The organism is Methylobacterium sp. A49B, from assembly GCF_053346215.1.
The window spans coordinates 53285-100224 of sequence record NZ_JBKFBO010000140.1; the positions used below are offsets into that span (position 1 = coordinate 53285).

The 46940-nt window shown below is 70.9% G+C and carries 58 protein-coding genes (1 of these 58 cut by a window edge); 27 read left to right on the forward strand and 31 right to left on the reverse strand.

Going from position 1 to position 46940, the window contains the following annotated elements; all coding sequences use genetic code 11:
• A protein-coding gene (locus ACLBX9_RS29055) for a GntR family transcriptional regulator (RefSeq protein WP_447721342.1) crosses the window boundary here: on the forward strand, positions 1 to 166 show its end. 530 nt of this gene lie to the left of the window's left edge; 166 of the gene's 696 nt are visible here — the last part of the coding sequence; the start codon falls outside the window, past its left edge; it ends in the stop codon at positions 164 to 166.
• Between the two features lie 197 nt (positions 167 to 363).
• Positions 364 to 1566, forward strand: coding sequence for a pyridoxal phosphate-dependent aminotransferase (locus tag ACLBX9_RS29060; protein ID WP_447721343.1), 1203 nt, complete (start codon positions 364 to 366; stop codon positions 1564 to 1566).
• 7 nt (positions 1567 to 1573) lie between these two features.
• Here ACLBX9_RS29060 and ACLBX9_RS29065 read toward each other — a convergent pair whose 3' ends face one another.
• On the reverse strand, positions 1574 to 2500 hold the full coding sequence (locus ACLBX9_RS29065) for a dihydrodipicolinate synthase family protein (protein ID WP_039893343.1): 927 nt from the start codon (positions 2498 to 2500) through the stop codon (positions 1574 to 1576).
• A gap of 288 nt (positions 2501 to 2788) precedes the next feature.
• Between ACLBX9_RS29065 and ACLBX9_RS29070 the strand changes: the two genes are divergently transcribed.
• The 3 genes from ACLBX9_RS29070 to ACLBX9_RS29080 all read left to right on the forward strand — a co-directional run bounded on the left by ACLBX9_RS29070 (position 2789) and on the right by ACLBX9_RS29080 (position 5408).
• Positions 2789 to 3565: an amino acid ABC transporter substrate-binding protein gene (locus tag ACLBX9_RS29070; protein ID WP_447721344.1), complete on the forward strand. Its 777-nt coding sequence runs from the start codon at positions 2789 to 2791 to the stop codon at positions 3563 to 3565.
• A gap of 404 nt (positions 3566 to 3969) precedes the next feature.
• Positions 3970 to 4650, forward strand: coding sequence for an amino acid ABC transporter permease (locus tag ACLBX9_RS29075; RefSeq protein ID WP_447721345.1), 681 nt, complete (start codon positions 3970 to 3972; stop codon positions 4648 to 4650).
• A complete protein-coding gene (locus ACLBX9_RS29080; protein WP_447721346.1) occupies positions 4647 to 5408 on the forward strand; it encodes an amino acid ABC transporter ATP-binding protein in 762 nt (253 codons plus the stop codon). Before ACLBX9_RS29075 ends, ACLBX9_RS29080 begins: the two co-directional genes overlap by 4 nt.
• Positions 5409 to 5421: 13 nt before the next feature.
• On the opposite strand, the gene ACLBX9_RS29085 is transcribed toward ACLBX9_RS29080, so the two are convergent.
• The 3 genes from ACLBX9_RS29085 to ACLBX9_RS29095 form a co-directional block, all read right to left on the reverse strand.
• Positions 5422 to 5577, reverse strand: a complete 156-nt coding sequence (locus ACLBX9_RS29085; protein WP_010684270.1) for a hypothetical protein — start codon at positions 5575 to 5577, stop codon at positions 5422 to 5424.
• Entirely contained in the window at positions 5574 to 6083 is a 510-nt protein-coding gene (locus tag ACLBX9_RS29090) for a DUF2243 domain-containing protein (RefSeq protein WP_447721347.1), read from the reverse strand. Before ACLBX9_RS29090 ends, ACLBX9_RS29085 begins: the two co-directional genes overlap by 4 nt.
• A 196-nt stretch (positions 6084 to 6279) precedes the next feature.
• Positions 6280 to 8301: an OPT family oligopeptide transporter gene (locus ACLBX9_RS29095; RefSeq protein ID WP_447721348.1), complete on the reverse strand. Its 2022-nt coding sequence runs from the start codon at positions 8299 to 8301 to the stop codon at positions 6280 to 6282.
• A gap of 236 nt (positions 8302 to 8537) precedes the next feature.
• Between ACLBX9_RS29095 and ACLBX9_RS29100 the strand changes: the two genes are divergently transcribed.
• A complete protein-coding gene (locus tag ACLBX9_RS29100) occupies positions 8538 to 8987 on the forward strand; it encodes a DMT family transporter (RefSeq protein ID WP_010684267.1) in 450 nt (149 codons plus the stop codon).
• 44 nt (positions 8988 to 9031) lie between these two features.
• Complete coding sequence (locus ACLBX9_RS29105; RefSeq protein WP_010684266.1) at positions 9032 to 9475, forward strand: DMT family transporter; 444 nt, start codon at positions 9032 to 9034, stop codon at positions 9473 to 9475.
• Positions 9476 to 9597: 122 nt separating this feature from the next.
• Here ACLBX9_RS29105 and ACLBX9_RS29110 read toward each other — a convergent pair whose 3' ends face one another.
• Together ACLBX9_RS29110 and ACLBX9_RS29115 are read right to left on the reverse strand one after the other, a co-directional pair.
• Positions 9598 to 10326: an SDR family oxidoreductase gene (locus ACLBX9_RS29110; RefSeq protein WP_447721349.1), complete on the reverse strand. Its 729-nt coding sequence runs from the start codon at positions 10324 to 10326 to the stop codon at positions 9598 to 9600.
• Entirely contained in the window at positions 10296 to 10502 is a 207-nt protein-coding gene (locus ACLBX9_RS29115; RefSeq protein ID WP_447721350.1) for an L-rhamnose mutarotase, read from the reverse strand. Before ACLBX9_RS29115 ends, ACLBX9_RS29110 begins: the two co-directional genes overlap by 31 nt.
• A 136-nt stretch (positions 10503 to 10638) precedes the next feature.
• On the opposite strand from ACLBX9_RS29115, the gene ACLBX9_RS29120 reads away from it, so the two are divergent.
• A complete protein-coding gene (locus tag ACLBX9_RS29120) occupies positions 10639 to 11289 on the forward strand; it encodes an NAD(P)-dependent oxidoreductase (protein ID WP_447721351.1) in 651 nt (216 codons plus the stop codon).
• Positions 11290 to 11341: 52 nt separating this feature from the next.
• Positions 11342 to 12598, forward strand: a complete 1257-nt coding sequence (locus tag ACLBX9_RS29125; protein ID WP_447721352.1) for an amidohydrolase — start codon at positions 11342 to 11344, stop codon at positions 12596 to 12598.
• Positions 12599 to 12618: 20 nt separating this feature from the next.
• Here ACLBX9_RS29125 and ACLBX9_RS29130 read toward each other — a convergent pair whose 3' ends face one another.
• Positions 12619 to 13167 carry a PAS domain-containing protein gene (locus tag ACLBX9_RS29130; protein WP_447721353.1) on the reverse strand — a complete coding sequence of 183 codons (549 nt, stop codon included), beginning with the start codon at positions 13165 to 13167 and terminating at the stop codon, positions 12619 to 12621.
• A gap of 330 nt (positions 13168 to 13497) precedes the next feature.
• On the opposite strand from ACLBX9_RS29130, the gene ACLBX9_RS29135 reads away from it, so the two are divergent.
• The 3 genes from ACLBX9_RS29135 (at position 13498) to ACLBX9_RS29145 (ending at position 14867) form a co-directional block, all read left to right on the forward strand.
• Positions 13498 to 13905 carry a hypothetical protein gene (locus tag ACLBX9_RS29135; RefSeq protein WP_010684261.1) on the forward strand — a complete coding sequence of 136 codons (408 nt, stop codon included), beginning with the start codon at positions 13498 to 13500 and terminating at the stop codon, positions 13903 to 13905.
• A gap of 99 nt (positions 13906 to 14004) precedes the next feature.
• Complete coding sequence (locus tag ACLBX9_RS29140) at positions 14005 to 14454, forward strand: cupin domain-containing protein (RefSeq protein WP_010684260.1); 450 nt, start codon at positions 14005 to 14007, stop codon at positions 14452 to 14454.
• A gap of 152 nt (positions 14455 to 14606) precedes the next feature.
• The gene (locus ACLBX9_RS29145; protein WP_010684259.1) at positions 14607 to 14867 is read left to right on the forward strand and encodes a hypothetical protein; all 261 of its coding nucleotides are present in this window, start codon (positions 14607 to 14609) and stop codon (positions 14865 to 14867) included.
• 751 nt (positions 14868 to 15618) lie between these two features.
• Here the strand turns inward: ACLBX9_RS29145 and ACLBX9_RS29150 are convergent.
• From ACLBX9_RS29150 to osmF, 6 genes are all read right to left on the reverse strand, one after another.
• Positions 15619 to 16062 (reverse strand): hypothetical protein, encoded by a 444-nt coding sequence (locus ACLBX9_RS29150; RefSeq protein ID WP_010684257.1) that lies wholly within the window; start codon positions 16060 to 16062, stop codon positions 15619 to 15621.
• A 164-nt stretch (positions 16063 to 16226) separates the two neighbouring features.
• Positions 16227 to 16439, reverse strand: coding sequence for a hypothetical protein (locus ACLBX9_RS29155; protein WP_039893338.1), 213 nt, complete (start codon positions 16437 to 16439; stop codon positions 16227 to 16229).
• 256 nt (positions 16440 to 16695) lie between these two features.
• Complete coding sequence (locus ACLBX9_RS29160; RefSeq protein ID WP_447721354.1) at positions 16696 to 17439, reverse strand: ABC transporter permease; 744 nt, start codon at positions 17437 to 17439, stop codon at positions 16696 to 16698.
• Entirely contained in the window at positions 17436 to 18368 is a 933-nt protein-coding gene (locus ACLBX9_RS29165) for an ABC transporter ATP-binding protein (protein ID WP_010684254.1), read from the reverse strand. Before ACLBX9_RS29165 ends, ACLBX9_RS29160 begins: the two co-directional genes overlap by 4 nt.
• Positions 18365 to 19582 (reverse strand): ABC transporter permease, encoded by a 1218-nt coding sequence (locus ACLBX9_RS29170; RefSeq protein ID WP_447721355.1) that lies wholly within the window; start codon positions 19580 to 19582, stop codon positions 18365 to 18367. Before ACLBX9_RS29170 ends, ACLBX9_RS29165 begins: the two co-directional genes overlap by 4 nt.
• Before the next feature lie 53 nt (positions 19583 to 19635).
• Positions 19636 to 20544 carry a glycine betaine ABC transporter substrate-binding protein OsmF gene (osmF, locus tag ACLBX9_RS29175; protein WP_447721356.1) on the reverse strand — a complete coding sequence of 303 codons (909 nt, stop codon included), beginning with the start codon at positions 20542 to 20544 and terminating at the stop codon, positions 19636 to 19638.
• A 349-nt stretch (positions 20545 to 20893) separates the two neighbouring features.
• On the opposite strand from osmF, the gene ACLBX9_RS29180 reads away from it, so the two are divergent.
• A complete protein-coding gene (locus ACLBX9_RS29180) occupies positions 20894 to 21109 on the forward strand; it encodes a hypothetical protein (protein ID WP_010684251.1) in 216 nt (71 codons plus the stop codon).
• Positions 21110 to 21144: 35 nt separating this feature from the next.
• Here the strand turns inward: ACLBX9_RS29180 and ACLBX9_RS29185 are convergent, their stop codons facing one another.
• The 7 genes from ACLBX9_RS29185 to ACLBX9_RS29215 all read right to left on the reverse strand — a co-directional run bounded on the left by ACLBX9_RS29185 (position 21145) and on the right by ACLBX9_RS29215 (position 27328).
• A complete protein-coding gene (locus tag ACLBX9_RS29185; RefSeq protein ID WP_447721357.1) occupies positions 21145 to 22614 on the reverse strand; it encodes a protein adenylyltransferase SelO in 1470 nt (489 codons plus the stop codon).
• Between the two features lie 72 nt (positions 22615 to 22686).
• Positions 22687 to 23616 carry an oxidoreductase gene (locus ACLBX9_RS29190; RefSeq protein WP_447721358.1) on the reverse strand — a complete coding sequence of 310 codons (930 nt, stop codon included), beginning with the start codon at positions 23614 to 23616 and terminating at the stop codon, positions 22687 to 22689.
• A 95-nt stretch (positions 23617 to 23711) separates the two neighbouring features.
• Complete coding sequence (locus ACLBX9_RS29195; protein WP_447721359.1) at positions 23712 to 24716, reverse strand: phosphatase PAP2 family protein; 1005 nt, start codon at positions 24714 to 24716, stop codon at positions 23712 to 23714.
• Positions 24717 to 24902: 186 nt separating this feature from the next.
• On the reverse strand, positions 24903 to 25169 hold the full coding sequence (locus ACLBX9_RS29200) for a hypothetical protein (RefSeq protein ID WP_447721360.1): 267 nt from the start codon (positions 25167 to 25169) through the stop codon (positions 24903 to 24905).
• Positions 25170 to 25582: 413 nt separating this feature from the next.
• Entirely contained in the window at positions 25583 to 26128 is a 546-nt protein-coding gene (locus ACLBX9_RS29205) for a MucR family transcriptional regulator (RefSeq protein ID WP_010684246.1), read from the reverse strand.
• 338 nt (positions 26129 to 26466) lie between these two features.
• Positions 26467 to 26769: a hypothetical protein gene (locus ACLBX9_RS29210; protein ID WP_447721361.1), complete on the reverse strand. Its 303-nt coding sequence runs from the start codon at positions 26767 to 26769 to the stop codon at positions 26467 to 26469.
• Between the two features lie 178 nt (positions 26770 to 26947).
• Positions 26948 to 27328 carry a hypothetical protein gene (locus ACLBX9_RS29215; protein WP_447721362.1) on the reverse strand — a complete coding sequence of 127 codons (381 nt, stop codon included), beginning with the start codon at positions 27326 to 27328 and terminating at the stop codon, positions 26948 to 26950.
• Positions 27329 to 27540: 212 nt separating this feature from the next.
• On the opposite strand from ACLBX9_RS29215, the gene ACLBX9_RS29220 reads away from it, so the two are divergent.
• Complete coding sequence (locus tag ACLBX9_RS29220; protein ID WP_447721363.1) at positions 27541 to 27876, forward strand: hypothetical protein; 336 nt, start codon at positions 27541 to 27543, stop codon at positions 27874 to 27876.
• 18 nt (positions 27877 to 27894) lie between these two features.
• Here ACLBX9_RS29220 and ACLBX9_RS29225 read toward each other — a convergent pair whose 3' ends face one another.
• Entirely contained in the window at positions 27895 to 28128 is a 234-nt protein-coding gene (locus ACLBX9_RS29225; protein WP_010684242.1) for a DUF2171 domain-containing protein, read from the reverse strand.
• A 109-nt stretch (positions 28129 to 28237) separates the two neighbouring features.
• Positions 28238 to 28405, reverse strand: coding sequence for a hypothetical protein (locus tag ACLBX9_RS29230; protein WP_447721364.1), 168 nt, complete (start codon positions 28403 to 28405; stop codon positions 28238 to 28240).
• A 157-nt stretch (positions 28406 to 28562) separates the two neighbouring features.
• Here ACLBX9_RS29230 and ACLBX9_RS29235 point away from each other — a divergent pair, with 157 nt between their 5' ends.
• On the forward strand, positions 28563 to 28808 hold the full coding sequence (locus ACLBX9_RS29235; protein WP_447721365.1) for a hypothetical protein: 246 nt from the start codon (positions 28563 to 28565) through the stop codon (positions 28806 to 28808).
• Between the two features lie 7 nt (positions 28809 to 28815).
• Here ACLBX9_RS29235 and ACLBX9_RS29240 read toward each other — a convergent pair whose 3' ends face one another.
• Positions 28816 to 29004 carry a hypothetical protein gene (locus ACLBX9_RS29240; protein ID WP_010684239.1) on the reverse strand — a complete coding sequence of 63 codons (189 nt, stop codon included), beginning with the start codon at positions 29002 to 29004 and terminating at the stop codon, positions 28816 to 28818.
• Positions 29005 to 29120: 116 nt separating this feature from the next.
• The gene (locus ACLBX9_RS29245; protein WP_447721366.1) at positions 29121 to 29384 is read right to left on the reverse strand and encodes a hypothetical protein; all 264 of its coding nucleotides are present in this window, start codon (positions 29382 to 29384) and stop codon (positions 29121 to 29123) included.
• 169 nt (positions 29385 to 29553) lie between these two features.
• Here ACLBX9_RS29245 and ACLBX9_RS29250 point away from each other — a divergent pair, with 169 nt between their 5' ends.
• Together ACLBX9_RS29250 and ACLBX9_RS29255 are read left to right on the forward strand one after the other, a co-directional pair.
• Positions 29554 to 29832 (forward strand): hypothetical protein, encoded by a 279-nt coding sequence (locus ACLBX9_RS29250; protein WP_010684237.1) that lies wholly within the window; start codon positions 29554 to 29556, stop codon positions 29830 to 29832.
• A gap of 78 nt (positions 29833 to 29910) precedes the next feature.
• Positions 29911 to 30207 (forward strand): hypothetical protein, encoded by a 297-nt coding sequence (locus ACLBX9_RS29255; RefSeq protein WP_244625552.1) that lies wholly within the window; start codon positions 29911 to 29913, stop codon positions 30205 to 30207.
• A gap of 24 nt (positions 30208 to 30231) precedes the next feature.
• Here the strand turns inward: ACLBX9_RS29255 and ACLBX9_RS29260 are convergent, their stop codons facing one another.
• From ACLBX9_RS29260 to ACLBX9_RS29275, 4 genes are all read right to left on the reverse strand, one after another.
• The gene (locus tag ACLBX9_RS29260; protein ID WP_010684235.1) at positions 30232 to 30444 is read right to left on the reverse strand and encodes a hypothetical protein; all 213 of its coding nucleotides are present in this window, start codon (positions 30442 to 30444) and stop codon (positions 30232 to 30234) included.
• A gap of 12 nt (positions 30445 to 30456) precedes the next feature.
• Entirely contained in the window at positions 30457 to 30849 is a 393-nt protein-coding gene (locus tag ACLBX9_RS29265; protein ID WP_010684234.1) for a hypothetical protein, read from the reverse strand.
• Between the two features lie 93 nt (positions 30850 to 30942).
• On the reverse strand, positions 30943 to 31680 hold the full coding sequence (locus ACLBX9_RS29270; RefSeq protein WP_447721367.1) for a DUF4336 domain-containing protein: 738 nt from the start codon (positions 31678 to 31680) through the stop codon (positions 30943 to 30945).
• A gap of 140 nt (positions 31681 to 31820) precedes the next feature.
• Positions 31821 to 32405, reverse strand: a complete 585-nt coding sequence (locus ACLBX9_RS29275; RefSeq protein WP_010684232.1) for a YgjV family protein — start codon at positions 32403 to 32405, stop codon at positions 31821 to 31823.
• A 445-nt stretch (positions 32406 to 32850) separates the two neighbouring features.
• On the opposite strand from ACLBX9_RS29275, the gene gntA reads away from it, so the two are divergent.
• The 3 genes from gntA to egtD are packed head-to-tail and all read left to right on the forward strand — an operon-like array spanning position 32851 to position 35487.
• On the forward strand, positions 32851 to 33606 hold the full coding sequence (gene gntA, locus ACLBX9_RS29280; RefSeq protein WP_447721368.1) for a guanitoxin biosynthesis heme-dependent pre-guanitoxin N-hydroxylase GntA: 756 nt from the start codon (positions 32851 to 32853) through the stop codon (positions 33604 to 33606).
• Positions 33607 to 33616: 10 nt separating this feature from the next.
• Positions 33617 to 34567: a methyltransferase gene (locus ACLBX9_RS29285; RefSeq protein ID WP_447721369.1), complete on the forward strand. Its 951-nt coding sequence runs from the start codon at positions 33617 to 33619 to the stop codon at positions 34565 to 34567.
• Complete coding sequence (gene egtD / locus ACLBX9_RS29290) at positions 34564 to 35487, forward strand: L-histidine N(alpha)-methyltransferase (protein WP_447721370.1); 924 nt, start codon at positions 34564 to 34566, stop codon at positions 35485 to 35487. The genes ACLBX9_RS29285 and egtD overlap by 4 nt, the downstream gene beginning before the upstream one ends.
• 24 nt (positions 35488 to 35511) lie before the next feature.
• Here the strand turns inward: egtD and ACLBX9_RS29295 are convergent, their stop codons facing one another.
• The 3 genes from ACLBX9_RS29295 to ACLBX9_RS29305 form a co-directional block, all read right to left on the reverse strand.
• On the reverse strand, positions 35512 to 35736 hold the full coding sequence (locus ACLBX9_RS29295; protein WP_010684228.1) for a hypothetical protein: 225 nt from the start codon (positions 35734 to 35736) through the stop codon (positions 35512 to 35514).
• 169 nt (positions 35737 to 35905) lie between these two features.
• Entirely contained in the window at positions 35906 to 36274 is a 369-nt protein-coding gene (locus ACLBX9_RS29300; protein ID WP_447721371.1) for a hypothetical protein, read from the reverse strand.
• Positions 36275 to 36661: 387 nt separating this feature from the next.
• Positions 36662 to 37144 carry a nucleoside deaminase gene (locus tag ACLBX9_RS29305; RefSeq protein WP_447721372.1) on the reverse strand — a complete coding sequence of 161 codons (483 nt, stop codon included), beginning with the start codon at positions 37142 to 37144 and terminating at the stop codon, positions 36662 to 36664.
• Between the two features lie 1143 nt (positions 37145 to 38287).
• On the opposite strand from ACLBX9_RS29305, the gene ACLBX9_RS29310 reads away from it, so the two are divergent.
• The 7 genes from ACLBX9_RS29310 to ACLBX9_RS29340 form a co-directional block, all read left to right on the forward strand.
• Positions 38288 to 39070, forward strand: coding sequence for an antibiotic biosynthesis monooxygenase (locus tag ACLBX9_RS29310; RefSeq protein WP_447721373.1), 783 nt, complete (start codon positions 38288 to 38290; stop codon positions 39068 to 39070).
• Between the two features lie 1019 nt (positions 39071 to 40089).
• Positions 40090 to 40986, forward strand: a complete 897-nt coding sequence (locus tag ACLBX9_RS29315; protein ID WP_447721374.1) for a LysR substrate-binding domain-containing protein — start codon at positions 40090 to 40092, stop codon at positions 40984 to 40986.
• 268 nt (positions 40987 to 41254) lie between these two features.
• A complete protein-coding gene (locus tag ACLBX9_RS29320; RefSeq protein WP_447721375.1) occupies positions 41255 to 42004 on the forward strand; it encodes an SDR family NAD(P)-dependent oxidoreductase in 750 nt (249 codons plus the stop codon).
• Between the two features lie 17 nt (positions 42005 to 42021).
• Positions 42022 to 42882, forward strand: coding sequence for a transketolase (locus ACLBX9_RS29325; protein WP_447721376.1), 861 nt, complete (start codon positions 42022 to 42024; stop codon positions 42880 to 42882).
• A complete protein-coding gene (locus ACLBX9_RS29330; RefSeq protein ID WP_010684222.1) occupies positions 42879 to 43898 on the forward strand; it encodes a transketolase family protein in 1020 nt (339 codons plus the stop codon). The genes ACLBX9_RS29325 and ACLBX9_RS29330 overlap by 4 nt, the downstream gene beginning before the upstream one ends.
• A 177-nt stretch (positions 43899 to 44075) precedes the next feature.
• Positions 44076 to 45092 (forward strand): TRAP transporter substrate-binding protein, encoded by a 1017-nt coding sequence (locus ACLBX9_RS29335; RefSeq protein WP_447721377.1) that lies wholly within the window; start codon positions 44076 to 44078, stop codon positions 45090 to 45092.
• A gap of 10 nt (positions 45093 to 45102) precedes the next feature.
• The coding region (locus tag ACLBX9_RS29340; RefSeq protein ID WP_447721378.1) for a TRAP transporter large permease at positions 45103 to 46940 on the forward strand (1838 nt) is incomplete at its 3' end.

Below are 46940 nucleotides of genomic sequence, written 5' to 3' on the forward strand. Positions count from 1 at the left end.
GTCGACCCTCGGCGACATGGCGCGAGCCGAGCGCGAGCACGGACGGATCCTGGATCTCTGCGAGGCGCGGAAGTTCGACGCGGCGGCGGAGGCCCTGCGCGCCCATGTCGAGCATGTCGGGACGTCCCTCATCACGATCTACCGGGACGCGATCGCCGCGGCGTGACCGCCGGTCCGGCCTGACCTGCTGAGAACGGCGGGGCCGGACACGCACCGGCGCTGGACGCGCGCGGGCGAACGCGTCAGGGTCGGGCGATCACCCAGACGCCGAGATCCTGCGGGCACGCGGCCCGCCATCGGCACGCCGCGACCTGCGATCGCCTCACGCGACGCGATCCGGCGCACGGAGAGCAACCACACACCATGGCCGATACCGTCGTTCCCGCCGTCCCCGTCGACCTCGCGACCGCCCTGTCGGCGCGGATCCGGGGCATCGGCACGAGCCAGATCGGCCTCGTGGCGGATCGCGGGCGGGATGATCCGGAGGTGGTGAAGCTCTGGATCGGCGAGGGCGATCTGCCAACCCCGCCCTTCATCGTCGAGGCGGCCCATCGGGCGATGCTCGCCGGACACACGCGCTACACCACCTCCCTCGGCCTCCCGGCCCTGCGCGAGGCGCTCGGCGCCTATCACGCGCGGCACTGGGGCGTGGAGATCCCGCCCGACCGGTTCGCCGTGACGGCGGGCGGGATGAACGCCATCATGCAGGCGGCCCAGGTGCTCCTCGAGCCGGGCGACGAGATCATCATCCCCTCCCCCGCCTGGCCGAACCTGCGCGAGGCGGTGCGCATCGCCGGCGGCGTGCCCGTCACGGTGCCGTACCGGACCCTGCCGGACGGGCGCTTCGCGCTCCCGCTGGCCGACATCGCGGCGGCGATCACGCCGCGCACCCGCGTGATCATGGTGAACTCGCCCTCGAACCCCACCGGCTGGACGATGCCGCCGGCCGAGATGACGGCCCTGCGCGACCTCGCCCGCGACCGCGGCCTCTGGATCCTGTCGGACGAGGTCTACGCGCACTTCACCTACGGCAACCGGATCGCCCCCTCCTTCCTGCAGATCTGCACGGAGGACGACCGGCTGATCGTCACCAACACCTTCTCGAAGAACTGGGCGATGACCGGCTGGCGCGCCGGCTGGGTGATCTATCCCCGCGGCCTCGCGCCGACCTTCGCGAAGCTCGGGCAGTACAGCACCACCTCGATCTCGACCTTCGTGCAGCATGCCTGCATCGCGGCCCTCGAGGAGGGCGACGGCTTCATCCGCACCATGGTCGACCGCTGCGCCGAGGCCCGAGGGATCCTGGTGGACGGGCTGTCGCGCCTGCCCGGCGTCACGGTCGCGCCGCCGGACGGGGCGTTCTACCTCATGGCCCGGATGGGCGGCGACGAGCCGAGCCTCGACTTCGCGCTCCGCCTCCTACGTGAGGCGAAGGTCGGGGTGGCACCGGGCACCGCCTTCGGGCCGGAGGGCGAGGGTCTGGTGCGGATCTGCTTCGCGATCAGCCCGGCGCTGGCGCGGGAGGCGGTGGAACGCCTGTCCGGCGTGCTGGGGAACCGGGGCTGAGACGCGGCTACCGACCCCAGCGCAGCACCTGGGCGTCGTTCCGGCGGGCGAGTTCGATCAGCCCCTTGCGGGTCGCCGGGTGCAGGGGCTGGATCGGCAGCCGCGCGGTCTCGTGGGCGATCACGCCGCCCTCCTTCATCAGCGCCTTGCAGGCCAGCAGCCCGCATTGCCGGTTCTCGTAGTTGATCAGCGGCAGCCAGCGCGCGTAGGCGTCCATCGCCGCGTCCCGGCGGCCGGCCGCGTAGGCGTCGGTGATCTGCCGGATCCCGTCCGGGTAGCCGCCGCCGGTCATCGCCCCGGTGGCGCCGGCGTCGAGGTCGGCCATCAGGGTGATCGCCTCCTCGCCGTCCCACGGTCCCACCACGGCATCGCCGCCGAGCGCGATCAGCTCGCGCAGCTTGGCCGCCGCCCCGGCGGTCTCGATCTTGAAGTAGCTGACGTTCGCGATCTCGCGGGCCATGCGGGCGAGGAGCGCCGCCGAGAGCGGCGTCCCCGCCACCGGCGCGTCCTGGATCATGATCGGGATGGAGATCGCGTCCGAGACGGCGCGGAAGAAGTCGTGGATCCCGAGTTCGGGCACCCGGATGGTGGCCCCGTGATAGGGCGGCATCACCATCACCATCGCCGCCCCGGCCTCCTGCGCGCGGCGCGACCGCTCGGCGCAGACCTGCGTGGCGAAGTGGGTCGTGGTGACGATCACCGGCACGCGGCCCGCCACGTGCTCCAGCACGGCGTGCATGACGGTCTCGCGCTCCGCGTCGGTGAGGACGAACTGCTCCGAGAAGTTGGCGAGGATGCACAGGCCCTGGCTGCCGGCGTCGATCATGAAATCGATCGCCCGGCGCTGCCCGTCGAGGTCGAGGGCACCGGCGGCGTCGAAGACCGTGGGGGCGACCGGGAAGACGCCCCGGTAGGCTTGGGCGGGCGAGGTCATGGGCGCTCCTTCACCGAAATCGCGGCGTCCGCTGGACGAATCGTGCCCGCGTCGGACAGCGTCGGCCTCTTACCACGCGACGTGACCGTGCCGAACGGTCCGGCACGGTTCATCCGCCCTGAGGCATCACCAGCGTACGGGATCGACCCGGTCCGGAATGCCCAAGCTCGTCGACAAGATCTCCGCCGTTTCTATACTGCCGAGCCCGCTCTCACTTTGCATCTCGACAGCCGAGATCGCGCGCGGAGGCCGCACGAGAACGGCGTTATCGTTTCGGAGTCTTTTGAAATGCGTTTCTTCTCCATCCGCCGCGCCGCGACGGTCGCCCTCGCGGCGCTCCTCCTCGGCGCGCCCGCACGGGCCAACGACCTCGACGCGATCCGCGCCGCCAGGACCCTGCGGATCGGCACCGAGGGCACCTACGCGCCCTTCACGTTTCACGACGCCTCCGGGCAGCTCGTCGGCTTCGACGTGGAGATCGGCCGCAAGGTCGCCGAGCAGCTCGGCGTCACCCCGCAATTCCTCGAGGGCAAGTGGGACGGCCTGATCGCCGGACTCGACGGCAAGCGCTACGACGTGGTGATCAACCAAGTGGGCATCACCAAGGAGCGCCAGGCGAAGTTCGACTTCTCCGAGCCCTACATCCGGGCGCGGGCCGTGCTGATCACCCGGGCCGACCGGGCCGACATCACGTCCTTCGCCGACCTGAAGGGCAAGAAGGCCGCCCAGAGCCTGACCAGCAACTTCGCGCGCCTCGCCGAGCAATCCGGGGCCGAACTCGTCGGCACGGACGGCTTCGACCAGTCGGTCCAGCTGGTCATCACCGGGCGGGCGGACGCGACCATCAACGACAACCTGTCGTTTCTCGACTTCCACAAGAAGAAGCCGAATGCCCCCGTGAAGATCGCCGCGGAGCAGGCCGACGCGGACGCGTCAGGGATCATCCTGCGCAAGAACAACCCGGCGCTGAAGGCCGCCATCGACAAGGCGCTGGAGGCGATCAAGGCCGACGGCAGCTATGCGGCGATCGCCCAGAAATACTTCGGCAGCGACGTCTCGAAATAGCCCGGCTCGTTCCGAGGAGCCCCGGTCGCCCGAGGCGACCCTGGTCCGGGCCGCCGCCGATGGCGGAGCGCGACGCGCCCCCTCGCCCGTTCGGGCTCGCGTCGTCACACGTCTCAATCCAGCGCCAACATCCTGATTGGAAAACGCCGTTCCCCTCCCCCCATGGGAAGGAGCCAGGGGTGGGGGTGGTGCAGGAGGCGCCGGAACGACCTATCCGGCACCACCCCCACCTCCAACGCCTCCCCACAAGGAGGAGGAGAGCGCGTCGCGGCCAGCACGATGTGAACATCGTAGCCTGCACGGGAGAGGCGGCCTGCGCCCCATCCTGCGCGGGGCGGAACTCGGTCCGGCCGCCGAACCCGTGTAGCCCGTAGACTCGATCGCCCGGAAGGAGACGCCGCCCCGTGCCGCACTGGCTCGACCTCATGCTCCAGTCGCTCGGGCCGCTGCTCGCGGCCGGCCTGCGCTTTACGGTACCCCTGACGCTCATCGCCTTCGCGCTGGGGTTGGCCCTCGGCCTAGCGACCGCCCTCGTGCGCCTGTTCGCACCCCGTCCGCTGGCGGCCCTGGCCCGGCTCTACGTCTGGATCTTCCGGGGCACCCCGCTCCTCGTGCAGCTCTTCGTGATCTTCTATGGCCTGCCGAGCGCCGGCATCCTGATCGACGCCTTCCCGGCCGCCGTGATCGGCTTCACGCTCAATGTCGGCGCCTACACGTCGGAGATCGTCCGCGCCGCCATCGCGTCGATCCCGAAGGGCCAGTGGGAGGCCGCCTACGCGGTCGGCATGAACCCGGTTCAGGCCATGCGCCGCACGATCCTGCCGCAGGCGGCACGGGTGGCGGTGCCGTCGCTCTCCAACTCCTTCATCGCCCTCGTGAAGGACACCTCGCTGGCTGCCGCCATCACGGTGCCGGAGCTGTTCCAGGCGGCCCAGCGCATCGTCGCCGTCACCTACGAGCCCCTGATCCTCTACATCGAGGCTGCCCTGATCTACCTCGTCCTGTCCACGCTCCTGTCCTGGCTGCAGGCCCTCCTGGAGCAGCGCCTCGGGCGCTACGGCGGCTACCTGGAGGCGCGCGCGTGATCGCCCTGTCGGCCATCGAGAAGCGCTTTGGGGCCGTCCCCGTCCTGCGCGGCGTCGATCTCGGCATCCCGGAGGGACGCGTCACCGCCCTGATCGGCCCCTCGGGCTCGGGCAAGTCGACGCTCCTGCGCTGCGCGAACCTCCTCGAGATCCCACAGGCCGGAACGCTGACCCTCGGCGACATCCGCATCGCCTTCCGGTCCGACAGGCCGCCCGCCCGGCGGGCGGTGCTCGCCGTCCGCCGCCAGACCGGCATGGTGTTCCAGAACTTCCAGCTTTTCCCCCATCGCACCGTGCTGGAGAACGTCACGGAGGGGCTCGTCACCGTCGCCAAATGGCCGCCGCCCCGGGCGCGGGTCCGGGCCCTGGAGCTGCTGGAGCGGGTCGGCCTCGCCCACCGGGCAGCGGACTGGCCCGCCAGCCTGTCGGGCGGCCAGCAGCAGCGCGTCGCGATCGCCCGCGCGCTCGCCCCCTCCCCGCGCCTGCTTCTGTGCGACGAGCCGACCTCGGCCCTCGATCCGGAACTCGCCGCCGAGGTGGTCGACGTGCTCGCCGGCCTCGCGGTCGAGGGCATGACCATGCTGATGGCGACGCACGACCTGCGGCTCGCGCGTCGCGTCGCCGACACGGTGGTGTTCCTGGAGGGCGGCACGATCGTCGAGCAGGGACCGGCCGCAGACCTGTTCGCCCGGCCGGGCGATCCGCGGACCCGCCGGTTCGTGCGGACCCTGCTCGGCGCGGCGTCGGACGACATCTGAGCGGGCCTGCGCGTCAGCGCGGCAGGCAGCGCAGGCTGAGAAGGTCCTCGATCGTCAGCGCGGACCCGAACACGAGCGGGCGCCAGGCGGGCACGGTGGCGAGGATCAGGCCGGCCGCCAGGACCAGCCAGGGCAGCGCCGGCCGGAGGGCGGTGCCGACGGCGCTCATGCCGGCATCCGCGCCACCGACGCCTCCTCCGCGCGGCCGACCTGCACGAGGCCCAGGCCCGCGGCCAGCATGGCCCCGCCCCAGATCAGGAAACCGACATCCCAGTAGAGCCACTGCGTCCGCGGCATCTGCTCGTTGACGTGGTGCACGCCGAGGATTTCGTGATCGATCACGCCCTCGACGAGGTTGAACAGGCCCCAGCCGATCAGGAGCGACCCGGCCAGGAGCTTGTTGGACCAGTAGAGGTGCGACCGGTGTGCCGTGCGCCAGAGGAGGAACAGTCCCAGGACGACGAAGACGTAGGTCGCGCTGTGGAAGATGCCGTCCCAGAGCGTGTTCAGCTCAAGATTCGCCATCGAGTCGATCGGGTACCAGCTGCTCAGCATGTGGTGCCATTGCAGCATCTGGTGAAGCACGATCCCGTCGAAGAAGCCGCCGAGCCCGAGCCCGAACAGGATGCCGGCGTTCAGCGGGAAGACGCGCCCTCGGGGTTCAGCCGCTGCCATGCGCAACTCCATCTCGGGGGATGGCCGGGGTAACCGGTGCTCGGGTCTCATCGGCGTCCATCCCCGTCATCGCGCGCAGCATGGCGACCCGGCACAGCGCGCCGATGATGGGCGCGGGGATCGCCGGATCGCTTCGCTGCGCCCGCGGAGACGACGGCCTCACAAGGGGCAACCGCCCGCTGACCCGGCGGATCCGTCAGGATTCTCGCGGCGCCGCGGCCGGCGTCGAGACCAGCCGCAGGTAGACGGCGAGGCTCGCCAGGAAGACCGCGAGGCCGAGCCACGTCGCATAGGTCGCGAAATCCTTCCCGACGATCGCGATCGCCGAGCTGTGCCCCGCCAGGAGGTCGGTCCCGGCGAGCAGCACGCCGACGCAGCTCTCCCCAACGAGGAAACCGGAGGCGAGGAGCACGCCACGGCGGCGGGCGGCCCCGACAGCTTTGTCGACCGTCCCGCCGTCGCTCTCGCGGTCCGTGCCGCCGAGCCGGGCACGCAGCCGGCGCTCGGCGATCCAGCCGAGCACGCCCCCGATGGCGATCGTCATCTCCACCGAGAGCGGCAGGTACATGCCGATGCCGACCGTCAGCGCCGGGAAGGTGAGCTTGCGCCGCTTCAGCCACGACTCCGCGGCCACCAGCACCACGCCGAGCCCGGCGCCGATCAGGACCATGCGCCAGGGCAGCTCGCTGTGGGTGATGCCGTTCGCGATCTGGGTCATCAGCGCGGCCTGGGGCGCCGGCATGGCGCTGCCCGGATCCTGCCCGTCGCGCGCCGGCGCGCCGACGAAGCCGTAGGCCTCGTAGAGCAGCGACAGGAGCGGGGCGATCACCACGGCGCCCACGGCCACGCCGATGATGAGCGCGACCTGCTGGTGCCATGGCGTGGCGCCGAGGACCTGACCGGTCTTCAAATCCTGCAGGTTGTCGTTGGCGATCGACGACGTGGTGATGATGACGGCGGTCAGCAGCAGCGCCATGCCGGTGACGAACCGGTCGCCTTCCGGCCCGGCGGAATGCCCGAGGATGAACGGCAGGAGCAGCGCGGTCGCCATCGTGGTCAGGATCCCGATCCCCGAGATCGGGCTCGACGAGGAGCCGAGGAGACCCGCGAGGTAGCCGCAGGCCGCCGCCATCAGGAATCCGAACAGCACCGTGAACAGGGTCGCGACGACCGCCAGCACGATTGTCAGGTTGCCGAGTTCGGCCGGCTTCTCGAAGAACCCGAACAGGACGGCGAGCGGCACGCACAGGGCGAGCGTCGCGGCGGCGACCCAGAGGATCGGCAGGTCGCGCTCCTCGCGGGGCTGGTCCTCGCCGAGGCCGCCGCTTCCCGAGAGGGCCGCGCGGATGCTCCCGAGGATCGGGCGCGCCAGCGATCCGACCGTCCACAGCCCGCCCACCGCGATGATGCCGGCGCCCATCAGGCGCACCTGCCCGGACCAGACCGCCTCGGCGGCCGCCTCCGCGGACGTCCCGGCCTCGGGCGCGAGGGCGGTGAGCAGCGGGACCGCGATCCCCCAGGCGATCACGACGCCGGTGAGCAGCGCGAGGCAGGCACCGATGCCCACGAGGTAGCCGACGCCGACAAGCGCCAGCGAGAAGCCGGTTCCGGCGCGGAAGACCGCACCGCCAAGGCTGACGGCGCCGTGCATGCCGTCGCCCAGGATCCGCAACCCGCTGGTGGCGAGCCCGATCGTTCCGGCGACCGCGGCGGCCCCGAGCAGGTCGCGCAGGCCCTGGCCGCCCTCCTCCTCCTGGCCCGTCTTGAGCACCTCGGCGGCGGCGATGCCCTCCGGGTAGGGCAGGTCGCTGCCGGAAACGAGGGCACGGCGGAGCGGGATCGAGAAGGCGACGCCGAGCAGTCCGCCGAGCATGCAGACGGCCGTGGTCTGCCAGAACGGGAAGCCGTGCCAGTGTCCGATGAGGATCAGGCCCGGCAGCGCCAGGATGACGTTGCAGAGCGTGCCGGCGGCCGAGGCCTGCGTCTGCACGATGTTGTTCTCGAGGATGCCGGCGCCGCCCATCAGGCGGAACGCGCCCATGGAGATCATCGCGGCCGGAATCGACGATGAGAACGTCATCCCGGTCTTCAGGCCCATGTAGAGGTTGGCCGCCATGAACACGACCGTGATGGCCGCGCCGAGCGCGACACCCCGCAGCGTCAGTTCCGCCTGACGGGCGTGGCCCGTCGGATGCGTCGTCGGGCTGCGGGCGTCCATCATCCACTCGGGTTACGGAGGCAAACGCCCCGAGGCGCGGAAACTTTCCCGACGCCCCAGCGCCCGATGACCCGGCAGCCGGCGCCCGCGCCCGGCCGGACCGCGCCCTGAGTCGATCTGTCCCGGGTCATGCCCTCGACGTGATGCAGTCGTCCGGCGTTACGGTGGGTTTGGCAGCAGACCATCCGCGTCGGGCCGGGCCCGGCGCGGCCTCTTCTCCGCCGGGATCCCCCGCCTTGTCCAAATGGTATCTCTACGGTCTCGCCCTGCTCGCCGGCATCGCCAACGCCGTCGAGCCGGGCCAGAACGCGACCCTCGCCAAGGTCACCGGGCAGCCGATGCTGGCCGGACTGTTCTGCTTCGCGCTGGCGATGGCCTGCATTTTCGGCGCCATGGCCATCCTCCGGTGGCGTGGCGCGGCGAGAGCCGGCGAAGCCACTCCGGTCCCCTGGTGGGCCTGGCCCGGCGGCATCCTGGGCGCCGGTGTCGTCCTGGCGCAGCTCTACGTCTCGGAAAAGGTCGGTGCCGCACCCTTCCTGGGCTGCGTCATCACGGCGGGCGTGATCGGCTCGATCGCCCTCGACCATTTCGGTCTCGTCGGCTTCGAGCGTCATCCCGCCAGCCGGTGGCGGGTCGTCGGGGGTGCCCTGATGATCGCGGGCGTCGCCCTCGTGGCAGTGTTCTGACCGGTCACGCCGACGATTCCATACCCACCCATCGGGATGCGACCATGATCTTCCTCTACGGCGTCGCTCTGCTGGCGGGCCTCGCGAGCGCGGTCGAACCCGGACAGAACGCGGGCCTCGCCAAGTCCCTCGCGCGGCCACTCCTGGCCGGCGTGGTGAGCCTCCTCGTCAGCATCGCGACCCTCGCGGTGATCATGATCGTGTCGGGACAGTTCGGCCTGCCGACCGCGGACCGCCTCGCAGAGGTGCCCTGGTGGGCGTGGCTGGGCGGCCTGATGTGTGCCGCCATCACGGCGGCGCAGCTCTACATCTCGAAGGCGATCGGGGCGGCCACGTTCCTCGGGCTGATCGTCACCGCCGGCGTCGTCACCTCGATCCTCCTCGACCATTTCGGTCTGGTGGGCTTCAAGGAACACCCGGCAGGACTGTGGCGCGTCCTCGGCGGCGCCCTGATGATCGGCGGCGTCGGCCTCGTGGCGCGCTTCTGAGGCCCACCCGGGTGGAGACTGCTCGCCCCGCGCGCCGGCTTCCGGCCTCGGACGCCGTCGTTCCGAGCACCGCGAAGATCACCGGAGTGGTGCCAGACCTCTGCCGGACGGACGGCCCTGGCTTAGATCGTCCAGCCGCCGTCAATGGCGACGGCCTGACCGGTCGTGTAGGTCGCCCCGGCCAGGTAGACGGCGAGGTCGGCAATCTCCTCCGGCGTGCCCAGCCGCCCGATCGGCTGCCGGGCGATGAAGGCCGCGCGGGTCTGCTCGTAATCGCCCTGCGCCCGGATGCGCTCCTGCAGCGACGGGCTCTCCACGGTGCCCGGACAGATCGCGTTGCAGCGGACGTTGTCGGCGACGTAATCGGCCGCCACCGCCTTGGTCAGCCCGATCACCGCCGCCTTGGTGAGGCCGTAGGCGAAGCGGTTCGGCACGCCCTTCACCGAGGATGCCACCGAGGCCATGTTGATGATGGCGCCGTCCCGCCGCTCGATCATGCCGGGCAGCACGGCGCGGATCGTGCGGATCATCGCCTTGACGTTGAGGTCGAGGGCGAAGTCGAGATCGGCGTCGGGCATCTCCAGGATGGTCCCGCCGTGGACCACGCCGGCGCAGTTGAACAGCACGTCCACCGGTCCGACCCCCTCGACCAGGGCGGCGACCGCGCCGGCATCGCGCACATCGAGGATCGCGGTCCTGACGCCGTCGGCCCGCAGCTCGCCGAGCGCCGCCGCGTTGATGTCGGTGGCGTGGACCTGGGCTCCGGCGCGCGCGAAGGCGAGCGCGCTCGCGCGCCCGATGCCCTGCGCGGCCGCCGTGATCAGGACCGTCTTCCCAGATAGATCTGCCATGTCTCGCTCCCAGCGGGCTGTGTTTCGGTACGGAGACGACCGCTCCAGTCGCGGTGGAACACCTCGTCCGGGGGCGCCCACCACTCGCCCGGCGACCGGGTCTCCAGAGGACGTTGGCACGGAACGGTGATCCGCCACCATGCGGCGCTGGTCGCGTCGGCCTCCATTCGGGCCATGACCTTGCTCACCAGCACCGCGCCCGTGTCGATGACTCCGGGCGGCCACCAGGGCAAGCGGCCACCAGGGCAAGCGGCCACATGGCGCCGGCCCGCATCCTGCGCTCTGCTGCCGGTACCGAGAAAGGATCACCTCATGGCCCATATCCTCGTCATCGGAGCCAGCCAGGGCATCGGCCTGGAGACGGTCAAGGCAGCCTCGGCCGCGGGCCATCGCGTGCGCGCCTTCGCCCGCTCGGCGAGCGCGATCTCCGTGTCCGCGCCGAGCGTGGAGCGGTTTCCCGGTGATGCCTTGAACGCGCCCGACATCGCGGCCGCCCTCGACGGCGTGGATGTCGTGGTCCAGGCCCTGGGCGTTCCCGGCCGCGACCTGCTCGCCCCGGTCCGCCTGTTCTCCGACGCGACGAACCTCCTCGTTCCCGCCATGGAGAAGGCCGGGGTCCGGCGCCTGATCGCGGTCACGGGCTTCGGCGCGGGCGACAGCCGCGACGCCATCGGACTGCTGCAGCGCCTGCCGTTCCGGCTGGTGTTCGGCCGCGCCTACGACGACAAGGACGCTCAGGAGATGCGCATCCGCCGGAGCAGCCTGGACTGGACGCTCGTCCGGCCCGGCGTGCTGACCGGAGGGGGAGCGACCGGCCGCTACCGCGTGCTCGACGTGCCGTCCGCGTGGCGCAACGGGCTGATCGCGCGGGCCGACGTGGCCCACTTCATCGTCCGGCAGATCGCGGACACGGATCAGATCCGCAAGGCGGTCGTGCTGATCAACCATGCCTTCCCGTTCTGACAGCCGCGGCGCCCGCGAGGGGAGGATCAGCGTGATGCCGGGATCCGATTCGATGCCAGACGCTCCGTGCGACCTGCGCTTGGCCAACGCCACCGCCACCGACGGCGGCACCATCGCCATCGACGTCGCGGCCGGGCGCGTGGCGGCACTGCTCGACGCCGACGCGCCCGCGCCGCCCGCCGGCCGCACCATCGACCTCGCCGGGGCCCTGGTGCTGCCGGGCCTGTCGGATGGGCATGTCCATCTCGACAAGTGCATGCTCGGCCTGGACTGGCGGCCGCACCGGGCGCAGGGATCCGTCCGGGCGATCATCGCGGACGAGAAGGCCTTCCGCCGGGCCGCGCGCACCCCCCTCGCCCGCCAGGGTGCCGAGGCGCTCCTCGACCGCATGATCCGCGGCGGAACCACGAGCCTGCGGACCCATGTCGACATCGACGACGTGACCGGGCTCGATCACCTCGCGCAGATCCTCGCGCTGCGCGCGCGCTGGTCGGACCGGATGCAGATCCAGATCGTCGCCTTCCCGCAGAGCGGGATCCTCCGCTGCCCGCCGGTGGCGGCGTACCTCGACGAAGCCCTGCGGATGGGGGCTGACCTCGTCGGCGGCCTCGATCCGGTGGGCATCGACGGGGATCGCGACGGGCCGCTCGACACCGTCTTCGCCCTGGCCGAGCGCCACGGGCGCGGGATCGACATCCACCTGCACGACGCGGGGGAGGCCGGCCTCGACGAGATCGACGCGATCGTGGCCCGCACGCGCGCCGCCGGGCTCGGCGGGCGGGTCACCGTCAGCCACGCCTTCGCCCTCGCGGACGCCGACGACCGGCGGCTCGGCCGGACCGCCGAGGCCCTGAACCGGGCGGGCGTCGCGATCCTCAGCAGCGTGCCGGGCGGGCGCCGCTGCCCACCGATCCCGCGTCTTCGGGACCTCGGCGTGGCGGTCTGCTTCGGCACCGACAACGTCCGCGACTGCTGGAACCCGTCCTCGGTCACCAGCATGGTCGCGCGGGCCCAGCTCGCCGCCTACCGGTTCGATCTCCGGAGCGACGCGGACCTGACGGCGCTCCTCGACCCGATCACCGCCGTGCCAGCGGAAGTCCTGGGGCTCGGCCCGGGGATTCTGGCGCCCGGCCTGCGGGCCGACCTCGTGGCCTTCGACGCCGCCTGCGCGCCGCAGGTCATCGTCGAGCGTCAGGAGCCGATCCTGGTCGTGGCTCAGGGCGTCGTTGCCGTCGACCGCCGCACCTTGGAGTCGCCGATCTCATCGGCGCGGTTCGGAACCGCGCCCCTGCCGCCTCAGAGGCGGTGAGGCGCGCACGCGAATGCGTGCTACTGCAAGCGCGCGGCGTTCGCGTCCGCACCCGGGCCGGCAAGTTCAATGCCGATCTCGAGCAACAGCAGGTCGAGCAGCAGCTGCATTTTCGGCGTGCCGTGCCGCAGCAGGACGTCCCGCAACCCGAGGCAGCGATCCGCGACATCCGCGAGTGCGCTGGTGACCGGGGGCAGCCGGTCCGTGATGTCGAGGAGGACGCCGTAGCCGGTGCGCGCGCCGTTGGGGCCTTCGACAACCTGCCCGCGGTCCAGCAGCGTCCGGACGCGCCCCTCCGGCGAGCGGACCCGATACGCCATCACGTTCGTTCCGCCGCGCCGCTCATGCTCATCGACCTGCGCCAGGACCCGCTCCCGGTCGTCCGGGTGCAGGCAGGCGAACGAGGTATCCAGATCCAAGACTTGACCGGCCAGATCGGCATTGCCGGTCAATAGCTCCGCCGAACCGTGATCCAGCACGACACCGTTGTCGGCGATCTGCCAGTACCACATGCCGACAACGCCGGCAGCGAACAGAGCCTGTCTCAGATGTAAACTGCTGTCGATCATCGTGCCGCCTGAAGGGCCGTCGTCCTCGATCCGGATATCTTGTGCTATCATAAGCCGGTACTGCAGCCCCAGTGCACGATTACCACGCTCCGCGGCGATGAGACTCCGTTCGCCGGGCGAGGCCGGACGCCTGCGGTTTACAGCGGCGGCCCGACGCATTGCCCGACAGACGTTTCGGCTTTGCCGAACCCGTCTTCGTGGTCCAATGTACGTCATCCGTCGCTCGAATCCTGCTCAGGACTGGATGAGCCAACGACCCGTCGAGAGTGAAGCCGTCCCGGTGTCCGCGGGGATCGACGGGCGCTCCCTTCCGGCGGCGGGTTCGACGTCGTGAAGAGGCTGATCCTCGCGGCGCTCGCGGGACCGACGGCGGCCCTGCTCGTCCCGGCCGCCGGCCGCGGACAGGATGCCCTCGGGCTGATCGGCCCGGACCTTCCGGGCTTCGAGGCCTCGGTGGAATCGGAGATGCGCGCCAAGGTCGCCGCCGCCTTCCCGGAGGCGTGGCTCGTCCGCTTCCGGAAGGTGCGGCCGATCCCGGCCGAGGCCGGCCAGGGGGTCGCGTATTGCGGGCAGGTCAGCGCGGCCGCTCCAGACCGGACCGAACAGAACTTCCACCTGTTCCTCTACGATCGGACCGACGGCGTCGAGACGGTCCGCATCCTCGGCGCCGAGTCGCTGAACGGATACCGCGTCGGCCGGAAGCTGATCGGAGCCTTGAGGCGTGTCGGCTGCCTGTAGCGGCAGGCCGGCGGGCGCGAAGGGCGGCCCGCGAGCCTTCTCCGGGACCTGTAACCGCGGGCGCAGATCCGGTCGTTCTCGACCCGGCGGGACCGTGCCATGCTGCCCGAAATGGAGGATGCCATGGACCGCCGCCCCACGATCGCCCACGCCCGCCTTTCCATCTGTCTCTGCACCTGCCTCTGGACCGCCGGCACCCTCCTCCTCGCCGGCGCGGCCACGGCCCAGGAGGTCAAGCGGACCGAACTCGGCCGCGCGCCGGTCTCCGGCGACGAAACCCGGGAGATCGTCATGCAGCTCGTCGAGATCCCGCCGGGCGCCACATCGCGGCGGCATTTCCACAACGGGGAGGAGGCCTACTACGTGCTCGAGGGCGCGCTGGCCCAGGTCCCGGGCCAGCAAGCCAAGGAGCGCCCGGCGGGCGAGCACGGCATCAACCGGCGCGGGGTGCCCCATGCCGGTTACACGGTCGCCGGCGACAGGACCCTGAAGATCCTGTCGGTCTACGTCGTCGACAAGGGCAAGCCGCTCCAGGAGGCCGCGGAGTGACCCGCCGCCCCCGCCGGGCCGCGGGCCATCCGGGCGCTCGGTTTGCCACATCCGTGGCGGAAACATGGCAGAAGCTTGACCATTCGGCCCGAATCGTATTATAGCTTGACCGTTGCGTTGCGGATACACCCCGGATTGTTCTGGAGGTTCGGATGTGCGCGCGGAAGACGTTCTACATCTTCGCCAAGGCTTCGGACGAACAGCAGTTCTGCGCTGTCCGTCAGGACCAGCCGATCCCGTCGATGATCGACGGCGTCCGGTGGACCTATGTGAGCTGCATCGACACGTCGCGGGACCGGCCTTTCGGCTTCGACATCGACCGGGCGCATGAGGCCATGCGCGAGGGCGGCATCTACTTCTATCGGCGCGAGCTGTTGTTCCGGCGCGCCAACTTCCTGCTCGAAGCCGCCTGACGGCACGGCGCCGCGCGCGGTGCAGGACCCGACAGGCTTGGGTCTCCATCCGGCTCCGGGAAGCGGATCCGGCGGCTCCGTGCCGCTGCGTCCCCGTTCGCCTCCGGCGGCGCGGGAGCGGCGACAGGTCCTCGGTCCGCGCGAAGCCTTCGCGGGGACAACGGCATTATCCCTGCGTGCGGCCCGTGGAACCGGGCCCCGGCTCAGGGGAGGACAGGCCGTGCCACGGAAGGCTCTCGCCGTGATCGTGCTGGCGACACTCGGACATGCTCCGTCTGCGGCCTGGGCATGGGGCATTCCTGGCTGCGCCAACCTGCCCGAATACAATCGCGCCCTGGGTGCCCTGCAGGGCATGACCAGCGCGTGCGACATGAGCATTGAGGAGGCGCGCCGGGTCATCGCCGCCCATGACGGCGTCGCGCCGGCACCGCCCGCCGCCACGCCAACACCACCCGCCGCCATGCCAGCACCGCCCGCGCCGTCGCCTCGGCTTCACACGCCGCACCGCGGACAGCACCCGCACGGCGCGACACACCGCCGGAAGCGCCGGGCATCCTGAGCGGATCTTCATCGGCAGCCGCACGATGCACGGTCAGCCACCTCAGGATGCGGGGTTTGGATGGGATCCGTCCGAACACCGTCCTGCGGATCCTATCCTGGAGCTTGGACCAGCCGACCCGCCATCCGCGTGGATTCCTGGTCGGGTGCCGGCTTTCGTCGCGAGGTTGGCGGCCCCTTTTGCGAAACCTCCTCAGACGTCGTCGGTGGCCCCGACGACAAGGCCGGCGCGGGCCCGTGCCCAGTCCCGATCACGCTCGGCCTGCTTGGCCCGCTGCTCGGCCGCGTAGGCGTCCTGCTCCGCGCGCTCACGCCTGCGCCGACGCGCGTCAGCCGCCGCCGCCCGCTTGCGCCACGCCTCGGTCTGCGCCTTCTGGCGCTGGAGTTCCTCGACCGTGACGGGCTCGATCTCCGGCTTGGGCTCGGCCCAGGCGTAGGTCCGCCGCGGGGCCGGCCGGGACGCCGAGGACGCGACCCGCGGCGGCCGGATTGCGCGGGCCGCCGCGGCGAGCGTCAGGCCGGCGCCGGCGGCGATGCGGGCGGCGGCGGCGAGGCCGGCCTCACGCTCGCCCGCCGTGGCGCCGTGTTCGGCCAGAGCGAGACATTTCTCAAGCCGGGCTCGATCGACAGGTGTCATGGCCAGGGCTCATTACGCCGAGGTGGACCGCTCGTCTCGCCGAGCCACGTCCGGCCACGATATGCCGGAGCAGGTTTCGCGAGGGGCACCGGTTCCGCGACGAGCAACTGCGACCGATCCAGGATCTCAGCGGATGACGCGTTGGCTTGCCGATGCAAGTCTGCTCAAGCCTCCGGCCCCGCCTTGCCCGGGGTGCCCGACCCGCCCGCGTCGTTTCGCAATCCGCCCAGGACGAGGAGGATGTGCTCCAGCAGGGCCTTCGAGTGCCAGGCGGCACCCCGGCCGGTGTGATCGTCCGGCAGGCCGGAACTGGCGTCATAGGCCGCACGCAGCTCGGCGAGCTGGCGCATCCGCAGTTCGGGATCGCTGGAACCCACGGCCCATTCCCCCGGCTGGCGCTGGTCTGCGGTACGCCCCCGCAAACAAGCCTTCGACCATCCCGAGTCGGGGAGTTGGAAAACCGTGTCTGAACGGTCCCTGCGACCTTTAGCGCCGGGACGCCTGGACATACGCCGCAGGCTCCCCGACCGTATGGTCAAGGATGCGGTGCCGTTCTGGTCGGCCCCAACCATCAGACAGGGGATTCCACGCCCCAGGACCGCGCGTACGATCCTGCCCGACAGCTAGCCGATTCTAGGAAGGAAATCCAGCCCGTCGCGCGGCCCTGAGCTGCAGGTTCTGAAAGCCCGCATCGATCAGGATCGCCATTGCCGCAACGGTCAGGCCGCCCTGCAGGACGTAGGCTGTGTTTCCGGTGAGCAGGCCGGAGACGATGGCCTCGCCCAGCGTGCTGGCCGCCACGGTCGAGCCCAGGGTGGCGGTCGCGAGGCCGATGACGGCCGAAACCCGGATCCCGGAGAGGATCATCGGAAGGGCGAGGGGCAACTCCACCGCGACGAGCCGCTGGCGATCAGTCATGCCGGTGCCGCGGGCTGCCTCCATCAGCGCCGGATCGAGGCCGCCGAGGCCGGTCAGCGCCGTCTCGAAGACGGGCAGCAGCCCATACAGGATGAGCGCGATCAGGGTCGGGACGGTGCCGAACCCTACGACCGGCACCGCCAGAGCCAGGACCGCCACCGGCGGGAAGGTCTGGCCGAGATTGGCCACCGCCCGGGCGAAGGGCAGGACGTCGCGCCCGGCGGGGCGGGTCGCCACGACGGCGAAGCCCACGCCGAGGAGGCTGGCCGCCGCGGTGGCGGCCGCGACCAGCAGGAGATGGTTGATCGCCAGCGTCAGGAGCGGCGTCTGCACGTAGATCGGCGGGGTGTCGCCGGGGGCGAAGGGCCGGAACAGACCCGCGAAGGCCTCCGGCGCGATCAGGAAGGCGCCGAGCAGGACGAGGAGCGCGAGCTTCAGGAGGACCGGCCCCCACCTCACGGCCCGGCACCCTGCGCTTCGAGGGCCGCGCGGGTGACCCGGCCCAGGACCACGCCGTCCCGACTGACCGGAAGGGCATCGCGCCGCGACCAGAGGCTCTCGGCCAGCGCCGCGCGCACCGAGGTCCCGGCCGGGATCGGCGCACCCGGTGCCGCGCCGGGCTCGACGAGAGCGTCCACCGCGCGCAGGCCCATGAGCTGGAACGCCCGGTCTCCGCCGCCGAGGAGCGCCCCGACGAACGGGGTCGCGGGCGCGCCGATCAGCGCCGCGGGGCTGGCCTCCTGCACGAGGCGCCCCGCATCCATGACGGCGATCCGGTCGCCGAGGCGCAGGGCCTCGTTCATGTCGTGGGTCACCAGCACGATGGTGGTGCGGAAGCGCCGCTGGAGCGCCAGCAGATCCTCCTGGGCCCGGCCGCGGATGATCGGGTCGAGGGCGCCGAAGGGCTCGTCCATCAGCAGGATCGGCGGTTCGGCCGCCAGCGCGCGGGCGACGCCGATCCGCTGCTGCTCGCCGCCCGAGAGCGCCCCCGGCAGGCGGTCCCGGTAGAGCGCCGGCTCAAGGCGGAACAGGCCCAGCAGTTCGTCCACCCGCGCGGCGATCCGCCCGCGGTCCCAGCCGAGCAGGCGCGGGACGGTGCCGATATTCTCCGCGACGGTGCGGTGTGGGAAGAGCCCGTGCCCCTGGATGGCGTAGCCGATCCCCCGCCGCAGGACGTGCGGCGGGACGGTCCGGACGTCGCGGCCGGCCACGCGGACGATGCCGGCGCTGGGCTCGACGAGGCGGTTGATCATCCGCAGCAGGGTCGTCTTGCCCGATCCCGAGGTGCCGACCACCGCCAGGATCGCGCCGGCCTCGACCCGGAGACTGACCTCCGCGACCACCGTGCGGGCGCCGAAGGTGCGGCTGACCTGCGCGAGCTCGATCACGGCCCCTCCCCCCGCGGGCGGGCGAGATCGATGACGGCGTCGAGCAGGATCGCGGCCGCGCCCGCCATGGCGACCGTCGGGAGAGCCCCGAGCAGGACGAGGTCGCCCGCGTTCTGGCTGACGCCCTGGAAGACGAAAACGCCGAGCCCGCCGCCGCCGACGAGACCCGCGATCACCGCCAGGCCGATGTTCTGCACGAGCACGATTCGGATCCCGGTGAGGATCGCCGGGCGGGCGAGCGGCAGCTCCACCTGGAGGAGGCGTTGCCGCCCGGTCATGCCGACGCCCCGGGCCGCGTCGCTCACCGGCCCGGGCACGGCATCGAGGCCGGCCACGGTGGCGGCGGCCACCGGCAGGAGCGCGTAGGCGAACAGGGCCAGGAAGGCCGGCGCGAGGCCGATCCCCGCGATGCCGAGATCGCCCGCTCCCGGGATCGTCCGGCCGATCCAGGCCAGCGGGGCGATCAGCATCCCGAACAGCGCCATGGACGGGATGGTCTGCACGACGTTGAGGATCGCGAGCAGCGCGGTGCGCAGCGCCGGGACCGGCCGCGCCACGATGGCGGCGGGAATGCCGAACGCTGCGGCGGCTGCCACCGACGACAGGGCGAGGCCGGCATGGGTCCGGACCTCGCGGCCGAACGTGTCGGAGCGGCTCGCGTACTCCCGCAGGACCGAGAGCTGGTCCCAGAACCCGGAGCGCAGGGCGAGCCCCGCCAGGAGCGAAGCGGCCGCCAGCAGCGCGATCCGGATCACGGGCCCCGGCCGCTGGCGCGCCAGCCCGTCGCCCAGGGCGAGGCCGGCACACGCGAAGCCGAGCCACCAGCCCGCATCCGGCGAGACCCGGCCGTAGCGGTCGCCGGGCGCGGTCAGGTGATCGGCCGCCCAGCCGGCCGCGAGGCCGAGCATCAGGAGCGTGACGCCACCGGCCGCGGCGCGCAGGCGCGGGTCGATCCGCAGGGCGAGCAACGGTGCGGCGAACGCGAGGAGGATGCCGAAGGCGAGGGCCTGGCCGGACGGTAGGGCGGTCCACGGCATCAGGGACGTCCCCGCCGCGATTCGGTTCGGCCGGGCCGTCACGAAGGGCAGAACCAGGACGCTCAGGCCGATCACGACCGCGAAGACCGAGCCCAGCGGATCGAGGCCGGGCCGGAACAGGCCCAGCAGGGGTCCGCCCGGATCCGGGCGCTTCCACGTCACAGAGGTTCCGTCCATCCCCACGCTCCGATCACGGCCGCCCGCGCGGAGCGCGCCGTCCCCGTCCACACCTAGGGCACGAAGCCGTTGCGCCTGAGGAAATCCGCCGCGACGGAGGAGGCCGGCTCGCCGGCGAGCTGCACGCGGCCGTTGAGGTCCCGCAGCGTCGCCAGATCGAGCCGGCGGAAGATCGGGTCGAGAATGGTCGCGATCTCCGGATGCGCCCTGAGGATCGTCCCCCGGACCACCGGGGCGGGCTGGTAGACCGGCTGGACGCTCCGATCGTCGTCCATCACCACGAGCTTGGCGGCCGAGAGGCTGCCGTCGGTCCCGAACACCATGGCGGCGCTGGTCCCGGAGGTGCCGCGCGCCGCCGCCGCAATCGTGGCGGCGGTGTCCCCGCCCGCAAGTATGACGAGCTGATCCGGCCTGAGTGCGAAGCCGTAGGTCCTGCCGAAGGCCGGCAGGGCGGCCGGCGCGGCCACGAATTCCGAGGATGCCGCGAGCTTGATCGACCCGCCACCGGCCACGTAGCGGCCGAGATCGGTCATGGTCTTCAGGCCGTTGGCCGCGGCGATGTCGGCGCGCACCGCGATCGCCCAGGTGTTGTTGGCCGAGGCCGGCGCCAGCCAGACGAGATCGTTGGCCTTCCGGTCCAGGGTTCTGGCGGTCTCGTAGGCCGCCGCCGGATCCTTCCAGACCGGCAGGGCCTGCTGGCCGAAGAAGAAGGCCGCGTTGCCGGTGTATTCCGGGTAGATGTCGATCTGGCCCTCGATCAGCGCTTGGCGCACGATCGCGGTGGCGCCGAGCTGGATCCTGTCGACCGTCGGAATGCCGTTCGCCCGCAAAGCCTGGAGGATGATGGACCCGAGGACGCCACCCTCCGTGTCGATCTTGGAGGCGACCACGACGCCGCCTGCCCAGGCGCAGGGCACGGCGAGCCACAACGCGACGAGGCCCGCGAGGATCCGCTTCACCATCGTCCCGGGATCTCCTGTGCGCGCGCAGGCCGTGGCCGCGCGGATCGATAGCATGGTCGCCGTGTTGGCCGCTCCGGAGCCGTGACCGAACTGGCATCCGGCATCGGGGGATCGCGTCTCTCGGTCGAAACGCCCCGCGACCCGCCTGCCCCTCGGGCCGGCGCCGGAAAGGACGGGGGCCGCGGTCCGAGCGCGATCTGTCGGCGGCGGCCCGGCCTACCAGACATTCAAACAAATCGTCCAAATTCGATTAAAATCGATTAACCTTGATATTCATCCGAGGTGAACGACAGCGATTGAAATGACATATGATGTAATATCAGTATTCATCTCGTTGGACGTGACGGATATGTCATATTCGATCCTCGTACGCGATCTCGCCGGAGCGGACGGAACGGCGCCGCAGCTCCTGGCCTACGACATCCCGGATTTCGCCGAGGCGGCGGCCCTCGTGTCGGGGATCGCCAGCTCCTACCGGGACCACGGATTCAACCCGGCGACCCGGGTCCATTGGTTCCGGTCCGCCGGCACCGTGCACGAGATCTACACCTGGCCCCAACCCTGAGGGCACCCGGCGGCGGTCGAGGCGCCGGGCGGGCATCAGGTGCCGCAGAACGTCCGGTAGCCGACACCGCCGCCCGCGGGCGCCTCTGCGTAGCGGGCGTGACCGGGCTGATCCGCGTAGGGACTCGACAGCACGGCCAGCATTTCCTCGAACGGCCCGAAGTCGCCGCGCTCGACGGCCGCCTCGATCATCGCCTCGACGCGGTGATTGCGCGGGATGAAGGCGGGATTGACCGCCCGCATCGCGGCCGCCGTCGCGGCCGGGTCGGCTTGCGACAGCCGCGCGCGCCAGCGCCCGGCCCAGTCGTCGAACGCGGTGGGATCGACGAACAGGTCGCGCACCGCTCCGTCCGCCTCCGACCGCTCCGCGGCGGCGCATAGCTTGCGGAACGTCAGCGTGAAGTCGGCCTGGTTCTCGGCCATCCGCTTCAGGAGGTCGCCCGCCAGGGCGGCGTCGCCATCGCGCGGCTCGGACAGGCCGATCTTGCGGGCGAGGCCGCCGTGATAGGCGGCCTCGAAGCGCGGCGCGTAGCCGGCGAGCGCCGCTTCGGCCTCGGCGACCGCAGCGGTCTCGTCGGACGCGAGCAGCGGCAGCAGGGTCTCCGCCAGGCGGGTCAGGTTCCAGAGCGCGATGCGTGGCTGCTCCCCGTAGGCGTAGCGGCCGTTGCGGTCGATGGAGCTGTAGACCGTTCGGGGATCGTAGGCGTCGAGGAAGGCGCAGGGCCCGTAATCGATCGTCTCGCCGGCCACCGACATGTTGTCGGTGTTCATCACCCCGTGGACGAAGCCGACGAGCAGCCAGCGCGCCACCAGCTCGGCCTGCGCGGCCACGACCGCCTCCAGCAGCGCCCGGTAGGGGTTCGGGGCCCGCGCGGCCTCCGGATAGTGCCGGGCCGCCACGTGGTCGGCGAGCGCCCGCAGGCCCTCGACGTCGCCCCGGGCCGCGAAGAACTGGAAGGTGCCGACCCGGATGTGGCTGGCGGCGGCGCGGGTCAGCACCGCACCGGGCAGCAGCGTCTCGCGCACCACGGGCTCGCCCGTCGCCACGGCGGCGAGCGCCCGGGTGGTCGGGATGCCGAGCGCCGCCATCGCCTCGCTGACGAGGTACTCGCGCAGCACCGGCCCAAGCGCCGCGCGGCCGTCGCCGCGCCGGGAGAACGGCGTCGGCCCCGAGCCCTTCAGCTGGATGTCGCGGCGGCGCCCGTTCCGGTCGACGACCTCGCCGAGGAGGAGTGCGCGGCCGTCGCCGAGCTGCGGCACGAACTGGCCGAACTGGTGCCCGGCATAGGCGGCGGCGAGGGGGTCGGCCCCCTCGGGGACGCCGTTCCCGCCCAGCGCCGCCACGCCCTCCGGCCCCGCGAGCCAGTCCGGATCGAGGCCGAGCTCCTCCGCGAGGGCGCGGTTCAGCCGGATCAGGCGGGGCGCCGCCACCGGGGTCGGCACATGGCGGGCGAAGAAGCGCTCCGGCAGGCGGGCGTAGCTGTTGTCGAAAGGAAGTGCCGTCATCGCGGGGATCTATGGAGGAGGATGCGGACGAGCAAGCCGGGCCGCAGCCCGGATGGCGGCCCGGAGGTCGGATCAGACGGTGCAGGCGATTCCGGTTAGGTCCTCCGACACGGACCAGAGCCGCTGCGCGACGGCCCTGTCCCGGGCCTGCGCGGCGATGTCGGAGCGCGCCGGGTGGCCCTGGAGTTCCCAGATCCCGTCCGGGCCGTAATAGTCGCCGCCCTCCGCCTCCGGGGCCGTGGCGGCGTAGAGCAGCGGCAGCGCCCCCTGCGCGGCGGACTGGCCGATCACCGAGAAGATCAGGTGGCCCGCGAGCCGCTGGACCGGGCCGGCCCGGTCGCCGCGCCGGAACACGTCGGTGCGGGCCGCACCGGGATGGGCCGGGATCGCGCGGATCGGCACGCCGGCGGCCTTCAGGCGCCGGTCGAGCTCAAGGCCGAACATCAGCATGGCGAGCTTCGACTGCCGATAGGCGCGCTGCGGACCGTAGGAGCGCTGGAGCTGCAAGTCGTCGAAGTGGATCCGGCCGGAACGGTGCGCGAGGCTCGCCACCGGGACGACCCGGGACGCGGCCTCGCGCCGGACGAAGGGCAGGAGCAGGCCCGCCAGGGCGAAATGGCCCAGGTAGTTGGTGCCGAGCTGGCGCTCGAAGCCGTCCTCCGTCTCCTCCCGGCGCGGCACGGCGGCGATGCCGGCATTGAGCAGGAGGATGTCGATCGGCCGTTCCTCGGAGCGCCACCGGTCGCCGAAGGCCCGAACGCTGGCGAGGCGGGCGGTGTCCAGCGCCTGGATCGCGATCCGCGCGTCCGGGCACTGGCGCCGGATCGAGACCCTGGCGCGCTCGGCCTTGGCCTCGTCCCGGGCGGCGAGGACGACCTCGGCTCCGGCCCTGGCCAGGGCGAACGCGGCCTCGTAGCCGAGCCCGCTCGTCGCGCCGGTGACGAGTGCGAGCCGTCCGGCCTGACTGGGTATGTCGCGGGTCGTCCATCGGCTCTGGGCCATCGTCGCGCGCACCTCCGCTGTCTGGGTAATCACCCGGACGCGGCGCGGTTCGCGGCGCCGTTCGCGGCACAGTTCCCGAGTCCGCCGCGGTGCCTTCAGGCGTCCGCCGGGCCGATGGTCGCGGGCGCCGGGGCCGCACAGACCGGATCGCCGAACGGCGCGCGGATGCGGCCCCGCGCCCGGACGGCCAGGGCCGCACCCGCGAGCAGCGCCCCTGCCAGCACGTCCGGCAGGTAGTGGCCGCCCGCGCCGATGGTGGCGACGATCACGGCGGCGTTGAGGAGGAGCGCCAGAGGCCCGAGAACCGGAAGGGGTGCGAGCGCCCAGGCGGTCAGGATCGCGAGGCAGACGTGGAACGACGGGAAGGTGGCGAGCCCGCGGAGGTCGCCGAGCGCCAGCGTGTCCAGCGTGCCCGCGCGCAGCCGCGCCACCGGCTCCAGGTGCCAGAGCGCGCCGACCGTCTCCAGGGGCTCGGAGGGGATCCGGCGGAGCGCGTAGGTCGCGTAGGGCCCGAGGGCCGGCAGCAGCGCGGCGAGGACGATCACGCACAGGAGCGTCGCGGAGAACAGGCGGACGAAGCTCCACAGCCGGCCGAGGCGCCGGGTCGCGCTCAGGGCGATCACCACGAGGCCGACCTGGGGGCCGCTGGAATGATAGGCCAGGGCCAGCCACCAGGACAGTGCGGGATGCTCCGCCAGGAAGGCCACGTAGGCCGTCCAGTCGAAGCCGAGAGCGGCCTCGAGGCGGACGAGGGCGCCGTCCACGAACGGCAGCCCGAGCCCCGCGGCGAGGAAGTGCAGCACCGCCACCGGGACCGTGAAGACGATCAGGAACGCGGTCGCCAGAGCCATGCCGCGCAGGGGCGGATCGGACTTCACCGTGCTGAGGCAGGCGGCGGCGGCGAGGAGCACGAGCACGAGGGCGGCTGCGAGGGCGAAACCGGCGGGCTCGACCGAGACATGGGCGACGCGCAGCCAGACGGTGTCGATCGCGATGATCGCGAGGCTCAGCCCCCAGAGCCGCGGATCGGGCGCAGCGATCCCGGATGTGTGACGGCGAAGGAGCCTCGGCCAGGGGCCGGACGCGGCTTCACCGGGCAAGGCGTCTGGCGAGCGGGAGGCGGGTTCGCGGGGGCTCGGGGCGACCCGGTCTTGACGCATGGTCCCGCTCAACTCGCCTGACACAGCCACGGCTCGGCCGCGCTGAGGAGACTCGCGACGACCGCTTTGGTTCGCCCGCGGACCCTGCGGGCCCACCCGGACATGCTGGGGTCTGTCGTAGGGACCCTACCGGTCGGACTTCGGCGGCGTATCGGCGGTCGGCGACTTGCCGGTGCCGACCGCGCCCTCCGTGGGCGGCACGGCGGCAGGGTTGGTCACGGCGTCGGTCGCGGTCTTCCCCGGCTCCTGCGTGTCGGCGGCCGGCTTGCCCGCCGTCTCGGCCTTCGGCGCCGTGCCGGGCGCGGACCCGTCCCGTGCCTGTGCCTGCGCCAGCGCGGGCGCGCCGGCCAGAGTGAGCGCAGCAAGGAGAAGGGTGGGGATCGACCGGTTCAAGCGTGGCTCCTGACGATGATGACGGGCCAACGGTCGGGCCGCCCGGGTCGTTCCGCGTGCCGGGACCACCGCCCGGCACCCGCGGTTCGCCAGGGATCCGCCGGGGTGCGTGAGCGCCAACCGCGAGCGCTATCGATGGCTGGCGACCAGACCCACGACCCTCGAGATCCGGAAAACCGGGCCCAGGGAGGGCCCTGACGTGCCGGCGGGCGGCAGATCCGAGACCCGAAACAGTCCGCCGCGCGAGGCGCGCAGCCGGTCTCCGCAGGAGGACCGCGATCACAACACGCACGATAACCCCGGCCAGGACAGCCACAAAAGGCAGTCCCATCGCCCGGCCGAGGGGAAGCACTGTCCGGCGACACGGCCGCGACACCGGCCCGACCTCCCCCGTCAGCGCCGGGCCGGAATCCTCACTCGGCCGCTTCGGTCTTCTTGGTCCTGCGGCCCCTGCCCGCCTTCGCCGGCGCGGCGTCGCGGCCATCGGCCTCCGGGGCCGCCACGGACTCGGATGCGTCGGCGCGCTTCGCGGCCGGGCTCCGGCGCTTGTGACCCAGGCCGGCGTTGCGGGCGAACTCGGCCCGCATCGCCGAGTAGTTGGAGGCCGTGGTCGGATAGTCGGGCGGGAGGCCGTAGCGCTGCCGGTACTGCTCGATGGTCATGCCGTTCCCGGTGAGATGCCGCTTCAGCGTCTTGTACGGCTTGCCGTCGATGAAGCTGATGAGTGCGTCCGGCGTGACTGATTTCTTGATCTGCGCAGGCGTCGCCTTCTTGAAGTCCGGCTCGGCGGGCGTCGTAGACTGGCCGAGGCCGGTCAGCGCAGCATGGACGCCGGACAGAAGCGTCGGCAGATCAGGCACGGGAACGGAGTTGTTGGCCACATAAGCGGAAACGATATCGGCGGTCAGCTCGACGAAATCGATCTGGTCCTGATGCGGGACCGAAATGTTGTCTTCCATTGGCGCCTCTCACACGGGAGTCCGCCATGAACGTGACGTCTCCTCTCGCCAGTCAAGTCCTTATCTGCCAGAATATAACTGATTATCGTCGTTATCTACCATATCCGCCGCCAAATACCAACATAGATCAATTGGTCAATGCGGATGGATAAAGTGCGTTACACTGTGTCCCGACGTCCGACCCGGCGGCGCGCGCACGGCTGCCCGCGGCCGATTCAGGATGTGTTAACCTCGCCGTGGTCTGGTGTGGCGTCGCTCCGGCTTGGGGGCCTAGAAGCCGAACGGCAGGCGGGCCGAGCTTTGTTCCCAGCTCGGCCCGCGCCCTTCCCGGGCGACATTCAGGTGTTGGCGGCGTTCCCGATCGGCGTGGTGATGGCGCCCCGCTTCCCCGCTGGAACCACGGCCTGCAGCACGCGCGCCGGTCCCGCCCCGAATTCCGCCCGGTAGGTGCGCTCCAGCGTCATCAGCGTGCGCATCGGCGCCTCCGCCAGGTCGAGGAGGCGGGCATCGCGCCAGTGAAGCTTGGTCAGGCCGTTGCGGCTGAACCAGCGTGGCTTCTCTTCTTCGACAAGCAGGATCAGCTTGCCCGACCAGGTCTTGCGAAACCAGAACCGTCCCGTGAGCTTGGCCGCGCCGAACATGCAGCACCTCGCGTGAGAGCCCCCTAAGGCAACGCTTGCGAAGCGCGGCGGTTTCCGGACGAAGCAGCCGCCGCCCGACTATCCGCGCCGCCGATCACCGGCGCGCGCCTCTGCGTGGAAGCGCAGTTGGAAGTGCGCTTGGAAACGCATGAGGAAGCCGACCCGGCATCGCCCACGTTCACCCGCGCGCCGGGCTGTTCTGGCGCCAGCGTGCCAGACCGTTGAGCACCAGGCCGGCGCCCGCCCCGGCCACTGCCGCACCGGCCTTCACCAGGAAATCGTCGACCCGACCGTGACGCGTGCTCGTCAGGGTCTGCGCCGCTTCGAGGCCGCCGGCTAAGAGGACGCTGCCGACCAGGATCACGAGCCAGTGCCGCGGGTAGGCCATCATCATGATCAAGCTCGCGAGCGCGTAGGCGGCGGTCCGCTCGATGCTGGGATTGGCGGTCACGACTGGCCGGAAGCCGATCGGCACCAGCGTGACGACCACGAGGAGGGCGACCAGGACCCAAGCCGCCAATTGCACCCAGGCGAGCCGCTGCATATCCGATTTCGGCATCGAAGCCCCGTAAGCGCACGTTGTCTGTTCGGGCACCCGGTGATGCCCAACCCGGCCTGTAGCATAAGGACGTTTCTTCTCCGGAAATCCTTCCCGGCGCCGGATGAGGGCCCGCGTCGCGGCAGCCCGATCCGACGGCTACGGTACCAAGGCCGCGCAGTGTTGCCGATCCGTTCTATCAGGTCGGGCTCCGGATGGGGCATAGAGGGGGCATGCGCATGCCGGTGCTCAGCCTGTCCGCGACACTCGTCCTGATTTCCCCTGCCGCCGTATCGGCCCCGGCGGCGCCTCAGGGCGATCCGCGAGCGCTGGAGCTGGCGTGGCACCGCTGCCTGCGCGAGGCCTACACGCGCCAGCCGCCCGGGCAGAGCCGCGCGGGCGACGAGCGCAATGCCCTCGACGAGTGCAGGCCCCGCGAGGATGCCCTGGTGGCGGCCCTGATGTCCGGCCGCCGCGCCGATGACGGCCGATCCGGGACGATCTGGACCCGGACCTGGGCCGCCTTCGTCGAACCGCTGACGGCTTGGTTCGGCGCGCTGCGGCGCTGACGCGAAGCGGGTGTCGGCTCAGGAGGTCGACCACTCGCGCTTCACCTCCTCGGCCGGCCGGTCGAGATGCACCCTGCCGTCGGAGACGGACTGCACGAAGTCGAGGGGGATGTAGTGGTGGAGGCCGCCCGCGGCGGCGTCGGTCTTGGTCAGTTTGATCTCGCCCTTGTCGACATGGTCGACCGTGCCGACATGCGCCCCATCCGAGCCGATCACCTCGGCGTGCTCCTGGATCTGCGCGACATCGACCATCGAGAACCTCCGGTTTTCTCGACGACAACCGCGCCGGTCCGGCACCGTTCCTGCACGGGGCCGCGCCGCGACGATCGGTCGGGCGCCGTCCTCGGGCCGGCGCTTCGCGTCAGGCGCCGCCGATGCCGGTCGTGACCTTGCCGGTACCCTGACAGTCCGGACAGGTCTTGGCCTCGACCTTGCCCGTGCCGCCGCAGGCGCGACAGAGATTCTCGCCGGTGCCGGGCGCGCCCGGTGGCGCCTCATCGCCGGGTTTTCCGGGATCCGTGTCGGCCATCGCGCGCTCCTGACGGAAACGAGTTCCTGCGGGAGGCAAACCGGGGCGGAACGATGCTGTTCCGGGCCGTGATGGTACCGGCGCCGGGCCCCGTCTCCGCGGCGTCGCACCGCGCCGGCCGCGCAGAACCGGACCGGCAGAGGATCGTTGCGCCTCCATGACAGAGCTGCATCCCACCCCGCACCTGGATCCGATCGTCGAGGCCCGCCGCCGGGAGATGGCGACCGAGCACCTGCTCTTCGGGACGATCCGCTTCCTTGCCCAACGCCATCCGGAACTGCTGGACGAACTCGAGGGCAGTCTCGACCACCTGTGGGACAGGGCCGAGGGGGAGGCGCGGGATGATGCGGCCGTGCGCAAGATCGCCAGCCGCATCATCCACAGCCTGCGGGCTGAGCGGTGAGGGGCCCCTAGCGCTGGGGCGTATCGGTCAACCGGATGGTCGGGATCATCTCGACGGCCTTCGCGGTGACGCGGTCGAAGGTCTCGCCGGTCAGGCCGCGTTCCGCCGCCAGCTTCCGGATCCGCTCTGAATGTTGTGAAAGGGTAAGGCCGAAATAGGTCTTCTCTGTCGCCTGATCGACAGCCTCGTTCGCCACGCGTCAACTCCTGTTCGCGATGTGGGTGGGATCGCAGATTTGGTCGAGCACGCGCCGATCTTCAAGGGCGGACTGCGTCCGGCCGGCCCGCATACGGCGGCCGGCCGGACGTCCGACTATCGGGCGCAACCGATGCAGATGCCCCGGGTAATCGCGTCGTTGCGCTGCTCGACGGGATCGCGCCGCTCGATGCTGCCGGTCTCGTTCGCGTTGAGGGCGCTCGGGTTCGGAACGGTCTGGCCGGTCGCGGCGGTGTGGGGCGCCTTGGCGGCCGTGGCCGGGCCGCCGCCGGTGCCCGTCTGGCTGACGGGGTCGGCCCAGGCGGGGACGGCCCCCAGGCAGAGGGCGGTGGCGAGCGTGAGGATCGGGGATCTGCGCATGTGAAGCTCCCGGAACGGCATGCATCTGCCTGTGCGAAACCGACGCACCCGAGCCGCCGAAGTTCCCGCCCGCCGGACCGACGGCCGTGCCGATCCCGGCATCGGTGCCCGCTGACGCCACAGCAACCATGGCCTATGAGGATCTCCGAGGATCCGAAGGGGATGACGGATGGGCAACGGCGACGGCGGCAGCGCGCCCAACGCGAAGATCGCGGAGGTCCAGCGGCTCGCGACGGCGCTCGCGGCCCGCGTGCGCTACGCGCAGCTCGTGGGGCGGCCGGTCTACGACGAGCAGATCTCTGCCTTAGTGAACGCCGCCCGCCTCATGGACGAGCAGAACGCGCCCTGGCCGCCCATGGTCGAGGAGGTGCTGACCGAACTCGCGAAATCCCTCGAGGGCGCTGAAGCGGTGGACGGCACGGCGCAGGCGGCGACGGAAGCGAACTGAGATCGCGCGAGCGGCATTCCCCTCGTATCGCGGCGCATGCCCGCCCGGTCATGCGCGCGCGACCGAAGACGCAGGTGAATGATGGAGCAGGATACACCCGAAATTGATCGGGCGGCCCGCACGATCGCCGAGAACGTGTATGCCGCCTACTGGCGCCACGCCACCGGCGCGGACCATCCGCAGATCGAGCAGACGGTCCTCGCCCGTCTTGCCGAGGCCATCCGACCCGAGATCCCGGGCGGTTCGCCGGGCGTCATCATCGCCGCGGCCAACGCGGTGCTGGACGCGTTCGAGCAGCAGAACCCGGGCCTTCGCGGACCGCGGGTGAGCGCCCTCAACCGGGCGGACGGTTCGGTGGGGATGGGCCCGGCCTGAGCTCGAGGCGGGAACAGTGCCGCCTCAGGCGGCCACCTCGGCGATGGAGCGCGGCTCCCGGTTCGGCCGGCCGCCCGCCTCGCGCCGGAGACGCGCCAGTTCGGGATAGGCGTGCACGTGGATCTTACCGTGCGAAGCGCGCACCGGGCGGCCAAAGGTCTCCCGGTTGCGGGCCTGGAGCCGCTTCTGCGAATTCAGGATCTGCGCGATCGTCGCGGCCTCGTCGGGCGCGATCATCGCGACGTCGGCCTAGTCGCGGAGGTCGGCGCGGCTGCGCGGGAGCCGCCGCGGGCTGTTCCGGGCCTTCAGCCAGTAGACGGTGTCCAGGATGACCACCGGCGCCACCGCCAGCGCAGCCGCGAGCGTGCGGCCCCGCCGCGGGTTGGACGGCGCCGAGCGGGCCGCCAGCAATCCGCCATCGAGCATGTCGCCGGCCACCCGCAGGCCGAGTTGCCGCTCCGGCTCATCGGCCGCCAGGATCGCGACCCCGGAGGCGATCTCGCGCAGCCCGTAGAGCTGGATGAGGGTCTCGTGTCCCTCCAGCCCCGTGGCTCCGGCGACGCGCCGCGGCGCGAAGGTCTCGGCGAGACCGAGGCCGATCCCGAACCAGGCCAGCCCGCGGGCCATCGTCCGATCATCCATGGAAAACCCTGCTCCGCGCCGCCGAACCATGATCGGCCAACCGGGCGGCCTCGGTCGTGTTCCTGCCGGGTGGGACCGGCGTGGGGCCGGCGATCAGCCGGGTGGTCCGAGCCAGCGCAGGGCGTGGCGCAGCCGCGCGGTCGCATCCCCCGCGAACCACAGCCCGTGGGCGAAGACGACCCGCTCAGGCTTCAGCGCGATCAGGGATGCGGCGGCCCGCGCCGCCGCGCGCCGGTGCAGCCGGATCACGAGGCGCAGGTAGGGCGGCGGCTGCCCGTGCGGCGGCGTCATCCGGGCGACGCGCAGGAACGGCCGCAGGAGAGCCGGCATCTTCGCCGGCTCGAGGTTGAGGACCAGATCGGTCAGGATCAGCGTGCCACTCGCGCCGTGAAAGAACGCAACCTCCCGGAACGAGAAGCCGCCGGGGACAACGACCTGGCGCAGGTCCGCCGCCCAGTCCGGAGGCGCCGCGTCGTCCAGCACACGGTCGATGCGCAGGCCGGAGCGGCGGACCTGCCCGCGCTGGCGCAGGTTCGGCGCCGCCCAGGTCAGCGCCTCAGGGCACTGCGTCTGCCAGTCCTTCAGGTAGGTCCAGTGAGCGATGTTCGGCGCGACCAAGTGGCGGATCGGCCCCAGCGCCGCGATATCCCGGTGGAGCCGCGCGTCGTAGCGCGTCGGCGAGTGCAGCCAGAGGCCGTCACGGAGCCGGACGACCGTCATCCGGACGGGCAGCGGAATGCCCAGGGCCCGCAACGGACCGCTGTCCACGATCCACACGCCGTCGGCTACGGGCTTGAGCACGTCGAGCGGGGGGTAGGTCGCCTCGGGCAAGGTCGGGAACCTCCAGATGCTACCGGGGGCGACGCATGCCCCCGGCTCGACCGAGCAACCTGACCAAGGGCGCGAGATTTCCCGAATGGATCGACGCAGGCGCCTGTCCTGCGGCCGCAGGCGCCCGGCCGGCACCTGACCTATGCCTGGACGCAGTCCGAACCCGCCGGTGCCACCGCCCGCACTTGGAAGGCCCGCAGAAGCGCGATCACCAATCCAAGGATCGTCAGCACGTCGCAGGTCAGGCCGAAGACCGAACCGACCAGGAGGTTGTGTCCGGCCCAGCACAGGGAGGCGCCCAGGAACAGCAGGCGCATGGACTGGGGCGCCTCGCGCAGGCGCGCGGTCGTGGCGAGCAGCGTGCCGGCCGCCGCGCAGGCGGACGGCCAGCCGTTCCAGGTGGCGATCGTCAGGCCGGCCGCCGCGAGCGTGCTCGCGGCGAACAGCGGCCGGACCCAGTGGCTGCGCCCGGATGCCCCCACGCAGCGCAGCGAGACGAGGCTCTGCATCACCGAGATCGCGCACATCGCCATCCCGGTGAGCGCCCCGAGCGTCAGGTAATGGGCGCCGAAACAGGCCGCGCAGGCCGCCGAGGCCAGGAGAATCCGGTCGCGGCGCGGCATGATGCCTGCAGTAAAGCCCAGGAAGAGACCCAGCGATCCGAACAGATCGAGGTGTGCCGCGGCCGAGGCGTACCAGGAAGACAGAAAATCGACGGCGTTCATCATCTGCGCCCAGCCGGCGCGGAGGCGCCGTTTCTGCCGGTTGCGCTAGGTTTGCATGGTAATCAGTTGGTTAACGGCGCTCCGCCGTCCGTTCATGGGCGCGTGAGCGTGGCTACCGCGCCGCAGCAGGAAAGCCGGCGGCGCCCTCCGTCCCTCGAGCAGGACAGAAACGCGCGTGCCTCAGTCCGTGCGAAGATGACCTTACGCCGGCCCGGCGTCCGGTGCGAAGCGCGCGACCATCGAGGCGGCCGCAAGTATTCGACCAGTTCATGCCACCCAATGACCCGATTAACATAGGTCAATGCCAGGATTGTCGCTGCTGAGCGGGGGAACAATGCATCCGGCGACCGGTTTCCCGGGCATTCCACTCGGGACAACACCGCAGCCGGGCGGGCGGCGGTGCAAGCGACTGTGCCCGATATCGGTGGCGTGATTCCCTTTCCCTATGCAGCTTCCCACGAATGACGATTGCCATCCCCTCGCTCAGCGCTTCCGGGAGTTCATCCAGCACGCGCCGTTCCCGTGCGTGGGTGCGAAATCCGCCCTGTCGCGCGGCCAGATGAAGATCGTCGTTGCCCGCGACATCACATCCGGGGGCGACGACACCCGCATCTACCCGGCGCTGCTCGCCTTCATCTGCCGCTACCGCGCGCAGCCGACCCTGTTCCAGAGCTTCGCGGTGCTGTTCGAAAGTCCCTGCACACTGTCCGAGGAGGCCTTCGAGACGGCCCTCTGGGCACGGGTTCAGTCACTGTCCGACCAGGACCAGTGCCTCGGCCAAACCTACGATCCGCGCGTCGCCTCCGATCCGGAGGATCCGCACTTCTCGCTGAGCCTCGGCCGCGAGGGCTTCTTCCTGGTCGGGCTTCACCCGCGGGCGAGCCGCCGCGCCCGGTGCTTCGAGACGCCGGCCCTCGTGTTCAACCTCCACGATCAGTTCGAGCGCCTGCGTGCCGAGGGACGCTACGAGCGCCTGCGCAGCGCGATCGTCGAGCGGGACGTCGCCTGGACCGGCTCGGTCAATCCGATGCTGGCCCAGCACGGCGAGCACTCGGCCGCCCGGCAATTCAGCGGGCGGGCGGTCCCCGAGGCGTGGGCCTGCCCGTTCCGGCGCGGCGAGGCCGCGCCCTCCTGGGACGCGCAGCAGGTGGCCGAGGATCTCTCGTTCGGCGCCTTCGTGGCGCGCCAGATGGACAGCTGAGGACCGGCCAGTGACGCGATCCGAACCGTTTCCGCAGGACGAGGATGCCGTGCTCGCTCTGGCCCGCGCCCTGCGCGACACGGGCTACACCTTCACCACGGTGACGCCCGCGACCCACGCCCACGTCAATGCCCGCCTCCGGAACGCCGAGGCGCGGAGCCTGCGCGACGTGTTCGGCTGGAGCCGGCCGTTCCGCCCCGAGGTGCTGCCCGAGCCGATCTTGCACCTGATGCGGGCGGCCGGCGCCGTCGTGGAGGACGGACCGCTCCTGCGATCCACAATCCGCTTCTCAAGCCTCGACGGCGAGTTGTTCGCCCATTCCGCCTACCCGCCGAGTGCCGCCGACGCGGTGTTCTTCGGACCCGACACGACGCGCTTCGCGAGCGCGGTGATCGCCCATCTCGAGAGCCGGACGAAGCCGGTGCGCCGCGCGGTCGATATCGGCTGCGGATCCGGCGCCGCGGGGATCTGCGTCGCCAAGCGCGCGTCGGGGGCCGAGGTCGTGCTCGTCGACATCAATCCGGCGGCCATGCGGGCGGCGCGCATCAACGGCCGGCTCGCTGGAACCGGAGGCGTGAAGGTTCTCCGCAGCGACATGCTGCGCGACGTCGAGGACAGGTTCGACCTCATCGTGTCGAATCCGCCCTTCATGATCGACCCCGCCGCGCGGGCCTATCGGCACGGCGGCGGACCGCTCGGCGCCGGCCTGTCGCTCGCCGTGACCGAGCAGGCGATCGAGCGCCTCAACCCCGGCGGCAGCCTCGTCCTGTTCACGGGCGCGGCGATCGTGGAGGGCGAGGACCCATTCCGCGAGGCGGTGGCCGAGCGCTGCACCCGCGACGGGCTGGACTGGACCTATCGGGAGTTCGATCCCGATGAGTACGGCGAGGAACTCGCCACCGCCGTCTACGATGAGGTGGAGCGCCTCGCCCTGGTCATCCTCACGGTCACGCAGCCATGAATGACGAGTTCCTCCGGGACGCCCTCGCGGGCCTGACGGCCGAGCCGAAGACGCTGCCGGGCAAGTACCTCTGGGACGAGACCGGCTCCGACTTGTTCGACCGGATCTGCCATAACGCCGACTACTACCCGACCGCCCAGGAGATGGCGCTGCTGCCGCGGGCCGCCGCGGACGTGGCCCGCCGGGTTGCGCCGGGCGTGACCGTGGTTGAGTTCGGCAGCGGGGCCAGCCGGAAGATCCGCACGCTCCTCGACGCGCTGCCCGACCCGTCCACCTACGTGGCCATCGACATCTCGGGCGATTATCTGGAGGCCGCGATCCGGCGGCTCGCGCCGGACTACCTGGGCATCGCGATGGTGCCGGTTTGCGCCGACTACTCGCGGCCGGTGCAGTTGCCGGTGGCTGCGGGACCGGGGGGGATCCTGGGCTTCTACCCGGGCACCAGCATCGGCAACTTCGAGCCGCGGGAGGCCGGCCGGTTCCTGGAGCGCGCCCGCGCGACCCTTGGGCCGAGCCTGTTCCTCGTCGGTGCGGACGGTACACATGACCCCGAGCGCCTGCAGCGCGCCTATGGCGGCGCCGATGGGCTGATGGCGGCCTTCCACGGCAACATCCTCACCCGGCTCAACCGGGAACTCGGCGCCGACTTCGACCGCGACAACTTCCGCCACGCGGTTCGCGTATGCCCCGATCCCCTGCGCGTGGAGGCCCAGCTCGTCGCGATCCGGCCCGCCCGCTACCGGCTGGGCGACCGGACCATCACGGTGGCGGCCTCCGAGGGAATCCGGACCGACACGTCGCACAAGTACACCGCGGACGCGTTCCGGGCGCTGGCGTCCGCGAGCGGCTGGACACCCCGGGCCCTCTGGCAGGCCGAGGGCGGCAGCTTCAACCTGCACCTGCTCGAGGCCGAGGCCTGACCCGAGCGCGTCCGGGTCCCGGCGTCACACGACTTCGATGGGCGCGTGCTTGCCGTCGTGGGCGGTGCCCGCCTCGAGGCTCTGAGTCTCCGACGCGCGCCCCTGATCCCGCTGCGGCGGCGGATAGTCTGTCAGCGGGCGCCAGGGCGTGGCATCGGCGCCCAGCCGGACGCCCTTGGGCCGCTGCGACATCCAGATCGCGACGGCCATCCAGGGAACGACGAAGAAAACGAAGGCGGCAAGCCCCACGGCGATCCTCCACAGACGCGTTGACGCGAGGGAACGTCCGAGCGGCCCCGCGGGATCCGGGCCGCCGCGCGGCGGCGTCACGCTGCGCGCATTGCACCGCGACGGCGCTCCGAAGGGATGCGCCTTCCTACGTGCGGCAGAGGCGTTCGCGCGGCCGGATCGTCCGTGTTCAACTCGGGGCGAGACCGTCGAAGTCATCGAAGACCACGCGGCCCGGATCGTATGTCTCGCACAGGACCCAGAGCCGCTTCCACGTCTCGTCCGTGAAGGCCCGAGCGACGATCTCCGGCTGCTCGACCATGTAGGACCCGCCAATATAGTAATCACTGTTGAAGGCCTGCGACGCCGCGGTGATCGCGCGATGCCACGCGGCGTTGGCCAGATCGGCCTCCCGCCACACCGTCGAGGGGCCGCCGTCGATCCTGGACGTCATGGAACGGGCCATGTGCTTCTGCGAGCCCGGATCGTAGCGTCCGCAGCGGATCGTCAACAGGAACGGGGAGGTGGCCGACGGCTCCTTCAGCCACAGCGGCAGCATGGCATCCAGCAGCGCGCCGGGGCTTGGGTTGGTGAGACGCCCCCACCCTCGACGGGATGTCCTCCGCGAAGTGGGCTGGCACCAAATTCGGCCGCCGCCCCGGATCGCAACCTTCATCCGTTGGCACGGGTAAAGGCCACCGCGGCGATCACGTCATCCTCGCGCGGCCTGGACGACCGTCCGCGGCGCCCGCTCGGAGATCCATCTGTTCCACAGCGTTCCGTGGAGCGCCTCCAGGATCTCCGCATTGCCCGGACCGATCACCGGGCCGCTGCGTGTGCCCGCCAGAGATCGAATCTCCTTCGGTCGCACCACGCAGGCGAGGATCCCGCCCGGGCGGGATCGCCAGCGCGCTTCCGGCCGGCGGCCATGTCGCGGGCGCTCCTCTCAGTAGGGGACGCGATCCGCCTTCTGCGCGTACTTCTTCCAGACCTCGACAGCCTCTTCGCGCATGATCTGCTGAGTCGGGATCGAACGCTCCCCGACATCCTTCTTGAGCTCGGCGTAGATCATGCTGTCATCGAAGCCGCCGTATTCCAGCGCATCTTCGACCTGCGCGGCGTAGTAAATCCGCTTGATCCCGGCCCAGTATGCCGCGGCCATGCACATGGGGCACGGCTCCGCGCTGGTGTAGAGCGTCGCATCGCGGAGCTTGAAGCTGCCCTGCGCCTTGCAGGCCTTGCGGATTGCCTCGATCTCCCCGTGCCAGGTCGGGTCGTTTTCCGCCACCACCCGGTTGGCGCCTTCCGCGATGATCTGTCCGTCCTGAACGATCACGCAGCCGAACACGCCGCCGGCACTGTCCACCAGGGAGGTCCGCTCGGACAGGGCGATCGCCCGAGCCATGAATTCTTCGTGCTTGTCAGCCATGTGACCCTCTACGCGGCAGGCCCGGTCGATCGAATGTATTCAAGAGCCGCACACAGTCGATCGTCGACCTTGCGCTGCACGCGCATCCCGTCAGCCGGATGAGATTTCAAACACCTTGACCAGCGACTGCATGTCTGCACGTCCACATCAGGAAGAGATTGGACCGGGACGCCTCGCGACGAGATAGGCATGGCCATAGAACGCTCGTCAACACCCCCTCCGCCATGACTGAAACCGGAAAATAAAAATACCACCGACAGCAATATCTCCGAGCCAACCAGCGAGTTTAACCCGGCGGAAAGTCGAATCCGCGACGGACCTATCAGACATTACCGCCGAAACGGTGGTTGCACACGGCCGGTCCGGAGGTCTTCGACACGCAGGAACAAGAAAGATTCTTCCCCGCCGACACGGGTGACAGCGCCGGCATCCGCCCTTGCGGCCGAGGCGGCTGGTCGCATCGTGGATCGTGACGCGGACCGGGGACTCATTGATTTGGTTGTCGCCTTGTCTCATGGCACCGGCGTACAAACCGGTTTACGGCGAAACACCCACCCATCTCGATTGTAGAGTTCGGTATTGCCGGCTTCTGCCGGCGATCACCTCACGGAGCGATATGCTTGGCGCGGCGATGAGCATTCACACTTTCATCAATCGCGCCACTCGATAATCTCTTGACCGACATTCGACGTCCCAGGCTTACAGACTCGGACGCAGCCGCGTCGCCGGTCGAACGGCGGAGGGATCATGCACCTGCAGTCCTCGATGTCTCCGCTGCGCACGGACGGAGATGTTGCGCCCTTCGAAGCTCGTCGATGTCCCGGCACCCGCCCCGCTGGACCGAGGCTGCAGGTCCGCGGGGATCGCGATCGCCGGAGCGGGGGGATGGGCGGGCACGACATCGATGACGGCCCGTCGACCGCTCCGTCTTGGCAGGCACCACGAGTCGCGCGACGGACGCGCCTCCGTCCATGAACGGGACAACGACGTCGGTCAGTATCGTGACCCAGACGACCATCCACCCGGACAGCGCCGACGCCTTCGCCCGGTGGCAGGCCGGGACCCACGCGGTCGTCGCGTCGTTCCCGGGCTTCATCGAGCAGCAGCTGATGCCGCCGCGGCCGCCCCCTGCAGGTGGATTGGGTGATCCTCCAGCGCTTCGCCACCCTGGAGCACGCCAAGGCGTGGCTCGCCTCTCCCGAGCGGCAGGCCCGCATCGCCGGGACTGCGCCGATGCTGGTGGGCCGCGACGACGTCCACATCGTCAACGACAGGGCCAGCGCGGCCCGGACCGCGCCGGTCAGCGCTGTGATCAGCACCCGCGTGAAGCCCGGGATGGAAGCGGCCTATCTGGGATGGGAGCAGAAGATGGCCGCCGCGCAGTCGAAGGCGCGCGGCCTGCAGGGCTACCGGTTCGAACCGGCCGTTCCGGGCGTGCAGGAGGATTTCGTCGCGATCCTGCGGTTCGACAGCGACGCCAATCTCCAGGCTTGGCTCGCCTCCCCGCAGCGCCGCGCGCTGATCGCGGAGGCGGCGCCGCTCACCGCGGAGTTCCACACACGGACGGTCCAGAGCGGCTTCGAGCAGTGGTTCCGCGAGGTCGCACCGGCCGGCGCCGCGCCGGCCGCGTGGAAGATGAACATGATCGTCGTGCTGACGCTCTACCCGACCGTGTGCCTGTGGGGGCTCCTCGTCGGCACGCCGATTCTCGCCCAAACCCTGAAGCTGGATTTTCCGATCGCGCTGTTCGTCGGCAACGTCTTCAGCGTGCTCCTCACCTCCCGAATGGTGCCCTGGGCCGCGAAGCGACTCAGCTGGTGGTTGTCCCCGGATCCGGAGCGACGCGCCCGAATCGACCTGCAGGGGGCGCTCCTTGTGGCCGCGGCCTACGCGATCATGATCCTGATCTTCTGGACGCTGCCGTGACCGGGCGAGGCGACGCCTGCGGGCTGGGCGTCCCGCGGTGCCGTCATGCGTGGCCGACCACCTGTGCTGAGAGCGAGCCCTATGGCTTGGATCAGTCTCGCTCGGCCCACAGATCGCACCGCGACAGGCCGAGGCGTCGGCGGAACCCGCGGTTGAACGTCAGGACATCGGTGAAGCCGCAGGCCTACGCGATCGGAGCGATCTTCAGCTTGCCGTCCCGTGGTGCTCTGAGACGCATCCGCACGCGATCGGGGCGCGATCTGCATTCCGTTCGCGTCGGCGACGCAGATGGCGCTTGGACCGACCCGCACACGCGGTCGTCATTCAGCCGGGCGATTGATCTATGTTAAGCGTCAAGCGCCGAGGCAGTCGATGGCGGCCTCGACGCGCCACGCCCGCCCGACGCTTCCTCCAGATGGTCTGGGCGGGCGTGGATGCCGTCTGACAAGACATCCCGCCCAGACGCGAAGACGGTGCCTGTGGGCAACAGCTCCGCGCGATCACGCATCGCTTTCCGATCGTGATTGTACGAAACTCGACACTTGCGCTCTATCCTGTCCCGCCGGGACGCTTCGAGGGGGAGCGACCGGCCTTCTGCGCCCGCCCGCTCGGCACCCAGCGATCGCGGGCGGGCGTGGATGCTGGCGAAGTCGTGAGATCTCATCTCTTCGCGCCCAGGTTAACCTCAGGCACCAGCTTCGCGCTGGCTCTCCACGCCCCTTCGGCGACTCTTCCCCCTCAGAGCGACGAGGGGGCGTGGATGCCCTGGCCGACGCAGCGCCGTGATCGACGAGTCCGTCGCAGGGACGTGCCGCGGGGCTTGAACGGACCGGCCGATTCGCATCGGATGGAGCCGCGCTGGTCGTTCCTGCAGGCCCCGGGAGATCTTCCCGAACGGCAGCGGGGCGGGCGCTGCTGGTCCGGACGGATCTCGTAACGGCCCACGGTTCAGGGCTCGACACGGCGGTGCGGGCAGCGGCAGTTGCCAAGACGCGCGCCCCTGCATCATCGTGGGTTGAATGCGCCCGCCCGTTCCGCTCTCCGCCGTCCGCACGTTCGAGGCCGCCGCGCGGCGGCGTTCGTTCAAGGATGCGGCGGGCGAGTTGAACCTGACGGCGAGTGCCGTCAGCCACGCCGTGCGCAAACTGGAACAGGCGCTCGGGGTGCTGCTGTTCGAGCGGGACAGCCACGGCATCGCCTTGACGGCGGCGGGCGAAGCGCTCCTCGACCACGTCAGCCGTGCCTTCGAGGAGATGAACCGCGGCTTCGACCTCGTGGCGACCCGCGCGCCGCAGCTGCTGCGCCTGCACTGCGCCCCGAGCTTCGCCGCGCAATGGCTGACGCCGCGGCTCGCCCGCTTCATGGCCGGGAATCCCGATTTCGAGGTCCGGCTCGCCGCCGGCATGGACTATGCCCGCTTCATCACGGACGAGTTCGACGCCGACATCGTGTACGGGCCGCCGCGCGGCGAAGGGCTCGTCGTCATGCCGCTCGGCCAGGAGACGGTGACGCCCCTGTGCGATCCGACGCGGGCTGCCGGCATCCGCGAGCCGACCGACCTCCTCCGCCAGCCGCTGATCCAGAGCGACAACAAGCGCGTGCGCTGGCCGGTCTGGTTCGAGCGCAACGACCTGCGCGCGCCCCCGCCCTCCGGGCTGCGGTTCGACCGCAGCTTCCTGGCCATCACGGCCGCCGCCGACGGCCTGGGGGTGGCGCTCGAATCGACGTTGCTGGCCGAGCGGGAACTCGCGAGCGGGCGCCTCGTGGCTCCCCTCGCCGAGAACGCCACCAATGTCCGCTACAACGGGCACCATCTCGTGTTCCCAAGCGTGACGCGTCGGCGGACGCCGTTGCGCGTCTTCGCGCGCTGGCTCGCCGACGAACTCGGCGTCGCGCTGCCGCCCGAGATCCGCTGACGACGCGCCTGCGCGCCGCCGGATGAATTCTGTTCATGCCGGCCTGAAATCTGCGCGTTTGCCGCATCGGCCCGTCTGCGGCACGGTCAGCGCAACGAGATGAGAGGAAACGATCCGGAGCCGGCCGCACCCGTCGCGGGTCGCAGCCAGGTGAACGGGCCTCATGCCGGGCCGGTCGTGCCGCCCGCGCAGATCGCTTCGATCTCCCGTCTCGGAACAGGCCGAGCGCCGGAACGGCTTCAGCCTCCGGCGCACGAGGGAGACGACCATGGTTCTGAAGGACAAAGTCTGCGTGATCACCGGCGCCGCCTCGGCGCGCGGCATCGGCAAGGCCACCGCCCGGGTGTTCGCGGCGCAAGGCGGCCGCGTGGTCATCCTCGACCTCGAGGCCGGTCAGGCCGAGGCGGCGGCCCGCGAGATCGGCCCCGGGCATCTCGGCCTCGCCTGCGACGTCACCGACCGGAAAGCCTGCCAGGCGGCCGCCGACGAGGTGGTCGCGCAGACCGGCCGCATCGACGTCCTCGTCAACAATGCCGGCATCACCCAGCCCCTGAAGCTGATGGAGATCGCGGCGGCCGACTACGAGGCCGTCACCGACGTGAACCTGCGCGGCACCCTCTACATGAGCCAGGCGGTGATCCCGGCCATGCGGACCCAGCGCGCAGGCTCGATCGTCTGCATGTCCTCGGTCTCGGCCCAGCGCGGCGGCGGCATCTTCGGCGGCCCGCACTACAGCGCCGCCAAGGCGGGCGTGCTCGGCCTCGCCAAGGCGATGGCGCGGGAATGCGGGGCGGACGGGATCCGGGTGAATTCGGTGACGCCCGGCCTGATCCAGACCGACATCACCGGCGGCAAGCTCACCGACGACCTGCGCGCCGAGATCATCAAGGGGATTCCGCTGGGCCGTCTCGGCGTCGCGGAGGACGTCGCGAATGCCTGCCTGTTCCTCGCCAGCGACCTGTCGGCCTACCTCACCGGCACGGTCATCGACGTCAACGGCGGCATGCTGATCCACTGAGCGGAGAGATCGGACCCATGGACACCCTCGTCGATACGCGACCCCGCGAGCGCGCGAACGTGTCGCTCGCCGACCGCGCCTACCGCATCCGCCGCAACGCCCTTCTGATGGGCGAGGTCCAGGGCCAGGGCTACATCGCCCAGGCGCTCGGCATCTCCGACGTGCTGGCGGTGAGCTACTTCCACGCCTTGACCTACCGTCCTGAGGATCCGGAATGGGAGGGCCGCGACCGCTTCCTGCTCTCGATCGGCCACTACGCCATCGCCCTCTACGCGGCGCTGATCGAGGCCGGCATCCTCCCCGAGGACGAACTGACGAGCTACGGCGGCGACGACAGCCGCCTGCCGATGTCCGGCATGGCCGCCTACACGCCCGGCATGGAGATCACCGGCGGCTCGCTCGGCCACGGTCTCGGCATTGCCGTCGGCATGGCGCTCGGCCTCAAGCGGAAGGCGTCCAAGAGCTTCGTCTACAACCTGTTCTCCGACGGCGAACTCGACGAAGGTTCGACCTGGGAGGCGGCCATGTCGGCGTCGAGCTTCGGCCTCGACAACCTGATCGGCCTCGTCGACGTCAACGGCATGCAGGCCGACGGGCCGTCCCGCGGCGTCCTGAACTTCGAGCCGCTGGCGCCGAAATTCGAGGCGTTCGGCTGGTTCGTCCAGCGCGTCGACGGCAACGACATCGACGCGCTCGTGCGGGCCTTCGACACCGCCCGCGCCCATGACGGCCGCTGCCCGCGCCTCGTGATCTGCGACACGAAGATGGCCAAGGGCGTGCCCTTCCTGGAGGAGCGCGAGCGCAATCACTTCCTGCGGGTCGAGCCGAGCGAATGGCGTCAGGCCCTGGCGGTTCTGGACGAGGGGAGGCTCCAGTGAGACGTTCGAAGTACGAGAAGCCCGCGCCGCGCGCGGGCGGCGGCGCCAAGACCTCGGCGATGATCGCCTCGCTGGCCGCCCCCGGTCAGCGGACCAAGCCGGCGCCCTTCGGGAACGCCCTGGTCGAACTGGCGAAGACGCGCCCCGACATCGTCGGATTGTCGGCGGACCTGGCCAAGTACACCGACCTGCACATCTTCGCGCAGGCCTATCCGGACCGGTTCTACCAGATGGGCATGGCCGAGCAGCTCCTGATGAGCGCGGCGGCCGGCCTCGCCCGCGAGGGGTTCACCCCCATCGCCACCACCTACGCGGTGTTCGCGGCGCGGCGGGCCTACGACTTCATCTGCCTCGCGATCGCCGAGGAGAACCTCAACGTCAAGATTGCCTGCGCCCTGCCGGGCCTGACCACCGGCTACGGCCCGAGCCATCAGGCCACCGAGGATCTCGCGATCTTCCGCGGCATGCCGAACCTGACGATCCTCGATCCCTGCGACGCCCACGAGCTGGAGCAGGTGGTGCCCGCCATGGTCGCGCATCACGGGCCGGTCTACCTGCGGCTGCTGCGCGGCAACGTTCCCCTCGTGCTGGACGAGTACGGCTACAGCTTCACGTGGGGCAAGGCCAAGACCATCCGCGACGGGCGCGACGTGCTGATCATTGCCTCGGGGCTGATGACCATGCGGGCGCTGGAGGTCGCGCAGGACCTGGAGCGCGACCGCGTCGACGTGGCGGTCCTGCACGTCCCGACCATCAAGCCGCTGGACGAGGAGACCATCCTGCGCGAGGTCGGTCGCGGCGGCCGGCTCGTCGTGGTGGCCGAGAACCACTCCGTGGTCGGCGGGCTCGGCGAGGCCGTGGCGGGGCTGCTCCTGCGCACGGGCACCGTGCCGCCGGGCTACCGCCAGGTCGGCCTGCCCGACGCGTTCCTCGACGCGGGCGCCCTGCCCACCCTGCACGACCGCTACGGGATCTCCAGCGAGGCCATGGCCCGCAGCATCCGCGGCTGGCTCTGAGCCACCCTGAAGCGGGACGTGCCTTCGGCCTGTCCCGTCGTCCAGCCCCATCCCACGAGCGCCACGGGCGGCGCACCATCCATCCGGCGAGGTCATCCGGCGAGACCGGGTGACGATCCCGACTGACCGGGAACGGCGGCGACCGGACGGCATGCCCGAACCACCAGGGAGTGAAACATGCCAGAGGCCTTCCTCAGCCGCCGCGGCCTCATCGCGGGCGCGGCCGCCCTTCCGCTGTTCGGCATCCTGACCCGGCGCGCCGAGGCCGCAGAGTTCGTCTACAAGCTCGCCACCGGCCAGGACCCGACCCATCCGGTCAACATCCGCGCGCAGCAGGCCGCCGAGCGCATCCGCGAGGCGACGAGCGGGCGCCTGGAGATCCGGCTGTTCCCCGCCAACCAGCTCGGAGGCGACACGGATCTGCTGGCCCAGGTCCGCAGCGGCGCCGTCGAATTCCTGAACCTCGCCTCGTCGGTGCTGGCGACCTTTCTGCCGGTCGCGACCCTGCCGAATCTCGGCTTCGTCTTCCGGGACTATCCCAGCGTCTGGGCCGCCATGGACGGGCCGCTCGGCACCTACGTCCGCGAGCAGATCGGACACACGCCGGTCCTGACCGTGTCGAAGGTCTGGGACAACGGCTTCCGCCACATCACCGCCTCCACCCGCGAGATCCGCAGCCCGGACGATCTCCGCGGCTTCAAGATCCGCGTGCCGCAGGCGCCGATGCAGACCTCGCTGTTCCGGGCGCTGAGCGCGGGCGCCACACCGATCAACTTCAACGAACTCTACTCAGCCCTGCAGACCAAGGTGGTCGAGGGTCAGGAGAACCCGCTTCCGATCACCGCGACGACGCGGCTCTACGAGGTCCAGAAGAGCTGCAGCCTGACCGGCCACATCTGGGACGGCTACTGGATCCTCGGCAACAAGCGCGCCTGGCTGCGCCTGCCCGAGGCGCTGCGCGCCGTCGTCTCCCGCGAACTCGACCGATCGGCCGACGACGAGCGGGCCGACATCGTGGCGCTCAACGCCAACCTGCGCACGACGCTCGCCGCCAAGGGCCTGAGCTTCATCGATCCCGACCGGGAGGCGTTCCGCGACGCCCTCGGGCAGACCGACTTCTACAGGGACTGGAAGGCCAAGCTCGGGGACGAGGCCTGGGCCCAGCTCGAAAGCGTCTCCGGAAAGCTCGTGTGAGGGGCCCGCCATGCAGCTCGATGCTCAACTTGACCTGACCCTTCCGTCCGCGTCCCTGGAGACAGCGGCCGGTCCGTCCCGGCTCCGCGCCTTCGATCGCGCCCTCGGCCGGATGATCGAGATCCCGGCGGCGATCCTGGTCGGCCTGGAGATCGTGGTCCTGCTGGCCGGCGTCGTCAGCCGCTACCTTCTGCACCGGCCTCTGGTCTGGTCTGACGAATTGGCTTCGATCCTGTTCCTGTGGCTCGCCATGCTCGGCACGGTCATCGCCTACCGGCGCGGCGAGCACATGCGCATGACCGCCTTCGTCGGCATGGCCTCGCCCCGCGCCCGGGCCTTCCTCGAGACCCTGGCGATCGTCTCGGGCCTCGTCCTGGTCGGGCTGCTGCTCGAGCCGGCCGTCGAGTTCGCGATCGAGGAATCCTGGGTCCACACGCCGGCTCTCGATCTCGCCAACACCTGGCGTGCCGCCGCCCTGCCGGTCGGGTTCGCGCTGATGCTCGCGACGGCCGTCGTGCGGCTCGTGCAGGAGAGCGACTGGCGCCTGACCGGGGCGGCCCTCCTCCTCGGGGGCTGCGCCGCCGCCGGGCTCGCCGTCCTGTCGCCCACGCTCATCGGTCTGGGCAACCTGAACCTGATGGTCTTCTTCGTCCTGGGTGTCGGCGCCCTGGTGTTCTCCGGCGTGCCGATCGCCTTCGCCTTCGGCCTCGCCACCTACGCCTACCTGATGACGACGACGCACGCCCCCGCCATGGTGGTGGTCGGGCGGATGGACGAGGGGATGAGCCACCTGATCCTGCTGGCCGTGCCGCTGTTCGTGTTCCTCGGCCTGCTGATCGAGATGACCGGCATGGCCCGCGCCATGGTGGGCTTCCTGGCCAGCCTGCTCGGCCATGTCCGCGGCGGCCTGCACTACGTGCTGGTCGGCGCCATGTACCTCGTCTCCGGCATCTCCGGATCCAAGGCCGCCGACATGGCCGCCGTCGCCCCCGTGCTGTTCCCCGAGATGAAGGCGCGGGGCGCCAAGGAGGGCGACCTCGTGGCCCTGCTCGCCACCACCGGCGCCCAGACCGAGACGATCCCGCCCTCGATCGTGCTGATCACCATCGGCTCGGTCACCGGCGTGTCGATCACCGCCCTGTTCACCGGCGGCCTCCTGCCCGGCCTCGTGCTCGCCCTCACCCTCTGCGCCCTGGTCTGGTGGCGCTACCGCCGCGAGGACCTGCGCCACGTGGCACGACCGTCGGGGCGGGTCATCGGCCACGCCTTCCTGGTGGCGATCCCGGCGCTGGCGCTGCCCTTCGTGATCCGCTTCGCCGTGGTCGAGGGCATCGCCACCGCCACCGAGGTCTCCACCATCGGCATCGTCTACGCCGCGCTGGCCGGCCTGCTGATCTACCGCCAGTTCGACTGGCGGCGGCTCTACCCGATGCTGGTGACCACCGCGACCCTGTCGGGGGCGATCCTGCTGATCATCGGCGCGGCCACCGGCATGGCCTGGGCGCTGACCCAGTCCGGCTTCTCGCAGACGCTGGCCGAGGTCATGAAGGGCCTGCCCGGCGGCGCGCTCGGCTTCCTGTTCGTCTCGGCCGCCGCCTTCATCGTGCTGGGCTCGGTGCTGGAGGGCATCCCGGCCATCGTGCTGTTCGGCCCGCTGCTGTTCCCGATCGCCCGGGCGGTGGGCGTGCACGAGGTCCACTACGCCATGGTGGTGATCCTCGCCATGGGCATCGGCCTGTTCGCCCCGCCCTTCGGCGTCGGCTACTACGCCGCCTGCGCCATCAGCCGCATCCACCCCGACGCCGGCATGCGCCCCATCGTCGGCTACATCCTCGCCCTGCTGGTCGG

Excerpts from the sequence above, each read along its gene's own strand:
- ACLBX9_RS29060 (WP_447721343.1), top strand. The coding sequence starts at position 364 with ATGGCCGATACCGTCGTTCCCGCCGTCCCCGTCGACCTCGCGACCGCC.
- ACLBX9_RS29065 (WP_039893343.1), bottom strand. The coding sequence starts at position 2,500 with ATGACCTCGCCCGCCCAAGCCTACCGGGGCGTCTTCCCGGTCGCCCCC.
- ACLBX9_RS29070 (WP_447721344.1), top strand. The coding sequence starts at position 2,789 with ATGCGTTTCTTCTCCATCCGCCGCGCCGCGACGGTCGCCCTCGCGGCG.
- ACLBX9_RS29085 (WP_010684270.1), bottom strand. The coding sequence starts at position 5,577 with ATGAGCGCCGTCGGCACCGCCCTCCGGCCGGCGCTGCCCTGGCTGGTC.
- ACLBX9_RS29090 (WP_447721347.1), bottom strand. The coding sequence starts at position 6,083 with ATGGCAGCGGCTGAACCCCGAGGGCGCGTCTTCCCGCTGAACGCCGGC.
- ACLBX9_RS29095 (WP_447721348.1), bottom strand. The coding sequence starts at position 8,301 with ATGGACGCCCGCAGCCCGACGACGCATCCGACGGGCCACGCCCGTCAG.
- ACLBX9_RS29105 (WP_010684266.1), top strand. The coding sequence starts at position 9,032 with ATGATCTTCCTCTACGGCGTCGCTCTGCTGGCGGGCCTCGCGAGCGCG.
- ACLBX9_RS29110 (WP_447721349.1), bottom strand. The coding sequence starts at position 10,326 with ATGGCAGATCTATCTGGGAAGACGGTCCTGATCACGGCGGCCGCGCAG.
- ACLBX9_RS29115 (WP_447721350.1), bottom strand. The coding sequence starts at position 10,502 with ATGGCCCGAATGGAGGCCGACGCGACCAGCGCCGCATGGTGGCGGATC.
- ACLBX9_RS29120 (WP_447721351.1), top strand. The coding sequence starts at position 10,639 with ATGGCCCATATCCTCGTCATCGGAGCCAGCCAGGGCATCGGCCTGGAG.
- ACLBX9_RS29125 (WP_447721352.1), top strand. The coding sequence starts at position 11,342 with ATGCCAGACGCTCCGTGCGACCTGCGCTTGGCCAACGCCACCGCCACC.
- ACLBX9_RS29130 (WP_447721353.1), bottom strand. The coding sequence starts at position 13,167 with ATGATCGACAGCAGTTTACATCTGAGACAGGCTCTGTTCGCTGCCGGC.
- ACLBX9_RS29140 (WP_010684260.1), top strand. The coding sequence starts at position 14,005 with ATGCTGCCCGAAATGGAGGATGCCATGGACCGCCGCCCCACGATCGCC.
- ACLBX9_RS29145 (WP_010684259.1), top strand. The coding sequence starts at position 14,607 with ATGTGCGCGCGGAAGACGTTCTACATCTTCGCCAAGGCTTCGGACGAA.
- ACLBX9_RS29150 (WP_010684257.1), bottom strand. The coding sequence starts at position 16,062 with ATGACACCTGTCGATCGAGCCCGGCTTGAGAAATGTCTCGCTCTGGCC.
- ACLBX9_RS29170 (WP_447721355.1), bottom strand. The coding sequence starts at position 19,582 with ATGGACGGAACCTCTGTGACGTGGAAGCGCCCGGATCCGGGCGGACCC.
- osmF (WP_447721356.1), bottom strand. The coding sequence starts at position 20,544 with ATGGTGAAGCGGATCCTCGCGGGCCTCGTCGCGTTGTGGCTCGCCGTG.
- ACLBX9_RS29180 (WP_010684251.1), top strand. The coding sequence starts at position 20,894 with ATGTCATATTCGATCCTCGTACGCGATCTCGCCGGAGCGGACGGAACG.
- ACLBX9_RS29185 (WP_447721357.1), bottom strand. The coding sequence starts at position 22,614 with ATGACGGCACTTCCTTTCGACAACAGCTACGCCCGCCTGCCGGAGCGC.
- ACLBX9_RS29190 (WP_447721358.1), bottom strand. The coding sequence starts at position 23,616 with ATGGCCCAGAGCCGATGGACGACCCGCGACATACCCAGTCAGGCCGGA.
- ACLBX9_RS29205 (WP_010684246.1), bottom strand. The coding sequence starts at position 26,128 with ATGGAAGACAACATTTCGGTCCCGCATCAGGACCAGATCGATTTCGTC.
- ACLBX9_RS29210 (WP_447721361.1), bottom strand. The coding sequence starts at position 26,769 with ATGTTCGGCGCGGCCAAGCTCACGGGACGGTTCTGGTTTCGCAAGACC.
- ACLBX9_RS29215 (WP_447721362.1), bottom strand. The coding sequence starts at position 27,328 with ATGCCGAAATCGGATATGCAGCGGCTCGCCTGGGTGCAATTGGCGGCT.
- ACLBX9_RS29220 (WP_447721363.1), top strand. The coding sequence starts at position 27,541 with ATGCGCATGCCGGTGCTCAGCCTGTCCGCGACACTCGTCCTGATTTCC.
- ACLBX9_RS29225 (WP_010684242.1), bottom strand. The coding sequence starts at position 28,128 with ATGGTCGATGTCGCGCAGATCCAGGAGCACGCCGAGGTGATCGGCTCG.
- ACLBX9_RS29230 (WP_447721364.1), bottom strand. The coding sequence starts at position 28,405 with ATGGCCGACACGGATCCCGGAAAACCCGGCGATGAGGCGCCACCGGGC.
- ACLBX9_RS29235 (WP_447721365.1), top strand. The coding sequence starts at position 28,563 with ATGACAGAGCTGCATCCCACCCCGCACCTGGATCCGATCGTCGAGGCC.
- ACLBX9_RS29245 (WP_447721366.1), bottom strand. The coding sequence starts at position 29,384 with ATGCGCAGATCCCCGATCCTCACGCTCGCCACCGCCCTCTGCCTGGGG.
- ACLBX9_RS29250 (WP_010684237.1), top strand. The coding sequence starts at position 29,554 with ATGGGCAACGGCGACGGCGGCAGCGCGCCCAACGCGAAGATCGCGGAG.
- ACLBX9_RS29255 (WP_244625552.1), top strand. The coding sequence starts at position 29,911 with ATGATGGAGCAGGATACACCCGAAATTGATCGGGCGGCCCGCACGATC.
- ACLBX9_RS29260 (WP_010684235.1), bottom strand. The coding sequence starts at position 30,444 with ATGATCGCGCCCGACGAGGCCGCGACGATCGCGCAGATCCTGAATTCG.
- ACLBX9_RS29265 (WP_010684234.1), bottom strand. The coding sequence starts at position 30,849 with ATGGATGATCGGACGATGGCCCGCGGGCTGGCCTGGTTCGGGATCGGC.
- ACLBX9_RS29275 (WP_010684232.1), bottom strand. The coding sequence starts at position 32,405 with ATGAACGCCGTCGATTTTCTGTCTTCCTGGTACGCCTCGGCCGCGGCA.
- gntA (WP_447721368.1), top strand. The coding sequence starts at position 32,851 with ATGCAGCTTCCCACGAATGACGATTGCCATCCCCTCGCTCAGCGCTTC.
- egtD (WP_447721370.1), top strand. The coding sequence starts at position 34,564 with ATGAATGACGAGTTCCTCCGGGACGCCCTCGCGGGCCTGACGGCCGAG.
- ACLBX9_RS29300 (WP_447721371.1), bottom strand. The coding sequence starts at position 36,274 with ATGCTGCCGCTGTGGCTGAAGGAGCCGTCGGCCACCTCCCCGTTCCTG.
- ACLBX9_RS29305 (WP_447721372.1), bottom strand. The coding sequence starts at position 37,144 with ATGGCTGACAAGCACGAAGAATTCATGGCTCGGGCGATCGCCCTGTCC.
- ACLBX9_RS29315 (WP_447721374.1), top strand. The coding sequence starts at position 40,090 with ATGCGCCCGCCCGTTCCGCTCTCCGCCGTCCGCACGTTCGAGGCCGCC.
- ACLBX9_RS29320 (WP_447721375.1), top strand. The coding sequence starts at position 41,255 with ATGGTTCTGAAGGACAAAGTCTGCGTGATCACCGGCGCCGCCTCGGCG.
- ACLBX9_RS29325 (WP_447721376.1), top strand. The coding sequence starts at position 42,022 with ATGGACACCCTCGTCGATACGCGACCCCGCGAGCGCGCGAACGTGTCG.
- ACLBX9_RS29335 (WP_447721377.1), top strand. The coding sequence starts at position 44,076 with ATGCCAGAGGCCTTCCTCAGCCGCCGCGGCCTCATCGCGGGCGCGGCC.